Origin of the sequence: Maritimibacter sp. UBA3975 (assembly GCF_002384975.1) — a bacterium.
Taxonomy (GTDB): Bacteria; Pseudomonadota; Alphaproteobacteria; order Rhodobacterales; family Rhodobacteraceae; genus Maritimibacter.
Window position 1 is genome coordinate 1,031,463 of sequence record NZ_DGCP01000009.1, and the last position, 54,997, is coordinate 1,086,459.

Below are 54,997 nucleotides of genomic sequence, written 5' to 3' on the forward strand. Positions count from 1 at the left end.
GTGGTTCAAGGCCCTGTCCGAAGCCGGTGCGCCCGCGCATATGGATGCGGTGGTCGTCCATCCCTATACGACCCCGCCCGAGCAGTTCGTCCGCCAGATCGCGCTCATGCGCGCCGTGCCGGGGTTCGGTGACTTGCCCATCGAAGTGACGGAATTCGGCGACGAGAACGCGGCCAGCGCGCCCGCGACGCTGGTCAAATACTACTGCCAGATGGCGCTCGCCGGGGTGACGCGGGTGGTGTGGTATCCGCTGAACCCGCGCGGCGACGGGCTGGCCCCGCTGATCGACGCGGAGAACGCCATGACCCCGGTGGGCCGCGCCTTTGCCATGCTTGGGCGTCACGCCGCGGGGCGGGCCGTGCGCGACGTGGCGCCCGATCCGTTCACCTACGCCTGCGGCTTCGGGACCGACAGCCTCGTCCTCTGGGGTGCGCCGCGCACGGTCGAGGTGGCGGACGGTGTTCGGGTGCTTGCGCCTGACGGGACCGAGACCGACCGGCGCCGCCTGTCGCGCGACGAACCGCTCGTCATGGTCGGCAGTGGCGCACCCGTGACGCTGGGCGACACCGTGCGGCTCGGCCCCCAGGCCGTCATCGCGGACAGTTTCGACCAGTTCACCTATGGCCCGCCCGCGCCCGGCACGTTCCGGCCGCTTGCGATGATCCGGGGCGAGGAAAGCGCCTTCGAGCTGCGCGACGGGCAGCAGACCAACGGTGTGCCCTGGACACCGTATCTGGGTCATCCCTCGGACGGGCTCTTGCGGATGAACGCGGAGTTCCTGCTGCCCTCCGGCGGCGGCGCGTCTGCCGCCGTGATCGTCCAGCGCTACACCGCGCCCGAGGCTGTGCGCGCGCGGCTTGTCGTGACGCTGGAGCCCTCACCGCGCAGCACGGACGGGATCGAGGCATGGGCGGCGATCAACGGGGACGAGATCGGGCGCATGACCCTCACCGAACGCGGGGAGTTCGTGCTGGACGAGGTGACGCTGGCCAAGGGCGATGTGCTGGACGTGGCTGTCGGACCGGGGGCGACGGCGGACGGGGACACGACGCTTTACCGCGTCACGCTCCTGCGCGCGCCCTGATCCGTGTCGATGCCGAGCGCGTGGAGCGTGCCGGCGAGGCCAACGCGCGTTTCGGCGAGCGCATCGGCGTGGCGCACCGGGTCGATGCCCTTCGCGATCGCGCGTGTGGCGAGCGCCACCACCTCCTGCGGCGTGGCCGCTTTCGCTCCGGCGAAGGCGTCCGACAGACCAACAGACGCGAAGAAGCTTTCGACCTTGCGGTCCCAGCCGAGGCCGACGACCGGGCGGGCATAGGCGTAGCCGAGGATATTGGCGTGCAGGCGATGCGAGATGACCGCGCGGCAGGGGGCGACGGTGGCGACCAACTGCTCCGGGGTGGCTGGCACCTCCGCCACCTCAATCTTGCGCGCCCCGATGGCCTGATAGATCGCCGGGCGCGCGGCCAGTGAGGCGAGCGCATCGGCGTCCTCGTCGGCCCCGTTGCAAAACAGCCGGACCGGGCCGACCGTGTCGGCCAGTTGCAGCGCAAGGGTTTCGTAAAAGTCGAGCGTACCGCCCGCGACGCCGCTGTCGGCGTGGTAGGTCAGAAGCTCCGGCGCGGTGATACCCAGCGCGATACGGTTGACCGGCGTGACGGCCCCGAAGGCCGCGGCGGAGAGGAGGCCGGGATCACGGGTGATGCGTGGCGCCGGGCAGCCGTCGCTTGCCTGGCCTTCCCATGCAAGACGTGAATGTTCGTCGCGCACGCCCACGGCACGCAGGTCACCGGAACAGAGCGTGGAGAACAGCGCGCGGCCCCGACGGCTCCAGTTGCCGGTGACACCGACGGCGTGGATCGCGGCGGGCACCCGCGTTTCGGCAAGCAGCTTGCCGACACGCTCGAGCTTGGTCGGGAAGTTGAGATCCGCGTCGGAGAAAAGCTGGCCACCCCCAATGACCGCCCCGTCCGCGTCCGCCAGCGCGGCGCGCCAGCGCGGTTCGACCCTGTCAAGAAGCGTCGTCAGGCGGCGGTAGACCACCTCGTGCCGCAAGCGCCGTGGCAGGCGCCGCAAAACCTTGAGAGCGAGCGCCCGGTTGCGCACCGTCACGGCCCCGAACCCATCCCGGCCCGAGATGTCGACGGGCACGACAGACAGCCCCGGCGCGAGGCTTTCCAGCCCGTGGATCATACATACGCCGATCAGGCCATCCCCGAGATTCGGAGAGTAATGCAGATTGAACAAAGCGATTTTCACCGTGGACGCGTCCTTGAACCGGGGATTGCGAAGAATTGCCTTAAAATGACCTTAACAGTCTGCGGATACTCTGATGAACTGCCGAAAGACAGTAAAACAAGACTTTCGTGAGGCCGCAGGAACAATTCATGGCAAGGCGCAGGATTGTCATCGTGAACGATGCCAGTATCGCCCGAGGCGGTGCCACTTCGCTTGCCTTGCTGGCAGCCGAAGACTTTGTCGCGCGCGGGCATGAGGTGATCTGGATCGCCGGGGATTCGGGTCACGGCCCGGAACTGGATGCCTTGGGGATCGAGGTCGTGGCGCTTGGCGGTCAGCCGCTCCTGGACCTGCCGAGTCACACGGCGCTCCATGCCGGGATACGAAATGGGGCCGCGCGTGACCTCGTGGCCCGCTTCGTGGCCGAACGCGACACGCCCGGCACCGTCTATCATACGCACAGCTGGGCGCAGATTTTTTCGCCAGAGCTGTTCTCGGCCCTCGCCCCCGTCTCGCGGCGCACCGTGATTCACGCGCATGACGTTTTCCTCGCCTGCCCCAACGGAGTCTATATGGACTACCGGCACGACAAGGTTTGCACCCGTGTGCCCCTGTCGGCCGATTGCCTTGCGACCCATTGCGACAAGCGCAGCTATCCGCAGAAGCTCTGGCGCGTCCTGCGACAGGCCAACCTGCGCAGACACCTGCGCGACGGGTCCGGTTGGGGTGCGATCCTTGTGCTGCATCCCGAAATGACGGAACGGCTCACCCGCGCGGGCTATCGGGAGGACCGCGTCCGCGTGGTACGCAATCCGGTCGTTCCGTTCAGCGAGACGCGGATCGCGGCGGAGGACAACCGTTCGCTGGTCTATGTCGGCCGGCTGGAGCCGGATAAAGGCGTGGGCACCCTGGCCGAAGCCTCGGCGCGCACAGGGGTTCCGGTGACGCTCATCGGCGACGGGCCGATGCGCCCGATGCTGGAGGCGATGGACGCCCCGCTCACGTTGACCGGCTGGGCCGACCGCGACCGGATCGGCGGGCTGGTGCGCGATGCGCGTGCGCTGGTCATGCCCTCGCGCCACCCGGAACCTTTCGCACTCGTCATCGCCGAGGCGGCGGCAAGCGGCCTGCCCGTCCTCGTCTCGGACACCGCGCTGATGGCGCGGGAGGTGGCGGAGAACGGATTGGGTCATGCGGTGAACATCGCGGATCCTGCGCGCCTCGACGCGGCACTGGCGGGTATGATGGAAACCCCTGACGCCGAGGTGCGCGCCATGAGCGAACGGGGTTTCGGGGGCGAAGCCCGGCTCGGCCTTACAAGGTCAGAATGGATCGATGCGCAGGAAGCGGAATACGACCGGCTTCTCGGTTCGCTCAGGGCGTCAGCTGCGTGATCCGGTCCGGAGCGTCCCGGCTTCTGAGAACATCCCGGATCGCGATGAGGTTGCCACGCAGGCGACCACGATAATCGCACCACGCCGGCGGACGCGGCGAGCGCAGCAGGTTGGACGCCATGTTGCGCAGGATCATCTCCCACGCGTGACGCCGGTTCATCGTGCCCTTGCGCATGAGATAGATCGGATTGGCGATCTGCGAATAGCCCAGGAATACGCCGGGCGTGCGCCCGGTCTTGGTGCCCAGATGAACGCCCCGCATCGAGCCGGCCTTCACGACCCGTCCGTGGCGCGCGAGGCGGCGAGAGAAATCCACATCCTCGAGCCAGGAGTAGAGCGGCAGCGCTTCGTCGAAGCGGATGTCATTGTCGAGCGCGGCGCGTGCCCGGAAGGCCATATTGCAGCCGTATCCGGCGTAGATCGGAGACAACGCATCGGTGCCGGGGGCGGCGGAGAGCTCGGCCAGTCGCCGCGCGCCGGTCGCATGGTCCATGCCCGCGCCCAGGATTCCGTCGGCCAGCACGGTGCCGGTCGCGATCACCACGTCCGGGTTGTCGCGGAACACGGCGAGCGTGTTGCCCACGAAATCGGGCGCCATGAGAAAGTCGTCGTCGAGCAGGAGCAACACGTCCTCACGCCCGAGGCGGCGCATCATCCGGTTGCGTTGCAGCGTCGCGCCCTTGGGGCCGGTCACCACCTCGACCGGAAAGGGCAGCGCCTGCGTGTCGAGGTCGCCCAGATCGTCTTCGGTCGCGACCGACAGGATCACGAGGTCGGGCAGACGCCGCTGGCGGGCGATGGCGCGCACAGTCTCCGGCAGGATCGCCGGGCGTCCCGTGGTCGGGATGCCTACGACCACGCGGGTCGGGGCGGCGATGTCGCCAGCCGCGCCCGGGGTGATCGGGGTCGCGTCAGCGGCAAGCAGGCTGCGGGTCGCGTCGAACATTCTGGCTCTCCGGTCCGTATGCGCGGCGCTCAGCACGCGCCGCGTTGGGCGAGGACGACCCCGACCGTTTTGTAGACGATCTGAATATCGTCGACGAGCGAAGCGTTGCGGATGTAGTCGACGTCGAGCACGACACGCTGCGCATAGCTCGTATCGGACCGGCCGCCGACCTGCCACGCGCCGGTGATCCCCGGCTTGACCGAGCAGTAGTCGGCAAAGTGATGCCCGTACTTCTCGGCCTCGGCCATCGTGATCGGGCGTGGGCCGACGATGGACATGTCCCCTTTGAACACGTTCCAGAACTGCGGCAGCTCATCGATGCTCGTGCGCCGCAGAAGGTCGCCCAGCGAGTGAACGCGCGGGTCGCGGTCGAGCTTCTGCTCGGCGTCCCATTGTTCGCGGGCAATCGGGTCGATCGCGAACACCCATTGCAGACGCCGGTCCCCGTCCTCGCGCATCGTGCGGAACTTGTGGCAGCGGAACGTGCGGCCATCGATGCCCACGCGTTCGTGCGAGAAGAACACCGGACCCGGCTCGCGAAGACGCAGCATCAGCGTGACGACGGCGAAGACCGGCGACAGCGCGATGAGCGCGAGAGTCGAGAAAAGGATATCGAAGCCCCGCTTGAGGACTCGTTTCACATCAAGCTTGCGGTGTGTCCGAAGCGGCGATGTCGGTTCCAGCGCAGAAACTGAAACCTGCGGTTCAAAATCAAATGCCATCTTCACCCCTGAAGTCACCGGCAGCTCGCGCCGCCCGTCCCTGGCACCCCCAGCCGCAATATTGCCGCAAACGCGCCTCAATTCGACTGGGCAAAGGGGAAACAGATTGTTGCCTAAAGCTGGTGGAATACCTTACCCGTGACGCGTTCAGGGCGCGTCAATCAGCCCGGACGCAGGGCGGGAGAAGCGATTTTAATCGTTATTTTTCATTCTATTATGGCTAATTCGAAGGGTTTGTTGCCCGTTCACGAAATGGCCACTGTCGGGCAGGCTCGCGCCGGCGACTGCCGCGCCAAATGGGGCATTTCTGGCCCGATTTGGGCACGGGATCCGGCGAAATCTGGGCGCAAATCTGGCACGCCCCCGGAAATCGTGACCGATTGAGGCAGGGTTAGGGGAGCGGCCGGGCGAATCCTGCGCGGATCGGTTCCGCGTGCGGATGCCGCGCGGCGGCTCACGCGGTCAGCACCGCGCAGGCAACAGGAGACGGTCAGCCGACCTGTCGGCCGTGGCACCAGACGCCGCGCACGACCGGCGTACCCTCGATCCGGCCGACGCGGACCAGATCGGCGTGCAGCCCCGGCGCGATGCGGCCCCGGTCCGTGAGCCCGGTAGCGCGAGCCGGATTGGCCGTAACGGTGGCAATGGCGCGCGGAACGTCGTCCCAGAGATCGGCGAGAAGGAAGGCCGAGGACATGAGCGCCGACGGCACATAATCGGACGACACGATGTCGAGCAGCCCCGCCTCGGCCAGTTCATGCGCCGCCACGTTGCCGGAATGCGATCCGCCCCGGATCAGGTTGGGCGCGCCCATCATCACCTGAATGCCGTTGGCGTGGCAGGCCTCGGCGGCCTCGCGGGTCGTCGGGAACTCGGCCAGTCGCATCCCGTGCGACGCCGAGACCGCGACATGATCGGCGGTCGTGTCGTCATGGCTCGCGAGCACCGCGCCGTAGCGGCGGGCATGGGCCACCGCCTCGGCCTCGTGCCGGTCGCCGTTGTCGGCCTGAAGTCCCTTGAGATGTGCGACGTGATCGTCGAACTCGTCGTCGGTCATTGAGCGCTTCTTGGCGACGTATTGCTTGAGTTTCGCGATGTCGCGGAACTGGCGCTGGCCGGGCGTGTGGTCCATCAGGCTCACGATCCCGACGCGGTCGTCGGGTCCGAACTCGGCCATCTCTTCCGCCAGCGTTTCCGAGCAAATCTCGGCGCGCAGGTGGACATAGTGGTTGATGCGCAACGCGCCTTGCGCACGAAGCGCGAAGACCTCGTTCGCCACGGTGCGCGCGTATTTCTCATATCGGCCCTTTCCGGTGTGGATCGATCCCACGCGCAGGGCGTCGAACACGGTGGTGATGCCGGTGGAGGCAAGCTCGCCGTCATGGGCGAGGATCGCGGCGGCGTGGGGCCAGTCGACGTTCGGGCGCGGCTCGAGGTGGCGTTCGAGGTTGTCGGTGTGCAACTCGATCAGGCCCGGCAGCAGCATGTCCCCGTCCAAATCCACCTCGCCGCGCGCCGCCGTGCCGCCCGGGTCGATCCCGGCGATGCGACCGCCGCGCAGGGTGACGGTGCCCCGGATAACCTCGTCATCGAGGACGATCTGCGCATTGGTGAGGATCATGTCGGTCATTGTATCGTTCCTGTTCACCGTGCCCTATGTCAGCCGCGTGTCACTGATTTGTGACAAATGACGGCTACGGGGCAGCCATGACTGAATTCAGACGTTTCGCGGTCTATGCCGCGCCAAGGCCCGGCCCGCTGGCAGACTTCGCGGCCCGCTGGCTGGGCTGGGACCCGGCAGCGGGCGAGGTGCGAACGCATCCCGAGGTGCCGGGGTTGCAGCTTCCGGTCGCGAGCCTGACGGCGGCGCCGCGCAAATACGGGTTTCACGGGACGCTCAAGCCGCCGTTCCGGCTGGCCACGTCCCGCGCCGCGCTGGAGGCTTATCTGGGCGCTTTCGCCGCCGATCATGCGCCCGTGGTGCTGGACGGTCTGCGGCTGGCCCGTATCGGCCGGTTTCTGGCGCTGGTCCCGGACGGGGAGACGACAGCCCTGTCCGACCTCGCATCGGGGGTGGTCGAAGCGCTCGACCACCATCGTGCTGCACCGGGGGCCGACGAACTGACGCGGCGGCGGGCCGGGGGGCTGAGCGCGCGGCAGGAGGCCCTGCTCACCACCTTCGGCTACCCCTATGTGATGGAAGAATTCCGGTTTCACTTCACGCTGACAGGGCCGCTGGACCCCGAAGACCTCACGGCTGTGAAAAGCGCGTTGGAGCCGGTGCTCGCCCCGCTCCTGCCGCGCCCGTTCGTTCTGCGCGACCTGTGCCTGTTCGGCGAGGACGCGGCGGGCATGTTCCACCTGCTTCACCGTTACGCCCTCACCGGCTGAACGATGGCGGCGAGGCGGGTAACCGTGGCCTCCAAAGCGCCGGAATTGTCGATCTCGAACACGTCCAGCCCCTCGGGCATCGCGACGGGAGCGCGGTCGAGGCGGCGTTCAATCTCGCCCGCTGTTTCGCGGTCGCGCTGCGCAAGGCGCTTGGCCAGGACCTCGCGCCGGGCGGTCAGGTGGATGACCCGGAGGCCGGGGAAGACCTGCGCGGCCTGCGTGAGCATCGCGCGCGATCCGTTGAACAAGACGCTGTGGCCGGTGGCGAGATCGTCGCGCACCTTGGCCGGGATACCGTAAGACAGCCCGTGCGCCTGCCAGTGGAGCGCGAAATCGCCCCGGGCCGCGCGGCGCGCGAAGTCCTCCTCCGTGACGCCCACGAAATCCTCGCCCCCGGCCTCGCTGGGTCGGGTGATGACCCGGCGCACGAGGCGCACGGCGGGAAGGCGCGCGGCGACGGCCTCCATCACCGTGTCCTTTCCCACGCCTGACGGGCCGACGATGGCGAACACGCGGCTCATGCGGCGCGCGCCGGGGTATAGGCCGAGACGTCCACCTCGCGGTCCGCCACACGGTCGCGGGCGGGCGCGTCGTGAAAGATACCGATGATCGCCGCGCAGCGCCCCTTGGCCTCTTCGATCAGCGTCAGCACCGTGTCGCGGTTCGTGGCGTCGAGCGAGGCGGTCGGTTCGTCGAGCAGCATCGCCGGATAGGTGTGGGCGAAGCCCCGCGCGATGTTCACGCGCTGCTGCTCGCCCCCCGAAAACGTCGTGGGCGACAGGCCCCAGAGTGTTTCTGGGATGTTGAGCCGGGTGAGCAGGTCGCGCGCGCGGGCCAGCGCCGCCTCGCGGTCGGTGCCGACGGCGAGGAGCGGTTCGGCCACCACCTCCAGCGTTGCAACGCGGGGCACGACGCGCAGGAACTGCGAGACATAGCCGAGCGTGGTGCGCCGAAGCTCCAGTATCTCGCGCGGTGCGGCACTGGCCACGTCGATGTCGCCGATCCGGATCGACCCGGAGGCGGTGAGGTAATTGCCGTAGATCATCCGCATCAGCGTGGATTTCCCCGCGCCGGAATTGCCGGTGAGCGCGACGCATTCCCCCGGCGCCACGGCGAGTGTCGCGCCCGTCATGACCTCGATCACCGCGCCGCCCTGATTGTGCAGCGCGAAGGATTTGGAGACGTTCTCGATACGGATCATGGTCACACCTGCAGGACGGAAGAAACGAGGAGTTGGGTATAGGCGTGCTGCGGATCGTCGAGCACCTGGTCGGTGAGGCCCGCCTCGACCACATGACCCGATTTCATCACCATGAGCCGGTGGGCCAGAAGCCGCACCACGGCGAGGTCGTGGGTCACGATGATGGCCGAAAGCCCCATTTCTCGCACGAGGCCGCGCATCAGGTCGAGAAGCCGCGCCTGCACGCTCACGTCCAGCCCGCCGGTGGGTTCGTCCATGAAGACGAGCCTCGGGCCGGTGACGAGGTTTCGCGCAATCTGGAGCCGCTGCTGCATGCCACCGGAAAAGGCGCTCGGGCGGTCGTCGATGCGGGTGTCCGCGATCTCCACCCGGCCCAGCCAGTCGGTCGCGCTCTCGCGGATGGCGCCGTAGTTGCGCGCGCCCACGGCCATGAGCCGCTCGCCCACATTGCCGCCCGCCGAGACGCCCATGCGCAGCCCGTCGCGCGGGTTCTGGTGGACGAAGGCCCAGTCGGTGCGGCTGAGCATCCGCCGTTCCGGTTCGGACATGGTGACGGTGTCGCGCGGTCCCTCGGCGCGGGTGTCGAACAGGACCTCGCCCCTGTCGGGTGCGAGATGCCCGGCGAGGCAGTTGAGCAGCGTGGACTTGCCGGAGCCGGATTCGCCCACGATCCCCATGACCTCGCCCGGGTAGAGGTCGAAACTCACATCGGTGCAGCCGACATAGCTGCCGTATGTCTTGCGGATGTCGCGCACCGACAGGAGCGGCGCCGGGGCCCGCTCGTCCGCGCGGTGCGCGACCTCGCTGTGCATCGTTTCGGTCATGCCGCGTCCTCCTCGCTCAGGCGCCCGCGATGGCCCGCAGCCTGTCGCCCGGCGCAGTAATCCGTGTCGGAGCAGACGAACATCCGGCCACCGGCATCGTCCACGATCACCTCGTCGAGATAGGTGTGGTCGGCGCCGCACAGGTCACAGGGATGATCGGCCTTGGACGGGTCGAAGGGATGATCCTCGAAATCAAGGCTGACGACCCTGGTATAAGGCGGGATCGCGTAGATACGCTGCTCGCGCCCGGCGCCGAAGAGCTGGATTGCGGCCATTTCGAGCTTCGGGTTGTCGAACTTGGGGATCGGGGAGGGGTCCATGACGTAACGCCCCTCCACCTTCACCGGGTAGGCGTAGGAGGTCGCGATATGGCCGTGGCGGGCGATGTCCTCGTATAGCTTCACATGCATCAGCCCGTATTCTTCGAGGCTGTGCATCTTGCGCGTCTCGGTCTCGCGCGGTTCGAGGAAGCGCAGGGGTTCCGGGATCGGGACCTGGTAGACGAGGATCTGATCCTCGCCCAGCGGCGCCTCGGGGATGCGGTGTCGGGTCTGGATCACGGTCGCTTCGGCCGTGTGCTCGGTCGTCGCCACCTGCGCGGTGCGCTCAAAGAACTTGCGGATCGAGACGGCGTTCGTCGTGTCGTCCGCCCCCTGGTCGATCACCTTGAACGTGTCGGACGGGGTGAGGCAGGCCGCCGAGACCTGCACCCCGCCCGTGCCCCAGCCATAGGGCATCGGCATCTCGCGCGAGGCGAAGGGGACCTGATAGCCGGGGATCGCCACGCCCTTGAGGATCGCGCGCCGGATCATGCGTTTCGTCTGTTCGTCGAGATAGGCGAAGTTGTAGGCTTGGTCGGTCACAGCAGGCCCCTTTCGATCAGGTCGGTTTCCAGTGCCTCGGGGGTGGTGAACAGAACCGCGTCCATGCCGGCGGCCCTGGCGCCTTCGACGTTGCGGGCGCTGTCGTCGATGAAGAGGCAGTCGGCGGCCGCCACCCCGGCGCGCGCGCACAGCGTGTCGAAGATCCGGGCGTCGGGTTTGAGGAGTTTCTCCTCGCCCGAGACGACCGTCACGCCGAAGGCGGTGTCGAGGCGCGGGTGGGTGGCGCGGCCCGTCGGAAACGTCTCGGCCGACCAGTTGGTGATCGCGTGGAGGGTGACGCCCCTGGCCTTGAGCCGGTCGATGAGCGTCCATGTCCCCTCGATGGCCGTGGGCACGGAGCGGGCGAAGTTGCTGACGTAGCCCATCAGGCGCAGGCGGTCCTCGGGATCGTCGATCTCGGCTGCGAGGTCGGCAAACCGTTCGCCCGCATCCGCGCGCAGGTTCTTGTCGGCGAAATCGATCCGGTCGAGGAAGGCGCGCACCGCCGCCTCGCTCTCCATGTCCGGCAGCCAGACCAGCACCGGATCCCAATGGACGAGCACGCCGCCCAGATCGAACACCACAATAGACGCGCTCATTCCGCGGCCTCCTTCATGTCGGACTGCGCCGCCTCGCGCCGGAGTTTGCGCACCAGTTCCAGTTCGGACTGGAAGTCGACGTAGTGCGGCAGCTTGATATGTTCGAGGAAACCGGTCGCCTGAATATTGTCCGCATGGGCGAGCACGAATTCCTCGTCCTGCGCGGGCGCGCCTTCGCTGTCCTCGCCCAGCTCCTCCCACCTCAGCGCCCGGTCCACGAGCGCCATCGAGATCGCCTTGCGCTCGGTCTGCCCGAAGACGAGGCCATAACCACGCGTGAACTGCGCCGGTTCGGTGCGCGAGCCTGTGAACTGGTTGACGGTTTCGCATTCGGTGAGGGTCACCTCGCCGATGTCGACTGCGAACCCAAGCTCGGGAATGTCCATTTCGACCGACACGCGGCCGATGCGCAACTCGCCCACGAAGGGGTGGTTGCGGCCATAGCCGCGTTGGGTGGAATAGGCCATCGAGAGGACGAAGCCCTCGTCGCCGCGGGTGAGCGCCTGCAATCGCAGGGGGCGGCCCGCCGGGTATTCCATCGGCTGACGGGTCATGTCCGGGGGCGCCTCGTCGCTGTGCTCCTCGGCCTGGATCAGCCCGTCGCGGTCGAGATACTCGGTCACGCGGGGCATCTCGCCCTCCTGCGGCGCGGCGGTTTCCGCGCGCGGGTCCAGCCCCTCGGCCTCAAGCGCGAAATCCAGAAGCCGGTGGGTATAGTCGAAGGTGGGTCCAAGCACTTGCCCGCCCGGCACGTCCTTGAACGTCGCCGAAATGCGCCGGTCACAGGCCATTGCGCCGGTGTCCACGGGTTCGGCGTGACCGATGCGGGGCAGCGTGGTGCGGTAGGCGCGGATCAGGAAGATCGCCTCGATCAGGTCGCCCCGCGACTGCTTGATCGCCAGCGCGGCGAGGTCGGGGTCATAGAGCGAGCCTTCGGCCATCACCCGGTTCACGGCAAGGCTCATCTGCTCGCGGATCTGGGCGACGGTGAGTTCGGCGACGGCGGTATCCCCGCGCCGCTCCTCGGCGAGCCAGGCGTGCGCGTTGTCGATGGCGCGCTCACCCCCTTTGACGGCGACATACATCAGCCGGCCTCCACGTTGGTCGAGCGGGGCAGACCGGCGATCCGGTCGCCCGCGGTGAAAAGGCTGTCGAGCCCGAGCGGGAAGCGGGCGTGGTTCGCCCGGAACGGCGCGATGTCGGGCAAGGCGAGGTGCGCCTCGGTTTCGATCCCCGGCCCGGTGAGGCGCGCGCCGGTGGCGGCAAGCGCGTCCATCTCCACGATCAGGGTGGTCGAGCGGTCCGGATACTCCGGCGTGCCGACCGGGAATGCGTCGAGCGGGGTGAGCGCGGGCCATGTGCCCAGCGCGAACATGGCGTGACTCCGGCCGACGAGCGGCGCGCCGATGTGAAAGGCGATCCAGTCACGCACGGGCTGCTTGTCGTGGTCGCCCGCGAGGTGGAGCGGCGTTTCCGCGTCGCAGAGCGTGAGGAGCAGCGTTGCGGCGGCGGGTGAGACCGGCGCGGGCGCCTCGGCCCCCGAAATTCGTTCGATCCGCCCGGGCCGCGCCAGCGCGTTCAGCGCGGCGCGGAAAGCATGGGCCGACTGGACAGGTGCGTCCGCGAACCCACCCGTGAGTGCGTTGCCGTCCATCAGTCCTCTCCCCTGACCATCGTGAAGAAATCGACCTTTGTCGCGGCGGCCTTGGCCGCGCGGGCGCCTGCTCGGGTCGTCGCTGCCTCGTCCAGCGGGGCGAGCACCGCTTCGCGGATCACCTCCGCCCGGTCGGTCTGCATCAGCGCATCAACCACTGCGGCCCGTTCGGCGTGGGTCTTGTCGCGCCCCTGCACATAGGCATGGCCGACTTCGCCACTGTCGAGCTTGAGCGCGCAGCGGGTCACGGTCATCTCGCCAAGGTTGAAGGGCGCGCCGGTGCCGCCCATCCGCCCGCGCAGCATGACGCCGCCGATCTGGGGCGGGCGGAGCCAGACGAAACCCGGAGCCGGGACGTCGCGCATCAGCGCGGCGAGTTCGGCGGGCCGCGCCTTGGCGAGCAGGCTCATCCAGCCTTTGCGCGCGGCGCTCTTCGGCGTGATCTCGGGGGCGGTCGTGGTCATTGGACACCTTGCCGATTTGTCTAGGTTACTATACAACTAGACAAGTATTGCCACAGCGAGGCGGACGAGTCCCGTGAAGATTTCGTGACATGACGCGCACCCCGGTCTGGAAGTCGATCACCGAGACGCTGGAGGGCGAGATCGCCGGGGGGAACTATCGCCCGGGCGACAAGCTGCCGACCGAGGCGGCGCTGTCGTCGCGCTTCGGAGTGAACCGGCACACGGTGCGTCGGGCGCTCTCGGACATGGCGGAGCGCGGCATCGTCCATTCGCGCCGCGGCGCGGGCGTGTTCGTCACGGCCGAACCGACCCTCTACCCCATCGGCAGACGCACCCGGTTTCACCAGAACATCGGCGCGACCGGGCGGCTGCCGCAAAAAAAGGTGCTGCGGGTCGAGGTGCGTCCTGCGGACGTCACCGAGGCAACCGCCCTCGCCATCGCCCCCGGTGCGCCGGTCACGGTCTACGAGGGGCTTTCGCTCTCCGGGGCGCAGGCCGTCGCACTGTTCGTCAGCATCTTTTCCGCCGAGCGCCTGCCGGGTCTGGCAGGGACTTTCGGCGAGGTCACCTCGGTCACCGAGGCGCTGCGGCTGAACGGCGTGGAGGATTACCTGCGCGCCGAGACGCAGGTTACGGCGGAACGCGCGAGTGCGACGCTGGCGCTCCACCTCGCGCTGCGCGAGGGCGATCCGCTGCTCAAAACCGTCGGGCTGAACCGGACGCTGGAGGGCGCCCCGCTCGAACACGGGCTGACGTGGTTCGCGGGCGACCGCGTGACGCTGACCTTCGCGCCCTAGGCGTATTTTTCGAGGAACGCCTCGATCTCCATATTCCGGAAATCATCGAGACGCGCGCGCAGGGTGGCGTGGTCCCAATCCCACCAGGCGAGTGCCATGAGCCGCTCTGAAATGGCGTCGGGGAAGCGCGCGCGGATCGGCCTGGCGGGCACGCCCGCGACGATGGTGTAGGGCGCCACGTCGCGCGTCACCATCGACTGCGCGGCGACCACCGCGCCGTGGCCGACGGTCACCTCGGGCTTCACCACCGCGTTGTGGCCGATCCAGGTGTCGTGCCCGATATGGGCTGTGCGCGCCGCGCGGCGCGCGAAGAAATCCGCGTCCAATTCGGCATCGTCCCAATAATCGGCGGAGCGGTAGAGGAAATGGTGCTGCGAGGCGCGGTCCATCGGGTGATCGGTCGGGCCGATCCGGCTGAAGGCCGCGATGTTGGCGAACTTGCCGATGCGGGCGTTCGCGATCTCTGCATAGCGGTCGCAGTAGGAATAGTCGTCAATATGGGTGTGGAGCACCCGGCTCCCCTCCCCGATCTCGACGAAACGGCCCATCGTCACCTCATGCAGATGGGCGCCTGCGTGGATCACGGGGTCGTCGCCCAGCTTTGCCATCAGAACGCCCGTTCTTCGCCCGAGAAACGAAAGAACTTGCCGGTGTCGGCAATGGTCAGGCGGTCCGCGATATCGAGGAAACCGCGCGCGACCGCGACGGGATCCTCTTCGGCCGTGTCGCCGCCCATGTCCGTGCGCACCCAGCCGGGATCGAGCAGGACCACGGGGATCGCGTCCGGCGCGAGGTCGGTGGCGAGCCCCTGCATCTCCTTGTTCAGCGCGGCCTTGGAGGCGCGGTAGGCGATGCGATCGGACTTGGCATAGCCCATCCACGACATCTGCGACGACACATTGAGGATTCGCGGCGCGTCGGACTGGCGCAGGGCCGGCAGGAGCGCATGGGCCACGGCGAGCGGCGCGAAGGTGTTGATGCGGAAAGTCTGTTCGAAGCCATGCGCCTCGAGGCCGTCGCCCGCCGACATCGCCGGGCCGATGATGCCGGCGTTGTTGATGAGCACGTCCACCGGCCCTTCGATGGCACCGAAGGCCGCCGGGATCGTGTCGAGCGCCGCGAGGTCGCAGGCCACGTCGCCCGACGTGCGCCCGTGGCGGATCACGCTATGCCCGCGCGCCTCCGCCTCGGCAGCCAGCGCCGCGCCGATGCCCCGGTTCGCCCCGGTAGTCAGGATGTTCATCATTCCCCCTTGATCAACTTCCGGCGCAACCAGCCGGAGAGCGAGTCCATGGCCATGACCATAAGAACCACGAGGATGATGTAATAGGTGACTTCTTCCCAGTCCTTCTGCGTGATCATCGCCTGCGTGAGCAGGAGCCCGATCCCGCCCCCTGTGATCGCGCCGATGATCGTCGCGCTGCGGGTGTTGGATTCGAAGAAATAGAGGACCTGGCTCAGAAGCACGGGCGTGATCTGCGGGATGACCCCGAAGCGGTAGCGGTGGGCGGTGGCCGCACCTGTAGAGGCGACGCCTTCGATCTGCTTGCCATCCACGTTCTCAAGCGCCTCGGAAAACATCTTGCCGAACGAGCCCGTGTCGGTGAGCAGGATCGCCAGCGCGCCGGTCATCGGACCGGGGCCGAAAGCGCGGGCGAGGATGATGGTCCAGATCAGCCCGTCGATGCCGCGAAACAGGTCGAACATGCGGCGCAAGGCAAAGCGCAGCGGTCCGAGCGGGGTGAAGTTCTTTGCCGCGAGAAATGCGAGCGGGAGCGAGATGACGGCCGCGCCGAAGGTGCCGAGGAAGGCCATGAGGATGGTCTCGAACAGCGCCCAGGCGACATGACTGTGGCTCCACATCGTATTGTGCCAGAAATCGTGCCACGCCCCGGCGAAGTTCGAGCGTTCGGGGTCGATGCGCGGGCCGAATACGATCTCGCCCACCCCGTGATCCTTGTAGGGGCTTTCGAAGGTGAACCAGAACAGCTCCCACCCCGGGAAGTAGTTGAACACCTCGGTCCGGTTGCGGGTGAAGGACACGCGCCCCTCATCCGTGGTGATCGCCAAACGGGTACGCGACAGGCTGATCCAGTCCGGCACCGGCTCTTCGAGGTTCGTGACGACGTCGCGCCCCTCCATTCCGGCCTCGATGGTGCCGAAGTCGGGAAGCTCCACCGACAGGCGCGTGTCGGGCAGGAAGGTGACGATCTGGCCGCCGCCGAGGTCGATGACGGTCGTCTCGCCCTGCATGTCGACCCAGTCGGGGGTGACGCCCGGGGGGTATTCGCCCTTGCGCTCACCCTCGATCGAAACCTCGGTCGTGCCGTCGCGGTTGTCGCGGGTCACATGGGTCTTGTAGCTCACCATGTCCGAGGTGAGCGTGCGCGCGTTGTCCATCCGGGCGCGGTCGGCGAGGCCCGGAATGTCGAAGGCGAAGAAGACATAGGCGAGGTAGGCGGCGACCACGACCGGGAGGCCGATGGCCAGCGCCTTTTTCCGGGCGAAGCGGGTGTCGATCCGGGCGCGCAGGTCGCCCGCGGAGATCACGTCAGTCGGCATCAGTGCGCCCCCTCTCCGGTCAGGCGGTTGCGGATATGGCTGGATATCTGGTCGAAGAAGACGATGGTGAGGAACAGCAGGATGAAGATGGCGGCTGCCTCGTCATACTTGCCCTGCCCCCAACTCATCGCGTTCTTGAGTTCGTAGCCGAGGCCCCCCGCCCCCACGAAGCCAAGGATAGCGGAGGCACGGATGTTGATCTCGAACCGGAGCAGCGCGTAGCTGAAGTAATTCGGCGAGACTTGCGGGATGATGCCCAGCCACATGCGCTGGCCCCAGCGGGCGCCGACCGAGGCGAGGCCCTCGACGGGCTTCAGGTCGGCGTTCTCGTTCACCTCGGAAAAGAGCTTGCCGAGTGCGCCAGAGGTGTGAAAGGCGATGGCGATCATCGCGGGCACCGGCCCGCCGCCCAGCACGAAGATCAAGACCAGCGCGACCACGATTTCCGGCACCGCGCGCATGATGTCCATGACCCGGCGGAACAGCCCCGTAAGGCGTGGCCAGCGTGCGATGCCCCGGGTGGACAGGAGCGAGAGCAGCGTGCCGAAAATCGTCCCGACGAGCGTGGCGACCGCAGCGATGTTGAGCGTTTCCACCAGCGACGGGAAGTAGGTCACGAGATGGCCGGGAAGCTGGTCGAGCTTCGGGGCCGTATCCTCCCACACCGCGGCGGGGAAATCGAAGACGTTGAGGATGCCGTCCCAGAACCCGCCGGCATTTCGGCTGTCGGCCAGCGTGAAACCGGAGATCATCAGGAGCGCGAAAATCGCGAGCATGATGCCGCCGTAGAGCCGTTTGCGGGCGACGAGCGCGACATAGTTCGCGCGAAAGTCGGTCTCGACGAAGGACATGGCAGATTCCTTGAAAAAAGGCCCCGCCGGAAACCGGCGGAGCCCGATGGTGCTTAAATCCTGTTACTCGGACTTCGCCTTTCGGGCCTCGATGATCGAGAGGTAGGCGTCGTGCGTGATCGGGTCGAAGCCGAGGCTCTCACCCGCCGAGATGTTGTAGGTGCAGTCCGGATCGGCGTCGTACATGCCGTCGACCAGCTCGGTCATCGTGGCTTTCACCTCGGCCGGGAGCGCGGTGCGCAGCACGACCGGACCCTCGGGGATCGGCTTGGAGCGCCAGATTTCGACGAGGTCGTTCATGTCGACGAGGCCGGCGTCCACCGCCTTGCGCAGCGCGCCGGAGTTGTAGCCGTCTTCCCACGCGCCCTGGCCATCGGCCCAGGTCACGCCGCCGTCGATGTCGCCGTTATTGACCGCGACGATGGTCTGCTCGTGACCGCCGGTGAAGCGCACGTCGGCGAAGTATTCGCCCGGCTCCATGGTGATCGCGTCGCCAGCCTGCGGGATCTCGATGGAGGGGATCAGGTAGCCGGAGGTGGAGTTCGGGTCACCGAAACCGAAGACCTTACCTTGCATGTCCTCGAGCGAGGTGATGCCCGCGTCGCGGCGAGCGAAGCCGATGGAGTGGTAGCCGTAGGAACCGTCGAGGTTGATCTTCACCAGCGCCGGCTCGACCGCGTCCGGGTCCTGCAGGTAGGTGGCAGCATAGCCGGACGCGCCGAGCCAGGCCATGTCGATAGTGCCGCCCAGAAGTCCCTGAATGACGCCGGCGTAGTCGGCCGGGGCGAAGAGCTTGACCGGAACGCCCAGCGCCTCTTCGGCATACTCTTTCAGGCATTCATGGTTGGCCAGACGGTCCTGGGCGTTCTCGCCGCCGAGGATGCCGATGTTGAAGCCGTCGATCTCCTGACCGAAAGCGGTACCCGTGAGGGCGGTGGTGGTGAGCGCAGCAGCGATCAGTTTCTTCATCTTACTCTCCAGTGGTTGTGCCCGCTGACGTTCGGCAGATGCGGACGGGTGATGAAACGGGGCGATCAGACCTGCACCTTGGCGATGAGGCGCTCGGCCTCCTCGACAGGTTCGTGGTCGTTGATCGCGGTCGAGGTGGCGCCTTCGGAGAAATCGGCCCCGGCGCCGTAGATGTCGCGCGCGACCCCGGTGGTGAGCTGCGCGGGCGTGCCGTCAAAGACGATCCGTCCGTCGCGCATCCCGATAATCCGGTCGCAGTAGCGGCGCGCGGTGTCGAGCGTGTGAAGGTTCGCGATGACCATGCGCCCGTCTTCCTCGTGGATGCGCCGAAGCGCCTCCATCACGGTCTGGGCGTTCATCGGGTCGAGCGAGGCGATGGGTTCGTCGGCGAGGATGATCTTGGGGTCCTGCATGAGCGCGCGGGCGATGGCCACGCGTTGCTGCTGGCCGCCCGAGAGCGCCTCGGCGCGTTTGGCCGCGTGTTCGGCGACGCCCAGACGTTCGAGGATGTCGATGGCGCGGTGGATGTCGTCGCGCGGGAAGAGGTTGAACATCGTGGCGAGGGTCGAGCGGCGGCCCAGCGTGCCGTGAAGCACGTTCGACACCACGTCCATGCGCGGCACGAGGTTGAACTGCTGAAAGATCATGGCGCAGTCGGCCTGCCACTCCCGCCGCGCGCGGCCGGTGAGCGTGAGCACGTCGCGGCCTTCGAAACTCAGCTCCCCCGAACTCGCATCGGTCAGCCGGTTCATCATCCGAAGGAAGGTGGACTTGCCTGCACCGGACCGACCGATGATCCCGATCATCTTCGGTTCGTCCACGGTGAAGCTGGCGTTGTCGACGGCCGTATTGGTTCCGAACCGCTTGGTCAGCGCTTTGACGACGAGCATGTATCCCCCGATCTGTTCTGCCGGGGGTCTAGGAGCGTCAGAACACGCTCGCGTGACAGTTTTGAAAAACATTTGTGACGACCGCCCGCCGCGAAGGTCTGTGGGGCGGACGGATCGGACGATTGCGACCGTAACGCGTGCGGGCTACCGTGGCCTGCGCGGGCGTGCGAACCCGTTCGACACAAACACCGGGACAGTCACATGATGGAATCGCTCACCGCCGCCGACGGCCACCAATTCGAATGCTGGATGCATCCGGCGCAGGGCACGGCCCGGGGCGGGATCGTGATCTTGCAGGAAATCTTCGGTGTCACGGACCAGCTCAAGGGCGTCGCGGAGATGTATGCCGCCGAAGGGTATGACGTCGCGATTCCCGCGCTGTTCGACCGTCAGGCCCCGGGTCAGGTCATTTCGTTCGACGACGCCCCGAAGGGACGCGATCTGATGCTTTCCGCCGATCCGGGGGAGACGATGATGGACACGGATGCCGCCGTTCAGGCGCTGAAGGCCAAGGGCCACAAGGTGGGCGTCATGGGATTCTGCTGGGGTGGTGGCCTTGCACTGCGGGCCGCGCAGACGCTCGACGTGGATGCTGCGGTGTCCTTTTACGGCACCCGGCTCACGCAATACCTCGACGCGCCGCTCCGCGCGCCGATGCAGGGGCATTTCGGCACGCACGACGACCACACACCCCGGGAGGTTCTGGACGAGACCAAGGCCTACCTCCCCGCGTTCGAGATGCACCTATACGAGGCCGGCCACGCCTTCGCCAATGATCTGCGCCCGAGCTATGTGGCGGAGGCGGCTGACACGGCGCACGCGCGGACCAAGGCATTTTTCGCCACGCATCTGGGCTGAACGACAACACGGGCGGCTGACGCATTGGACCCTTCGGACATCATCCTGATCGTCCTCGCATTCGCGGCGGGCGGACTTCTCAAGGGCGCGGTGGGCGCCGGTGCGCCGCTGCTCGCCGTGCCGCTCATGGCGCTTGTGGGAGACCTTCAATTCGCGGTCGCGGTCTTCGTCCTGCCCAATATCGTGCCCAACGTCTGGCAATACTGGCTGTACCGAAGCCGCATCTCACGCCCGCGTTTCACGACGATCTTCGCGGTCGCGGGCGGCGTGGGGGCCGGGCTGGGCACGATCGCGCTGGCGGGGTGGAACCCTGACGTTCTGCTTCTTGGCGTCGGGCTCGTGCTGGTGGCCTACATCCTGTTTCGCCTGTTCAATCCGACGTGGGTTCTCTCCAACAGCATGAGCCGCATCCTCGCCCTGCCCGCAGGGTTGCTGGCCGGCGCACTTCAGGGCGCGACGGGATTGTCGGCCCCGGTGTCGATCACCTTCCTCGGGTCGCTCAAGCTGCCGCGGAAGGAGTTCATGGCGACGATCTCGCTCTTCTTCCTCGCGCTCGGGATCGTGCAACTGCCCGCACAGTTCGCCTACGGCATCATGACCGGCGAACGCCTGCTCCTGAGCGCGCTGTCGCTCGTCCCGCTGCTCCTCGCCATGCCGGTGGGCAACTGGATTGGCCAGCGCCTGCCCCGCGAGACGTTCGAACGCATTATCCTCGGGATTCTCGGCGTGCTGGCGATCCGGCTGATCTACGCGGCGCTCGCCTGACCGCCGCAGGCGCGCGTCACATCCCGAAAGCGCACCAGACCCGGGCACCGCCGGGTCCAGACGCCCATACCTTGTGCAGAATTGGGTTTTCCCTGCAAATTCGTTCGCTTATGAATATAAGTGTTCAAATATGTGCAGGTTGCGTAGCCATGTCAGACACTCAGACCTCAGACGAAAAGGTGAGCCCGGCCTATTCCGTGCCCCCGGTAGAACGCGCCTTTCGACTGTTGCGCCATATCGCGGCGGGCAACCGATGCCGGAACCTGAACAAGACCGCGAAAGAGATCGGCATCAACCGCACCACGTTGATCCGACTTTTGGCCACACTGGAGGCCGAGCGCATGATCGACGCCGTGTCGGACGGGGGCGGCTACCGGCTTGGCACGGGTCTCATCACGCTCGCCTCGCAGGCGCTGAACGAACGGGGGTTGGTGCCGACGGCGCGCCCGGTGCTGCGCCAGCTGGTGGATGATCTGAACCTGTCGGCCCACCTTGGCGTGCGCGACGGGCGCGATATCGTCTACCTCGCGCGCGAAACGCCGAACTCCCACCTTGCCAGCATGGTGCGCGAAGGCACCCGCCTGCCTGCCCATGCGACGACCATCGGACGTATCCTGCTCGCTTCCATCAGCACGCGGGAGTTGAAGGAAATCTATGCGGGCCAGTCGCTCAAGGCGTTCTCGGACAAGACCCGCACGACATTGGACGACCTGCTGAGGCAGCTGGAAAGCGACAGGGCGCAGGGCATTTCGTGGAGCGTGGCGAATTTCGAGCCCGACATCGGCTCGGCCGCGGTCGCGATCTACGATCATCAGGGGCAAGCCGTCGCTGCGATCAACGTGACCGGCCATGCTAGCACCTTCGCATCGGATGGCCCGATGGTCGAAGAGATCGAGGAAAAGCTCAAGGGTGCTGCGCGTGAGATTTCCGAGGCGCTCGGCTATCGCGGCTGGGGTGCGGATCAGATGTGACCGCGCTCAGGTCCAGACATAGCCATAGGCGAGGTCGAAGTCCTCCGCACGAATGGCGCGGTTGCCGATCTGCCCGCCGCGCAGCCAGAGCCGACCATGGACTTGCGTCCCGTCAAAGCGCGTCTCGGGCGGCAAGGCCACATGGTCGAGCCAGAGGCCGCCCATGCACTCCCCCTCCGACAGCAGCGCCGCGCCTTCGACGCGCGCGCCCTCGAACGAGAGGTTGCCGTTGCAGGTGACACCCGGCATCGTGACGCCTTGTGCGAACCGGGCACGGTCGAAGCGGGCGATGCCGCGGAAATCCGTGGCCGAAAAGTCGGCCTGACCGTCGAACTGCGCCTCCTCGAACCGGGCGTCCGAACCGAAGGTCGCGCCGGAGAAACGGGCGTCGCCCGCAAACCGTGCGCCCGTGAACCAGCTCAGGCCAATGAACTGCGCACCGGAGGCGTCCACACCGTCCGGGAAATGCGCCCCCGAGAAATCGACGCCGGACAGGACAAAGCCGGACAGATCGAGCGGCCCGTCGCAGGTGATCCCCGCAAAGGACGTATGCGCCCCGTGCCGATACGGACGGGAGAGCGCCGCGCGAATCTCGTCCGGCGCGGTCATGCGGCGGCGCCAAGCCGCTCTTCGGCCTGCGAGATGATCTCTTCGGCCCAGGGAAATGCGAGGTCTTCGGCCATCTCCGGGCCGGAGGCGTCATGCGCCACGCGTTCGCCGATCTGCGTCGCGCCGTGGGCCAGCATCAACTCGGCGAGCCGCTTGGGGCCGTGATTGAACGTTTCGTCGTATTCGCTGTCGCCCATCCCGAAGATCGCGAAATGAATGGCCGAAAGATCGGGCTTGGCCGCCTCCATCGCCTCGGCAAAGGGCTGGGCCGACGCAGGCAGTTCGCCGTCGCCATAGGTCGAGCAAACCAGCAGGTAGAGATGTTCGGGCACGAGCGACATCGGGTCCACGTCCGACAGGTTCTGGCAGGAGACGTCGTGATCGCCCTCAAGCTCGGACTGGATATCCTCGGCGAGCATCTCGGCATTGCCGGTTTCGGTCCCGTAAAGAATGCTGATGTTCATCCCGTGGTCACTCCTTTGCTTGCGAGGCGAGTCATTTCTTCGCGTGTCGTGATCTTGGCGCGGCACCGCCCTTCGGGCAGCGCCTCGGTTTCGGCGGCGTCGATGCGACACCAGCCGTCGTAATCGACGAGCCCTGTGCGGCCCTCGAAGATCGCGCGTCCTGGCTTTGCAGGGTCTGCGGTCAGATCGTCAAGGATGTGCGTCGCGAGCGCCTGCGCGTCGGCACGGTTTTCCGGGATCGTGCCGCGTGGACCGCGCCGGAACCAGCCGGTCGCGTAGAGACCCGGCGCGAGCGCCCCTGCCCCGGCGTCGGTCGCGCTTTCCAGAAGGGCGTCGCGCGGCAGGTCCGGGTCGGCGTCGAAGCCGATCGCCGTCAGAACCGATGTGCAGGGGATCGTTTCGTCGCCCGCGTCGCTCGTAAATCGAACCGCGCGAACCTGCCCTTGTGAGCCGATTACCTCTGCAGGCGTCAGGCCGAACCGGAAGGTCACGTTGCGCGCACCGCTGCCATGACCGGCGATGGAGGCGAGCGCGTCCAGCGTCTTCACCGCGTCGGGTTCGTCGCTCGCGCCTGTGCCCACGACGTCGATGCTGACACCGCCCAGCTTGGCGAGTTCCTTGATCATGACGGGATCGAATTTCGCCGCCGCCGCGGGTGAGCGACCGGTGATCGTGAGGGACTCGATCCCGGCTCCGGCCAGCCAGTCGGTCGGACCGGCGCCGAGGTCGGACCCGGCGAGTTCATCGGGGTCTTTCGCCAGAAGCCGCAGCAGGTCGATGGCGACGTTGCCGTTACCGACGATGAGGGGATGCGCCCCGAGCTCAGGGAGCGTTTCTGCATCTGGGTGATCGTAGAGTGCGCGGGTCAGCCGCCCGGCGCCGAACACACCCGCGAGGTCGTCGCCGGGAATTCCGAGCGGCCGGTCCACCGGCATTCCCGTAGCGAGGACCACCGCGTCATAGGCTGCGCGCAAGTCTTCGAGCGCGACGTCATCACCGAGCCGCAGACACCCGAAGAACCGCGCACCCTGCCGTTCGAACACGCGGGCGAACTGGCGTGTGACTGCCTTGGTTCCCTGGTGGTCCGCCGCGACTCCGTAACGTACGAGTCCGTAGGGCACCGGCAAAGCGTCGATCAGGTCGACCTCCAGGTCCGGCGCCGCCTTGAGCAGCGACTGGGCCAGATAGCAGCCGGACGGACCTGCGCCCACGATGGCGATCTTTCCGCTCATGGCGTCACCGCAGCCCCCGCCCACGGGATCGGGGCGCCCGTGAGGTCGGTGTAAAAGCCTTTCTGACGCATGTAAGCGCGCAGGCCTTGTCGGCCCTTTTCACGCCCGATGCCGCTCGCGCCGTCCCCGCCAAAAGGCGTCGACACCGAGAACTGCTTGTAGGTGTTGTGCCAGACGGTCCCGGCCTGAATGGCTTGCCCGACGCGCCAGGCGCGGGGAAAGTCACGGGTCCAGATGCCGCAGGCGAGGCCGTAGTCGTTGTCGTTGGACTGCGCGATGACGTCCGCCTCGTCGTCGAAGGGCAGAACGGCGAGCACCGGGCCGAACACTTCTTCCCGGCAGAGCCGCGCAGTGTTGGGGAGGCTCGAAAGGATCGTGGGCAAGTAATAGCTGCCCCCGTCATACTCTGGCCCCTCTGGCGCGCGGCCACCGGTCAGAAGCTCGGCCCCGTCCGCGAGCGCCTGTGCGACATGCGCCGCGACCTCGTCCCGATGATCCATGTGGATGAGCGGGGCGACCTGCGTGGCCGGATCGAAGGGGTGGCCCACCACGAGCCGTTCGGTCGCTGCGACCAGCCGGGAGACGAAGCTGTCGAAGATAGAGCGTTCGACGAAGAGCCGCGAGCCGGCGATGCAGCTTTGGCCGGTCGAGGAGAAGATGCCGTAGAGCACACCGGCGATCGCGGTGTCCATGTCGGCATCGGCGAAAACGATGGTCGGGGATTTGCCGCCGAGTTCGAGACTCACCGGCATGAGTTTCTGCGCCGCCTTCACGGCGAGCGCACGGCCCGTCTCGGTGCCGCCGGTGAAGCTCACACGCGCGATGTCCGGATGTTCTACGAGCAGATTACCGATCTCACGCCCAGATCCTGGAAGAACCGAGAACAGACCCTTGGGGCAGCCGGCCGCGTCCACGATCCGGGCCAGTTCCAGTGCGGTCAGCGGCGACCAGGAGGCGGGCTTGAGGATGACGGCGTTCCCGGCCGCAAGGGCCGGGGCGACCTTCTGCGCGTCCGAGGCGATGGGAGAGTTCCAGGGCGTGATCGCGGCGACCACACCCATCGGCTCGTAGACCGACAGGGTCATCGCAGGTCCGCGCCGGGTGGTAAGCTCCTCGTCCATCGTCTCCAACACCGCGCCGAAGTAGCGAAACGTCCCGGCGGCGGACGCGGCGAGCGCTCCCGTTTCGGCCAATGTCTTGCCGGTATCGCGCGACTGGATGCGCGAGATGCGTTCGGCATTGGCTTCGATCCCGTCCGCGATGCGATAGAGGAGCCGCGCGCGTTCATGTGGCTTGAGCGCGCGCCAGGCGGGATCGGCCTGTGCGGCCTTGGCCTTGGCGATGGCCTCTTCCCCGTCAGCGGCACTCGCGCCGCGAAACACCCGGTTCACCCGACCGTCCGCCGGAAAGATCGAAGTGATCTCGGCCCCGCGCCCATCGCGCCATTCGCCTGCGAGAAAGAGCTTGCCCTCGGGAAGCTCGGCGTTCACGTCCATATCCTTCATCAGATCACCATCGGTCCGATATGGTTTCGGATTTCGCGCAGAACGGAGTAGATCGTCGCCACGCTCGTCTTCGCATTGCCGTTCGACGGCAGGTTCTCGATCTCCACGCGCACCTTGGCGGCGGGGGAGACGACCTCGTAGCTGTGGACATTGCCGGGGGCTGCGGGGTCGGCCACGAGTTCCACCCGGGTCTTGTCGAGGCCGGGGCCTGCCAGCGCCAGAGTCGCGGCCACGTTGGCGTTCTTGGGAAACTGAGCCGCAGCCTCGCGGGCCGTGCCGGTAAAGAACACGGCCGCTGACTCAAGTGTATCAAGGTCGAGCGCTTCGGCCGCCGGCGATCCGGCCCAGGCTTTCGGCGGCTTCGTCCCGCGATAGGTCAGCGTGACCTCGCCCGAGGCGGACAGGGCCGATACGATGTCGATTCCGCCGACAGCACCTGCGGGCAGGATGATCCGCGCCCCGCCCGCGCGCGCGGCCGTCTCCAGCCTTGCCGCAAGGTCGGTGTCCGACAGCGCCCCGACCGAGACGACGACCACATCGAATCCGGCCTCGAGGCAAGGCCCCACATGCTCGGCCACACCGGCATGTCCTGCAGCCTCGACGATAAGGTCCGGGCGGGCCGCGATCAGGTCGGCGGTCTCCTCCACGATCTCGGCCTTCGGTGTCATGGCGGCGATCTCGTCCTGCGCGCGGTCGCATTGCCCCGCGCGCACCAGAAGCGTGATACGGGTCACGTCCGGCGCATCCGGCGCGTCGAGGAACCCGAGAAGCGTCTTGACGATATTGCCGCACCCGATGAGACCGAGATGCATGGATCACACCTCCTTGGTCTGGGCGGCACCCGCCGGCGGTCCGGCAAAGGCTTCGGCGAAGGGTCCGATAGCGTTCATGTCGATCTCGATGAGCGACGGGCCGGACCCCGCGAGCGCGGCGTCGAGCACGCCCGCGAATGCTTCGACGTCATCGCAGCGCGTGTGCGGCATCCCGATGGAGGCGCAGAAGGCGTCGAACTCCGGCACGGCGATGGCCGAGTAGTGGCGGCGGCTGTCATACTGCGCGTCCTGGATGTTCTGGATCACGCCATAGGCCCTGTCGTTCATCAGGATGTAGACCAGCGGCGCATTCTCATCGACCGCAGTGATCATCTCGGCGAGACCGAGCATCGTGCCGCCGTCGCCCACGAGCGTCACCGCCTTCTGGTCAGGCGAACAGGCCAGCGCCGCGCCGATCCCCATGGCGACCCCCTGCCCGATCCCGCCGCCAAGGGCGTGGACCCCCTGCTCAGGCCGGGCAAGGCGGACGTAGCGGTTTCCGAAGGTGGAGTTCGAGATCGTCACGTCGCGCACCCAGGCGTGACCGCCTGCCGCCACAGCCTCGCTGATCGCGTCGGCGACCACGCGGTATTGGCCGAGTTGAGAGCGCATGCGCCCCTCGGCCCCGGCCCGCGCGCGGGCGATGTCGAACCCGAGGTTCGGGTCGGCGTCGAGCTTGGCCGGCAGCTTGTCGAGCAAGCGCGCCAGCGTGTCCTGCGCGCCGCCGTGAATGAACATGTCGACGGCGTAGTTGCGCCCGCCCTGCGCGGCATCCGCGTCGATCTGGACCAGGGGGCGCGGCAGCGGCATCATGTTGTTGCGGGTCTCGTTGCCGCGCAGGCGCGAGCCGACCACGACCATCAGGTCGCAGGTTTCATACAGCGCGACCGACTCCGGTCCCATGTTGAACGCGCCGAGGTTGGCCGAGGCCTCCTCGCTGACCGTTGCGCGGCCATTGGTCGAGGTGACGATACCGACGCCCCGGTTCATCAGTTCGGTCGCTTCGCGGGTCGCCTCACGCGCGCCACCGCCCAGCCACAGGAGGGGGCGTTTCGCGTTCACGATGGCGTCGGCAAGCGCGTCGATCGCGGGGTCCGGCGCGCGCGGCGCCTGGGCTTCAGGTGCGAAGATCGTGGATTGCTCCACCGCCATGTGGCGCTGCACATCGACGGGGATCTCAAGGCTCACGGGGCCTGACGGTGCCGACAAAGCGGACGACACGGCGGCGGTCAGCGTGCCGACGGCTCCGTTCGCGTCCCACATCCGGTAGACCGCCTTCGACACGCCGCGCAGCATCTCCGGCTGGCGCGGCACGTCGTGGATCGCCGCGCGGTCGCGGTCGGCATAGGCAAGGTCCACCTGGCTCGTGATATGGAGCACCCGGCTTCCGGCCGTGAGCGCCTCCGCCTGCGCCCCGGCCGCGTTGCCCGCCGCCGTGCCGGTCGAGGTGATGCACACGCCAAGACCGCCCGACACACGAGCATAGGCATCGGCCATGTTCATCGCCCCTGCCTCGCCGCGCGCGGGCACGAACCGGATCCGGCCCTGACGCGCGACGGCGTCGAGGATGGGCATGTTGTGGATCGAGATCACCCCGAACATGGTGGTGACACCAACCTCCGCGAGATACCGGGCAATGTAGTCGCCGACGGTTTCGACGTCCTGGATGGTTTCGTGTTTCATGCCCATCTCCTCAGATATGTCTGTCCAGGCCGCCCGACACGTCGAGTTGGGCCCCTGTTATGTAGCTGGCCGCGCGAGAGCCAAGGAACGCGATGGCGTTCGCCGCTTCTTCGGGATCGCCAAGACGCCCAAGGGGGATGCCCTTGCGCTCGGCCAGCGCCCCGTACCAGTCCGCGCGGCTGTCCGTCTGGTCTTCGCGCGCCTCGAACCGCCGGGTCCACTGGCCGCTTTCGATGAGCCCCATCAGGACGGAGTTCACGCGAACGTCCGGCGCAAACTCGATCGAAAGGGATTTCAGGAGGTTCTGCACCCCGGCCCGCGCCGAAGAGGTGCAGACCATGTGTTCTTCCGGCTGGTAGGCCAGCAGCGAGTTGACGGCCACGATCGACCCCCGCGCCTCGCGCAGCATCGGCAGGAAGGCCCGGATCGGGTAGATCTGGCTGAAAAGCTTGAGCTCGTATTCCGCGCGCCAGTCCTCGTCCTCGGTCGTGGCGAAGGTCGATTGCCGGCCCGCGCCCGCGTTGTTGACGAGGAGGTCGCACCGGCCCCAGTGGTCCTGCACCCCTGCGGCGAAGCCGTTGACCGCATCGCGGTCGAGCACGTCGACGGTGCGCGACAGAATCCGGTCGGCCCCGAAGTCGCGTTCGAGAACGCCGCTCACCTGTGCGAGCCGTCCTTCGTTGCGTGCACAGAGCGCGACCCGTGCCCCGGCGCCCAGCAATGTCTTGACGGTCGCGAGCCCGATGCCGGACGTCCCGCCCGTGACCACCGCCACGGCATTTTCGTAGCCAAGGTCCATCACGCGGCTCCCCGGTTGCGCTTGGCCAGTTCGGGGAATCCGGGATCTGGGCGCCCCTGCATCACCGCGCGTTGCGCGGGCGTCGGCGGCCCTGCGGTCATCCACTGGTCCATCGCTTCGGGGTCGGTGCGCGACCAGACCTTGGCCTCATGCGTCGCCTCGTCGATCTGTTCGAGCTCCGAGGTGAATTCGATCACGAAACCGGACGGCGAGACGAAATAGGCGAAGGGGTTGTTGCCCGGCCCATGCCGGCCCGGCCCCCAGCTCGGCACATGACCCTTCTGTTTCATCCGCCCGATGGAGCGCATGTATTCGTCGAGAGTCGGGAGTTCGAAGGCGACGTGGTTCACGCTGGGATAGGTCGCCCGCACGAGCGCGATGGAATGGTGGTCGGTGTTGCAGCGCAGAAAGACCATCTGGTCGGCGGAATAATCCGACGCGCGGAACCCGAGCACATCTTCGTACCAGGCCTGAACGCCATCCATGTCAGGCGTGTTCAGCACCACATGGCTGACCTTGCGGGGCCTGGCCCAGTCGGACCCGGCCTCCAGAACGCGGGCGTCGGTGCGAAAGCGCAAGCGGCGCATGTCGGGGTCGAGCATCTCGAACCCGTAACCGCCCACCCAGTCGTCGAACGGGGCCGGGGCACCGATCACGTCCGCACCTTTCGCCACGACCTGGGCGTGAAGCGCATCCATCGACTCGCGGTCCGGCATTGCGAAATGGATGTATTCGATCCCGTGGGTGTCGCCATCCTTGAGGCCATAGAGGAACGGCTCCTCACCCGTGCCACGCAGGAGGGCTTCGCCTGTCTCTTCGTGGGCGAGCGACAGGCCCCACATGTCCAGATAGAACGGAAGGGTGTCGGTCATGCCCGGGGCGCGCATCATGATGCCGCGCAGTCTGCCGACTCGTATCGTGTCGCTCACAAGTCCATCCTCCTGTCGTCGCCCCGGCTCATTTTGCCGGGACCGTTTCCTGTTCGAGTGCCGTCGCGAATGCAGCCGGCGCCTGTTGGTAGATCGCGTGCCCGGCCTCGGGCACGAGTGTGAAGGCCCCGCGGTACCGCGCGGGCACGGCGGCATGGGCGCGGCGCGCGCCGTCCGGCGGCGTCACCACGTCGCCCGCACCGACGATGACATCGGTGGGCACCGACAGCCGTTCGGCATCGTCGAGCAGCCGGCCCGACGCGAGCATCCGCGCGGCCTGCGCGTAGCCCGGCAGTTTGACCCGGGACATGGCGTCGCGCACGATCTCGACCGCTTCGGGGTGGTCCTCGGCGCGGTGAACGAGGCGGGCGGCCCGTGCTGCGGCAAAGGCAGCGGCCCCTTCGTGCTCCAGATCGTCGATCCGGCTTTGCGCGGCCGAGCTGAGCCCCCCGCCCCGGACAACGCCGTGACCCAGCGCGGGCGAGGCCATGACGAGCCGGCACACAAGGTCACCGTGGCGGGCGGCGAAGGCCGCCCCCATAAGAGCGCCCAGCGAATGCCCGACAAGCGTCGCCCGCCCGATATCGAGCGCAGCGAACAGGCGGCGCAGCGCCGCGGCGTAATCCGTCGCCTCCGGCCACTCCCGGTCCAGCGGGTGGGACTCGCCATAGCCCGGCGCGCTCCACGCGATCACACGCGCCGAGCGCGGCAGGTGCGGCAGAAGCGGTGTGAACGACGCGGCTTGCGAGCCGATGCCGTGAAGGAGGACGAGTGTCTCACCGTTGCCGGGACGTTCGAGGTACTCGAGCCCGGCGGCGCTATGCGTGGTCCAGCCGCTCATGTGAACACGAAGCCGTTGTTGACCGGCAGCACCTGCCCGGTGAGGGTCAGCGCGCTTTCGGTCAGCAGGAAACATGCCACCTCGGACACGTCGCCCGTGTCCTGCGGCCCCGGCACGGCGCGGCCGTCCTGGTAGAACCTGTGGCGGTGCTCCGGCACATATTCCGTGCTTTCGGTCGTCAGGATGCCGGGCGCGATGGCGGTGACGCCCACCCGATCCGGCCCGAGTTCGCGCGCGAGCGATCGGGTCATTGAAATAACCGCGCCCTTGGACGCGACATAGGACAATAGGTTCTGGGCCCCCCATAGCGCCGTGTCCGAGGCGACGTTGACGACCCGACCGGACCCCGACGCCTTGAGCAGCGGCGCGGCGGCACGGGTCATCAGCCAGGTGCCGCGCACGTTGACGCGCTGGACAAGATCCCAGGTGTCGATCTCGATGGCGTCGAACGGGATGCCGCCGATACCCGTCGCGATGGCCCCGTTGTTGACCAGCCCGTGCAGTTTCCCGCCCGTGCGCTCGGCCACCCCGGCGGCCAGCGCCTCGATCGAGGCCGGATCACCAAGGTCGACGGGCAGGAAGTCTGCGCCCAGCGCCTCGGCCGTCGCGCCTCCCGTTTCCTCGGCAATGTCCGCGAGGATCAGCGATGCGCCCTGGCCGGCGAGGGTCTTGGCGATTTCGGCGCCAAGACCGCGGGCCGCGCCGGTCACGAGGATATGTCGTCCGTCGAGCGTCATTATTCCGCCGCTACCTCGGCAGCCTTCAGCTCCGCCTCGATCTGCGCCTTGGCGGCGCGGGTCAGGACCTGCCGGATACGGCTTACACCAAGGTCATGCTGGTAGAGCATCTCGCGCTTGCGGGCGTCGTCCGGCATGCCTTCGAGCATGACGCGGTCCTGCTCCAGCACGTTCCAGTGGTTCTCCTCAAGCTGGGCGCGATAGAGGAAACGCCAGCTTTCGCGCGCGGTCCCTTCCACCTGGCGCATCCGCCAGAAGAAGACCTTGGTCGTGTGGGCGTCCATCGGGGTGGTGTAACCGATGATGCGGAACACGCCGCCCGGGCCGCCTGCGGGTGGATAGGGAATGTCGAGGAAACAGAACATCGTGCCTTGGTGAACCTCGAACTCGGTCCAGTCGAAATTCTCACCCGTCTGGCCGACCCGCTCGATCCGGAACCCGCTGTCGGTCTTGTCGAGCTTCATGAGGTCCTGTTTGGAACCAAATGCCAGCGTGAAGCTCTCGGAATGGAGGTAACAGCCGTGCATCGGGTCGGCGAGGTTGTCGAGCGCGTAGCGGTAGTTTGCCTCCCAGACGGACGTGCAGAGAAAACCAGTCCATTCGTCGCTGACCAGCTCCTTGGGCAGAACCAGTTCCGGAGCCTCCGGCTGATCGACCGAGGGGACATAGACGAACACGGCGTCGTTGCTCTCGGTCACCTCATAAGAGGTGAGCGCCTTGCGGCCCTCAAGCGCGCAATCGGGCATCGCGGGGACCCTGACCACGACACCGTCGCCGTCGACGATCACGCCGTGGTAGCGGCATCCGATGTGGCCTTCGTGGATCTCGCCATATGAAAGCGGCGCGCCACGGTGCGGGCAGAAGTCCTCGATGCAGCGGATCTTGCCGGACCCATCGCGCCAGAGGACGACCTTCTCGCCCAGAAGCCGGGTGCCGTAGGGCTTGGAGGTCTTCACCTCCACCGACTTCGCCACCGGATACCACTGGCCGCGCAGGCCCTCGTTCACCCGGTTCTCGATCAGGGTTTTCTTGTCGACTGTCATTTCGGTGTCTCCCTGTCTTGCCCGGCGCTTACTGGTGCGCCTTGGGCAGGTAATGCAGAACCCGCTCTTCGATCCGCTCCAGCACGACGTAAAGGAGGAAGCCGATCACGGTCAGCAGGATGATGGCGTTGAAGACCATGGCCGCGTTGGCCTGCCCTCCGCCGTAGGAAATCAGGTAGCCGAGCCCGGTGTTTCCGCCGACCAGCTCGCCCACGGTCACGCCGATGACGGCGAGGGTCGAGGCGATGCGCAGGCCTGCCATGAGGTTGGGCACGGTCGACGGCATCTCGACCTTCCAGAAGATGCCCAGCCGGGTCAGGTTGTAGGCCCGTGCGAGGTTCACGAGGTCCCGGTCGACGGTGCGCATTGCCTGCAACACGTTGACGAGGACCGGGAAGAACACGATCAGCACGGTAACCAGCAGTTTCGGCATCGAGTTGTAGCCGAACCACATGATGAAAAGCGGGGCGAAGGCGACCTTCGGCGCGATTTGCAGCGCGAGGATGTAGGGCGACAGCACCTTTTCCCAGAACTTGGACATGCCAAGCAGATAGCCCATGACGGCGCCCAGAAGGCTGCCGATGAGAAAGCCCAGCACGGTATAGAGCGCGGTGGACAGAATGTGACCCAGAAGACCCTCGTTCGCCCACATCCGCTGCAATTCGGCAAGCGAATCCGACAGCGTCGGGATGATGAACCGCGGGACGTCCAGGGCGGTCGGCAGGACCTCCCACGCGACGAGAACGGCGATCAGGATCGCGACGCTCGTCAGCTTGATGCCATGCTTGCGGATCATCGATGTGTTCCTCGTCGCGGGTTTCGGGCTCGGGGCGGGGGTGTCCGGGGCCGCTTGGGCCCCGGTTCCGTGGTGGGTCGCGTCGGTCATTGCACGAATTCGTTGGTGTAGAGGTCTTCGACCGGCACGGCGGTCTGGACGATCCCGCTTTCGACATAGAACTTCTGCACGGCCGCGATCCGCTCGGGGTCGAAGCTGCCCAGCGGCTGGTCCTCGCCCTCGGGATAGATCAGGTTCGAATAGGCGCGCATGATCGCTTCGATCTGGGCTTCCTTGCCCTCGTGCTGCGGCACGAACCCGACATATTCCTTGGCGGCCTGAGCCGGGTCGGACGTGATGTCGCCGATGGCCTTGAGGACAGCGCCCACGAAGCCGGAGACGATCTCGGGCCGCTCCGCAATGGTTTCGTCCGACGCGATGATTGCCTGCGCCATGGCCGGGAAGATCGTGTCGACGGGAACCTGGTCCATCTCGACACCGGCGCCTTCGATGGCGGCGATCCATTCCGGCACACCCGACATGCCGTCGAGTTTGCCGGCGATGTTGAGCTGGATGATGCCGCCCGGTCCGACCGCCTGAATATCGACGTCGTCCTTGGACAGGCCGACCGAGGCGAGCACGCCGAGCAGGTTGTAATAGGTGGTATCCTGGAACGCGAGCACGCCGATCGACTTGCCGGCGAAATCCTCCGGACCGGTGATCCCGCTCTCGGTACGCCAGGCAAGCTGGGTCAGGCCGCGACCGCCCAGCAGGGCGACCCCGCGGATTTCGAGCCCGTTGGCACGCACGATGATCGGCGTGTCGCCGATGCCGCCGCCGAGATCGGCATTGCCGAGCGCGACCTGCGTCGCCACGTCCGCGCCGCCCTTGCCGACCTGGAAGGTCACGTCGAGATCGGCCTCGGCGAAGTATCCTTTGCCAAGAGCGAGCTGGAACGGCGCGAAGGCCGGGAGGAAATCAGGCGCGGGGAAGAGGTAGGTCACCTGTTCCGCCGCGAAGGCCGCCGTTGCCGACACCGCGATCGTCGCGGCCGCCACTGTATTCTGAAGCAGTTTTTTCATTTGTTGAGTCTCCCTGTCAGGCTGCTTTTTCTTCGAGTTTCAGATGCTTAAAGAGCTGCGCGGCGTATTCGCCGACTTCCGGCAGAACCCGGCGCCTGATCGGTTGATCCCGATGCGGCAGGTCCACCTTGATTTCCGCGATCACCTGACCCGGACGCTCGCTGAGGACGAGAATGCGATCCGACATGAGGACGGCCTCGGAAAGGTCGTGCGTGATCAGGAGCGTGGTCTTGCCCGCGTCCTTGATCGTCTTGGCAAAGGAGTTCTGGAGAAGGAGTTTGGTCTGGGCGTCGAGCGCCGAGAACGGCTCGTCCAGCAGGATGATTTCCGGGTCGATCGAGAGCGTGCGCGCGAGGGCCGCACGCTGCCGCATTCCGCCGGAAAGCTGGTAGGGAAAGTGGTTCTCGAAGCCGGACAACTGGCAATGGTCCAGCTCCTTCATCGCACGGGCGCGCCGGTCAGCCTTGGGCACGCCGCGGGCTTCGAGCCCGAATTCGATGTTCGCGATGATGTTGCGCCACGGCAGGAGCAGGTCTTTCTGGAGCATGAACCCGACGTGCGAGTTGGGTCCGGTCACCGGCACGTTAGAAACGAGCACCTCGCCCGACGTGGGCTGATACAGGCCCGCGGTCATCGACAGGATGGTCGACTTGCCGCAGCCCGAGGGGCCGACGACCGATACGAACTCGCCTTCCTCCACGCGGAAGCTGACATCATCGACGGCGAGGAGTTCCCCGTCGCCTTGCGTCGCGAAAGATTTGGAGACATTGCGGAACTCAAGCGCCATAACCGTGCTCCTGATAGGCGGCTTCGAGATCGGCATTGATGGCGGCGAGCTCTTTGGCGAGGCTCTCTTCGGTCCAGTCGGTCCCGCCTGAGATCGGCGCAACCACGCCCCGCTCCGTGAGCGCCTTGGCGACAAGCGCGAAGTCATGCGTGCCGTCGGAATAGATATCCATGAGAGCGGCTGCGAGCGCCGTTTCCGCGTCTGTCAGGTCACGCCCCCGGCTCTGGTGCGCCAGTGCCGGACGGCCGGTATCCCGCGCCCGCTCTGAAAGTCTGTCCTTGAATGCGTCCATTCCTGGCACCCCCTGTCGTTTGCTCTAACGGATAGTGTTCAATATTGAGCACTATGTTCAAATACGATTTTTCGTTCAATTCGATCTTGAGTCAACATCTTTTTCGGGTCTTGGGGGCGCGAAGGGCTGCGGGATGCGGCCAACTTGACCGAAGTGCCTGATATCTGGCATTATTCATATTTGAAATTTACGTTCATTTATGAACATTATACCGTGAAAGAAGAAGGAACAGCGACAATGACAGGATTGACCATAGCGATAGCCGGCGGCGGCGTTGGCGGGATGACCCTCGCCATTGCGCTTCAGGCGCGCGGACATAATGTTCGGATCTTCGAACAGGCTCAGGCCTATGGCCGTGTTGGTGCGGATGTGAACCTCACCCCGAACGCGGTCCACGCACTCGACGGTCTCGGAGGGGGCGTCGGGGCCGCACTGCGCAAAACGGCGGCGCGCCCGGAGTTCCGAATCAGCCGGATGTGGGACGACGGGCGCGAGACATCACGCCTCCCCATGAGCACGGCGGCCGAGACGAAGTATGGCGCGCCGCAGCTCACCATCCACCGCGCCGACCTTCTGACCGCCCTGGAGGCCGCCCTCGCACCCGACACGATTCGCTTCGGCAGCCCGGTCAGCGGGTATCGCGAGGACGGGACACACGCGCGCCTGACCTTTGTCGACGGGACCGAAAGCGAGCCCGCGGACGTGGTGGTCGGCGCAGACGGCATCCACTCGGTCCTGCGCTCGCAGATGTTCGGGCCCGATGCGCCGCGCTTCACAGGACTCGTGTCCTGGCGGGCGGTCGTGCCGCGTGCGGCGGTCGAGGGTCTCGACAACCTGGACAGTTTCACCAAGTGGTGGGGTCCGGAGGCCGAGCGCCAGATCGTCACCTTTCCCCTGTCGCGTGGCGAGGAAATCTTTGTCTTTGCGACCACGCCCGCCTCGGACTGGAGCGCGGAGGGCTGGACCCTGCCCGGCGACGTGGAAGAGCTGCGCGCTGCCTATGCCGACTTCCACCCCGACGCCCGCGCCCTGCTGGACGCAGTGGACGAGGTCACGCGGTCGGCACTTCATGTGCGTGAGCCCATGAACGCCTGGTCACGGGGGTGTGCAACGATCCTTGGCGACGCGGCTCACCCGATGGTGCCGTTCATGGCGCAGGGGGCCTGCATGGCAATCGAGGACGCGGTCCTTCTGACGCGCGCTCTGGATGCGCACGCAAACGACATCTCCTCGGCACTCCGTTTTTACGAGGACAGTCGCCGCGACCGGACAGCGGCGGTCCAGCGCGGATCGCTCGCGAACGACTGGCTCAAGCAGGGCGGGAACGCGGACTGGGTCTATGGCTACAGCGCGTGGGACGCGCCGCTGGGCGAACCGGTCGCGACGGCCTGAGGCCCCCCAGCCCTTCGAACAACGCGGCGCTCCGGCGTCGCTTTTTTTCCTAGCCACGCACGGAAAACGGGCCGCCCCTGTCACAGGACGGCCCGGGATTGAAAGGGCGCCATCAAGCTGCGGCGTAGACCACGTCATCCTGCTTCGCAGACCCGATGACGGTCCAGACCGTGGCATGTGCCGCCCCGTTGTTACGGAACCAGTGCTTGCGGCCCGCCGGTGTCTTGACGAGGTCGCGGGGGCCAAGCTCGACCTCCACCTGCTCGCCATCCTCGGCTTCCCACCCGACGGTCAGCGACCCTTCCAGCACGAAGAAGGCGTCCTCGACATCCCGCACGAAGGGCGCGACGCCCACGCGGCTCGGCACGCCCCACATCTCCTTGCGGCAGCTGTCGTTGTCGATCCCGCCCTCACCCACATAGACCTTGCGGGTGAAACCGGCGTCTTCCCAGATCGTCGGCAGTTCGACATGGCGCACGACGTACTTGCCCATGAGCTGTTGCAGCGGATGATCGCCCGCCGGATCGAAGGGCATCGTCTTGCCCGGCTGCGCCCCGAAACTGCGCGCGAGTTCCGGCGCGTGATCCTTGGGGTGGTAATGGTATTTCGGCGGGAGCGGTTTGCCCACGTCGACCGAGATCGACATCAGGACCGGCTCCACTCCGTCCACGCGAAAGCCATGCCCGACCTCACGCGCGTTCAGGATCATGTCCTTGGGGCCGAGATTGACCTCGACCACCTCGCCATCCCGCTCCCATCCGACGATCAGCGCCCCGTCGATGATGAGGAAGCTCTCTTCGATCTCGTGGCTGTGGCAGGCCGCATAACGCCCCGGCTCCTTGTAGATGAGCGACAGGGTGAAATGGTCGGGCTTCAGGGTCGTCGTGTCGCCGACCTTGGGCGACCCGCCCGCCCCGATATAGCGCATCTGTGCGCGGGCGAGTTCATCGTATCCCGAGTTCGACGGGAAGGCGTCCCAGTCGAAGGCCTTGTCGGTGAAGCGCCCGGTATGGGCCTTGAGGTCCCCGGCAAGGGGGCTCGGAGTTCCGGCTTGGGTGTTCATGCGTCCTCTCCTGTGTCGCGCAATGTCATGACACAGAGGTAGCCAGCGCGCGTTTCATTGCCTATACGGCGTTTTATGGACAAAACACAGACCGCCGTGAACGATGACCGTTACCTCGTCCCGGGCCTCATGCGCGGGATGCAGGTGCTGGGTGCATTCACCCCGGAGCGCCGCGACATGAGCCTGAGCGACATCGCCCGCGTGATCGGACAGAGCCGGTCGGCCACCTTCCGGACCGTTTATACACTGACCCACATGGGCTACCTCCTTCATGACGAGCGGTTGAAAACCTACAGCCTCGGGCCGGCGGTCATGAAACTCGGACACGGCTACATGGCCAATCGCGAACTGGTTGAGATCGCCATGCCGGAGTTGGAACGACTGCGCGACGAAACCGACTGGTCCGCCCATCTCGGGGTGCGGGACGGGGCACGCGTGGTTTATGTGCTGCGCGTGCCGAGCCGGATGGGGATGGGCAGTATCGTCCATGTGGGAAGCCGCCTCCCGGCGGCGAGCACGACGATGGGGCGCGTGTTGCTCGCGGCCCTCGACGAGGCGACGATCACCCGCCTGCACCGTGACGGGCCACCCGCCGTGTCAGGCGGAAGTTTCCTCGCCCTTCCCGACATTCTCGCTCAGCGTGTGCGGGACCGGGAGACAGAGAATGTGGTTCAGGTGGGCAGTTTCGAAGCCGGGATTTCCTCTGTCGCGGCCCCCGTACGCGACCTCACGGGCGACGTCATCGCAGCGATCAATGCCACCCGTGCCGTCGACGGATTGACCGACGTGCCCGAGGCTGTCCAGCGCGCAGTCGTCGACACCGCTCACCGCCTGTCGCACCTGCTGGGTTACACTGCAAGAACGTGACCAAGCTCGGCGGGCCAAAGAAACCAGCCTGCCGGTTTATGAGCTGGTTTCCGGCGCGCCCTGAATCCGGACCTGTAGCCGGGCGAGCGCATTCGAAAGCTGTTCGGCTTCGAACGTGCGCGTCGCTTCCGATGGGAAAACCGGCTCGCCGTCAGCGATCTTCGCCGCCTCATGTGCAAGGTCGGCAAGCGGCTTGAGGTATCGGAATGCGAACACCAGAGCCAGGACGCCGATTGCGCCCAGCAACCCGGCCACCGTCCAGATCAGATACGAGAAGACCGAACCCATTTCGGTGTTCCCCGTCGACACAGGGACGCGCACGACAAGCGACCAACCTGGCTTCGGCACGTCGCTCTCCGCGAGGATCGGGAGCACGTTTGAGACAATTCCTTCGCCACGTCCCGTCTGCACGGTATCTTCAAATCGCGAGCCCAGTTGCGCACGCGACCGGATCATGGTCGACAGTTCCGCCCCGACACGATCGCCCTGATCGAAGAGCGTTTCCGCGTTCTGGTCCAGCACCGTGACGTCGACACCAAGCCGCTCTGACGACTCCTGAATGAATCGGTCCAACCAAGCCGCATCCAAGCGGTACACGGCCAATCCGAGGATCTCACCCAATTCGTCGCGCACGGAGCGGGACATGTAGATGTATGAGTCACCTTCCGTGTCGGACGATGTCACCGTCTGCAACGTGTCGCGCCGCAGCCCCTGGTTGAACCAGATCGACGTCGATACGTCCGCGCCCTGATCCACGCCCATCGTCGCCGCGTCGACCTTGCCGTCCAGTCCGACCACGGCAGCCCAGGTCACGCCTTCGGACGCCATTGCGGCCGCGTCCGTGAGAACCCGCATGCTGTCGTAATCGCCGACATCGACGAAAGAGCTGAAGCCAACGAGGCTCTCCCATTCCCGGGTGATCAAAGTCGAAACCGCCAATTGGATCGCACGCGCGGCATGTTGAGTCGCATCTCCCTGTGACCGAAAGGCGAAATCCTCGACCTTCCGTTGCAGCGGCAGGAAGACGACGAGTATCGCCAACAGGAACGCGACCGCCGCACTGATGAACAGCGTGCTGATGATGCGGGGCTGGTATGACTTGCGGACTGAATGGGGCATGGTGTGAACTCGGGGTTGCGTTAACCTTAATATCGATTATGGATTTGTCAGGAATGAGGCAAGACTTCGGTTCTCAATTAGGCTGGCGGCGAAGGCCCGAGACATGAACCGCCGCGCGCTTTTGGCTGGTCTGACTGGAGCCGTTTTGCCCTTTGCAACGTCCCGCCCTGCCTTCGCCGACGCAGAACCAATCTGGTCAGACTGGAAAGCGCGGTTTCTTGAAGCCAACGGGCGCGTCGTCGACAGTCTTCAGGGCAACGCGAGCCATTCGGAAGGACAAGGATACGGCCTTCTGCTTGCGCAGGCATTCGGCGATCGCGACGCTTTCGACGCTATCGAGTCCTGGACCCGGGGACATCTCCTGATCCGGGACGACACGCTTATGGCCTGGCGGTGGCGGCCCGAGGAAGCCGACCCCGCAACCGCCGACAATCGCGACTGGCATACCGCCACGGACGGCGACCTATTCCGTGCCTGGGGGCTTTTGCGTGCGGACACGTTTTCGGGCTGGGGCGATTACGGGGCGGAGGTTCGCCGCATCGCCGAAGCGCTCGCCGCGCTCTGCCTGAAACCCGACCCGCGTGCCCCGGGTGAAGTGGTGCTCACGCCGGGGGCCGAGGCCCTGGGCACGCCCGACCGTGTTCTGTTCAACCCGTCCTACGTCATGCCGCGCGCGCTACGCGAACTGGGCGCGTATTCCGGTGTGACCGAACTGATCCGGGCGGCGGATCACGGCGAAACCATTCTGGCCGAACTGGCGGCAACGGGGCTGGTGCCCGACTGGAGCATGATCACGCCGACCGGGTTCGCCCAGCCTGAAGGTTTCGGCACCAACCACGGCTATGACGCGATACGGGTCGCGCTCTACCTGCACTGGTCGGGGCAGAAGACGCACCCCGCGTTGACGCAAAAGGCCGGCGTCTGGTCCGGGGCCCCCGCCCTGCCCGTCGTTCTGACGCCAGAAGGACAGGTGATCGAGCGCAGCACTTTTCCCGGCTACCATGCCATCGCCGATCTGATCGCTTGCCGCCCGGTCGCCCCCCACCCGGATCAGGGCGAACCCTACTACCCGGCCACCCTTGGCCTGTTGTCACGCGTCGCCCGGCGGGAAAGCGGCCTTTGTCCGGCTTGAAAGCTTCCACACTTTCGACAATCTCTGCGTGTGTTAAGGTTAATTCAAAACACAGGTTCTGCGGCTGATCGCCGTAGTGAATTTCAGGAGGCACGTCGTGCGGTATCTTCGCCTCGTCATCGGTTCCATCGTCATCATCGGCGCGCTCTACATCCTCGTGGCCGAGCATGTGACGGGTGCCAGCTCTAACGCGTTCGTCAACACCCCGGTCGTCACTGTCCGCTCGCCCGTCGCAGGTGACATCCAGATCGCCACCCGCACCGTCGGGGCCGAAGTCACGACCGATACGGTCCTGTTCAACGTCAGCGACGTGCGCGCCGACGGTGTCCGGTTGGACGACCTGATTCTGGAGCATGAACGCGCGCTTGCCGAGGTCGAACGCCTCCAAGGGCAAAAGACCGCGCTCGAGGATCACAGTGCGCGGCTTGACCGGCGACGTGACGCCTACGCTGCGGCAAGAACGCGGGAGCTTGCCCTCATGGCGGACCAGCCCGTCGATGGCCCTCTGCCTGACCTCTCCGATCCCGAAAAATTCGAGGACCTCAACGTCGCACAACCCGTGGTCGATACCGCGACGGAAGAACCGAACGGGGATACTCAGGCCAGCTCGACGCTTGCCGGGCTGCGACTGGACGCTGCAACCGGCGACGTTTTCCTTGATGGTTCGGCGGGCGCGACATGGAATTATGGCTATTGGGCCGAAACGGCACGCCATCAGCTCGCGCGCCTGGAAACCGATCTTTCAGCGGCTCAATCAATCGCGAAATCCTATGACGACCGGATCGCGCGCGAGCGGGTTCGCATGATCCGCCTGACCGGAGGCGACATCATGTCCCCGGCCAACGGGATCATCTGGGAACGGATGGTCGGCGACGGGGTCAACGTCCAACGCGGCGACCCGATCATGAAGGTGGCGGACTGTTCCTCGGCCGTGGTGTCGCTGAGCGTGTCTGAAATCGTCTACAACCGCCTGCGCACCGGAGACCCGGCCACGTTCCGTCTGTCGGGTGCCGACGCGGTCATGGATGGCACCGTCGCGCGGCTCGCCGGTGCCGGAGCCGCCACGGTCTATGACGACATGGCGGTCAAACCCAGCAGAGAGCACCTCGAACGCTACGACGTGACGCTGATCGTGCCGGAGCTGCGGGACGCGGACGGATCGGGCGGCTGTGGAATCGGGCGCACGGGCCGCGTGTTCTTCGAAGACCGACCGCTGGACCCGCTGCGCCGCCTTCTCAACTAGGCCGGCGCGATGATCTATCCGAGCGACCTTGGGTCGAGCTTCAACCAACTGGCCCTGATATTGGGGATCGCCGTCGTGATCCCGTTGATCTTCGACAAGTCCAAGCCCACCCATCGCGTCGCGATGCTTTCCGTCGCCATCGTCCTCGCCCTGCGCTACATCTTCTGGCGAGCGACCGAGACTATCGCGCCGTTCGGCCTGACCCTGGACTGGGCGGCCAGTTGGGCTTTGCTCGCACTCGAAGCTCTGGCCCTGATCGGTTCGCTCAGCGCCTTTGTCATCATGATGCGCGTCAAGTCCCGCTCGACCGAGGCGACCGACCACGCGAACTGGTGGGGGCCGGCGGGCGACCCGTCCGTCGCCCTCCTGATCGCGACCTATAACGAAGACCTCGACGTTCTCGAACGCACGATCATCGGGGCCAAGGCACTGCGCCACCCGAACAAGGAAGTACTCGTGCTCGACGACGGGCGGCGCGATTGGCTGCGCGATTTCTGCGCCCGCTCCGAAGTCGGATACATGCGCCGCCCGGACAACAAAGATTCCAAGGCCGGCAATATCAACCACGCGCTCCAACGACTGGTCGAGCGGGACAGCCCGCCCGATTACGTCGCCGTGCTGGACGCCGACTTCGTGCCGCATCGCGGATTCCTGCGCCGCTCACTCGCCTTGTTCCACGACCCCGGCGTCGGCCTCGTCCAGACGCCGCAGCATTTCTTCAATGCCGACCCGATCCAGCACAACCTCGGCGTCAGCCAGTCCTACCCGGACGAGCAGCGGTTCTTCTTCGACCACATGCAACCGTCACGGGATGCCTGGGGCATCGCGTTCTGTTGCGGCACGTCATCGGTCATCCGGTTCTCGGCGCTTCAGGATATCGGGGGATTCCCGACCGAAAGCATCACCGAGGACTTCATGTTGACCTTGGCACTGCAAAACCACGGCTGGCGCACGGTGTACCTGAACGAGGCACTGACCGAGGGGCTCGCCCCCGAAGGACTCAAGGAATACGTCACGCAACGCGCGCGCTGGTGCCTTGGCCTCATGCAGATCGCGCGCGGCTCGCTCGGACCCTTCGCCAGAAACAACCTGCGCCTGCGGGATCGGTGGAGCGTCATGGACTCGGTCTTCTACTGGCTCACGACCTTCACCTTCCGCCTCGCGGCGCTCGTGTTCCCCCTGCTCTACTGGTACGGCAACGTGACGGTGGTGAATGCCCAGCTTGCCGATGTCGTGTCCTATTTCGGTACCTATTATCTGTGGATTCTGCTCACCCTGAACCTGCTGTCGCGGGGGCATGTGGTGCCGGTCCTCAACGACGTCCGCCAATTGATCGGTGCCTATCCCATCGCGCGCTCCGCAATCACCGGTCTGATCAAGCCTTACGGCCACCCGTTCAGCGTCACCGCCAAGGGGGGCGACCGCAGCAAGATCGTCGTTCAATGGCGCATGATGTTGCCCTTCGCGGTCATGCTCGCCCTGACGCTCGTTGGCCTCTGCCTCGGCGTGTTTACGGACAGGTTTGCGTTCTTCGACGCGGGCGACGGCAAATGGGTCATCCTGTTCTGGACGCTTTACAACATCGTCGTCCTGTCGGTCACGCTTGTGGCCTGTGTCGAGCTGCCCCGGCGCGAACGCCATGTGGCGGATGCGCCGGAACAGGTCCGCGTCACATTCGGGGGGCATGACCTGAAGCTGTGGATGACGAACCTCACCCTCGACCACGCCCGTCTGCGCGGTCGCAAGTTCGACGTGGGGACGCGCGGCAGCATCGAACTCGCCGGGGTCGGCTCGGTGCCGGCCTATGTGAGCGAGAAATCAGGCGACGGCGTCCGGCTCCAACTCCTGCCCGACGATCAACAGCGCGCCGCGCTGTTCCTGCGCTTTCATGCAGAGGACAACACGCCGGGCATATCCAACGTGCGCATGTCCGCCATGTTGCGCGATATCGCACGCCGGTTCACCTTCAGTTCGGCACGGAAGTCATGATAATTTTGCGATGGCCCGCACATTAATCCACTGAACGCGCCGCAATCAGGAATTCTCAACTCATATCGCTTGTTGACCTACCTTTGACATGCGCTGCGCTCAGACGAACGCAATAAATCACAGTGAACCGTTTAGCGTTTCCACCATGAATGCGACGTCGCCGTAGTCCCGATCGCCCCCGCCGGTTTGATCCTCGAACCCAATGGTGATGGATTTCCCGCCGGCATTGACGCCAGACAGGGCATGTTGCACGCCGTCTGAATTCAAGCTCTCAGAATAGCTGTGGAAAATCTTCAAATCTTCCGTGGAGCCATTCAATTGGAGATACAGGTCGCTGCCATCAGATACTTTGGCTGCTTCGCCGATCCCGTTCACGAACCCGAATGTGTCCGTGTCTGACACCGTTGAGGCCAACCCAGCCGCGTCTTGCAAAATGAAAAAGCCGAGGCTGTTGCCAGCTTCCACGTCCGTAATCGTCGTTTGCGCCGTTTTGTCAGCCTTGGCGTTTGCGAATGCACTTTCGCCTCGAACGCCCCAGCCAAGGCGCGTGCATCGGTTGCGGCCAAATCACCGAAAACCCGTCGGTCCCGTTCAAAGCTGCTTGCGATCTGCATTTCTCGCGTCCCGTTAACAAAAGACAATGCCTCGCATGCAAGGCGCTCCTAACAGGTAGGCATACCTCAAATGCAAAAGGAGTTCTTCGTATGAAAATCGAACACAGCGGCAAGGCCACAATCCTGTTCGGGCTGGGCGCCACAATCATCTATCTTGTCATGGTACTGGGCACGCTCAGGTATCTGACCGATCTTGCAGGCGCGCTGCCTTTCGATCTGCGGCCCTCAGGGTACACACAGGCTGACGCCGAAGGTCTGCTGGAAGCACTCGGCGGGAGAGGGCGCAACTATTATCTCACTCGGCAGATCCCCCTCGATACGCTCTACCCCGCATTGCTTGCGCTGACCCTGATTTCGGCATTGCGATGGCGTTCCTTCAGGTTCGGGCCGACGCTGATGACCAAGATAGGCGGAGCCTTGGCAATCCTGGCCGCGACTTTCGACTATCTGGAAAACCTTGGCATAAGCCTCATGCTGCTGACTGGATCAGGGTCAGACCTTGCGCTGGTAACGGCCATAAGCACAGCGACGATCTTGAAATCTGCTCTGACGACGGCGTCCGTACTTGCCTTGATCGTAAGTCTACTATTGGTCCTGTTCAGTCGCATGTTGAGTGCACGCAGCACCCCGGCCGCGCGCTGATAAGATGTCTCGGCTCATCTGCGCTGAGCCTGCATCCAAAACCGCTCAGCCCGACGAAAAGCGAAGAATTACCCCTGCGCTCAGAACGATTATCCGCTTGATATCGGCGCCCGAAAAAATCTGTGTCGTCCCAGCAGGGTTTCGTCGAGGAAATCGACGAAAAGCCGGACGCTGCACCCGGCGCGGGTCGGCTTGCATCAGCACCCATGTTGAGCGGCGCTGGTCGGGGTCGGTCCCTCTTATTCCGCGCAGAGACCGCGCCGTTCGGTCAGAGCGGCGGCGCAGCCTCGAACATGGATCGGCTTGAGAGGCTCCGTTCTTCGTTGAAGTGTCTTGAGACAGAAGCGTGGCCCGGTGGGCAACTGGATCGGCCAGCGCCTGCCCCGCGAGACGTTCGCGCGCATTGCCTTCGGGATTCTCGGCGTGCTAGCGATCTGGCTGACTTACGCTCCGCTCGGCTGACCCGCCGCGCCGCCCTCAGCCCGGTTTGACCAGCCGGTTGCGCAGCACACCGATCCCCTCGACCTCGAGTTCGACCACGTCGTCCGGTTTCAGGAAGCGCATGTGTTCCAGGCCGCAGCCATTGCCCACTGTGCCGGAGCCCAGAAACTCGCCCGACCGGATCGTCTCGGAGGCCGATATGTGTTCGATCAGGTCCGCGAAACTCCAGTGCATCGTCGACGTGGAGCCACGGCCCCATTCTTCTCCGTTCACCCGGCAGATCATCGTCTTGTCATAGGGATCACCGAATTCATCGGCTGTCACGAGGCACGGGCCCATCGGGTTCGCCGTGTCGAAATCCTTGCCCTTGGCCGGGCCGAGCGATCCGCCCATCTCGGCGGTCTGGGCATCGCGGGCCGTGAAGTCGTTGAAGATCGTGTAGCCGAAGACGTGATCCATCGCGTCGGCCTTTTTCACATCCTTGGCCGGTTTGCCGATGTAGACGCCGAACTCCAGTTCGAAATCCATGAAGTTGGAATAGCCGGGCCATATCACGTCATGCTCGTGCCCAACGACAGAAAAGCGGTTGGCTTTGTAATAGATCGGCTGGTCGTAGAACGTCTGCGGCACCGACAGGATGCCCTGCTCTTCCATCTCGCGTTCGGCGGCTTCCGGATCGGGCATCTGGCTCGCCCGCAGTTTGCGCGCCTGCTTGAACGCCTGGATCAGGTGGGTCTCGAAACACAGGCAATCGCGCATCTGCGGTGGCGGCTCGATGGGGGCCATCAGCCGGACGTCGTCCAATGATACCTGTGTGCTCCCCTTGGCCGCATCCTGCGCCTGTGCCAGCGCGCTTTCGCCGCCTTCGGCGATCCACAAGACCGACTCCACAGCGCCTGATGAGTTGGCAGCCAAGTCGGCAATCCTGCTGCCGTCCCCGACCAACGCGCCGGGCCGACCGATCCCGTCGCCCGTATCGTATGTGACAAGTTTCATGCGAGTTCCTCCCTGAATGTCCTTAGTCTTCCGATCCGCGTGTCTGGTCGCGATCCCGGTATTTCAGTCCGGCGACAAGGATCGCGCACATGTGGCGCGCGGCCTCCTCCCAATTGTCGGACGACACACGCCCCCCGGAGAGCCGCGCCATGCGGCCATTATCCGTCATGACGATCATCATGGCCCCGAGCATCGTGTGATAGGCCCAGTGAACCTCTTCCAGCGTCCAGTCGGGAAAGCACTTCGATATAGCATCGGTCAGCATCTCGGCCACGGGGTCGAACATGTCGCGGAAAATGCCCCGCGCTTCTGACTGCGGGTCCGACATTTCGCGCACGATCATGCGCCCGAAATCCGCGGACGGGCTTTCGCCACGTAGCGAGAACATCGGGTAGATCAGCGCCTTGACCACGAGGTCGATGCGCCGGTCGAGGTCCGGTTCGGCCCGCGCGAGCCTCAGCCCGGCGATCCGCTGATCCATGATAGCCGGCGCGCGCTTCTCGAAAATCGCGCGGTACAGCCCGGCCTTGGATCCGAAGTGGTAGTTGATGAGCGCGACAGGCACCCCCGCCTCTTCCGAGATCCGGCGGACCGAGGCCCCGTCGAAACCCCATTCCGCGAAGACCGATTCGGCGGAGGCGAGGATTCGCTCCTTCGAGGTTTCGCCCTGATCGGCCTTGTTTCGTTGGGGTTTGATGGTCATGAAATGCCCTGTGTTGAACGCCATCGTAATAATCTTGAACAGTTGTTCAATGGCCGTTAGCGTTGGCTTCGGAGGAAACGGCGAAAGCCATCAGGGAGGAAAACATGAAAACCATACGTCACAGTATGTCGCTTCTGGCCGCGTCCGCGGTTCTGGCAGGCGGGGCGCTTCCGGCGCTTGCGCAGGAGAAGCTTAACCTGACCATCGCGACGGGACATCCGGCGGTGTTCCTGTGGGTCAAGCATATCGGCGAGACGTTCATTCCGACGCTCAACGAGGAGCTCGCCAAAACCGGCGAGGTTGAGGTCGAGTGGACCGAGGCCTATGGCGGCACGCTCGTCAAACTCGGCGCCGAAGCACAGTCGATGCAGGATGGTCTGATCGACGTCGGACAGGCGATGGGCGTCTTCGACCCGGCGAACATGGGCATCCTGAACATGACTTATGCCATGCCGTTCGGACCGGTCGACGCCAAGCTGGTGACCGAAGCGGCGGAACACGCGCTCATGTCGAGCGAGGGCTTTATCGATCAGCTCGCGGACGCGACCGGCGTGGTCTACATCGGCGGCGGCATCGCCATCGACGGCTACAACATCGCGACGACCATGCCGCTCAAGACCCGTGCCGACATGGCGGGCGTCAAGATCTCGGGTGCCGGTCCGAACCTGTCCTGGCTCGACGGCACCGACGCGGTCGGCGTGCAGGGCAGCTATGTCAGCTTCTACAACGACATCAAGACGGGCGTATCGGACGGCGCGATCGGCTGGATCACGGCGAACGCCCCAGCGAAGCTTTGGGAAGTCGCCCCCTATTACAACGCGGTCGAATTCGGCGCGATGTATGTGGGCGGTCTCGCGGTGTCGCAAGACCGTTGGGAAAGCTTCTCGGACGCCACCAAGGATGCCTTCCGGGTCGCGGCCGATGCCTACCAAGAGGCCTATTTTGCCGAACAGTCGGCCCGGATCGAGGGCGCGACGCAGGCGATGCTGGACGGCGGTGGCGAGATCGTCGAATTCGATCCGGCCGAGCGCAAGGCCTGGATCGAGGAAATGGCCAATCCGGCCACGGCCTGGGCTGAGGCCGCGCGGGCGCGGGGCGAGCCGGTGGATGATATCCTTGCGGCCTATGTCGCCTACCTCGCCGATGCGGGGTTCACCTTCCAGCGCAACTACCTCGAAGACTGACCGGACCTGCCCCGGCGCATCATGCGCCGGGGTGACCGGGAGGAGACTGACGTGAGCGATGTGAACGAAACATCCCGCGCGCCCGGAGGGCGTGGCGGGGGCGATGGGCCTTTGGGTCCGGTCGTGGCCGGGCTGAACGCGCTCGGATCCGTGTGGATCATCGCGATCATGCTGCTGATCTGCGCCGATATCGCCATGCGGACCCTGTTCAATGCGCCCATCGCGGGCGTGGCAGAGATGGTCGCCTTCTCAATCGTCGGGATCGTGTTTCTGCAACTGGCCCACACGTTACGCTCCGGCGCGCTCACGCGGTCGGACCTGCTCATCATGGTGGTGATGAAGCGCTCGCCGCGCGCTGCGCAGATCCTGCTGGCCGTGTTCAACATAATCGGCGCCGTGCTTCTGGCGCTGACTTTCTGGTATTTCTTCCCGGTGCTGTCCAAGGCCTGGGTTCAGCCCGAGCGCAACTTCATGGGCAATCCGGGCTTCTTCGTCATTCCCACTTGGCCGCTCTACGGCCTCATGGCGATCGGCATGGCCGCGACGGTGCTGCAATACCTCGCCTCCGCCTGGGCCAACCTCGCGGGGCGCCAACCATGACGGGACTCGAGATCGGTTTCGCCTCTATCGGCGTGATGCTGGTGCTGATCTATTCCGGGCTTCATGTCGCCATCACGCTCATGCTGGTGAGCTTTGTCGGCGTCTGGCTCCTGCGCGACAACATGGACCTCGCAGCCAAGCTGATGGTCGCCGCGTTCAAGGATTCCATCTCGGACTACCTTTTCGGGGTCGTGCCGCTCTTTGTGCTGATGGGCCTCGTCGTGTCCGTCGCCGGGATCGGGCGCGATACGTTCGACGTCGCACAGCAGGCATTTCGCAAGGTGGTCGGCGGGCTGGGCGTCGCCACTGTCGCCGCCAACGCGATCTTCGCCGCGATCACCGGCATTTCCATCGCCTCGGCGGCCGTGTTCACCAAAGTCGCGGTGCCGGAGATGCGCCGCCACGGATATACCCCGCATTTTTCGGTCGGCGTTGTCGCGGGTTCGGCGGTACTGGGAATGCTGATCCCTCCGTCCCTGCTCTTCATCCTTTACGGCGTTCTGACCGAGCAATCGGTCGGCGACCTCTTCATCGCCGGCATCATCCCCGGTCTCGTTCTGTCGGCGACCTATGCCTTCGGGATCATCGCAATGGGTAAATGGGCACCCGAATTTATCGGCGGGACACAAGTGCCGGTGGACGACATGCCGACCATGTCGGCAGGTGAGATGCTGGGCAAGCTTGCACCTATCGTGATCCTTGTAGCGCTCGTTCTGGGCGGCATCTACGGCGGGGTCTTCACCCCGACGGAAGCCGGAGCCGCAGGTGCCGCAGGTGCGCTGGTCATCGCCATCGCGAAACGCCGGCTGGGCTGGCGCGACTTCTGGCAGGTGCTCGTCCAGACCGGTCACACCACCGCGTCGATCTGTTTCCTCATCATGGGTGCGACGCTCTATTCCCGGATGCTCGCCCTGTCGGGCATGCCCGACTGGCTCGGTGACACGGTGCTGGGCGCAGGTTTCGGCGTGAACGGGGTCGTCATCGCCATGATCCTCGTCATGGTCGTTCTGGGCACCATCCTCGACAGCGCCTCGATCATGCTGCTTGTGCTGCCCATTGCCGTGCCGATTCTCACCGGGCTTCAGGTCGATCTGATCTGGCTCGGTGTCATCGCCATCCTCGCGGTCGAGATCGGGCTCCTGACCCCACCCTTCGGTCTGGCCGTCTATGTCATCAAGTCAACGCTCGGGCCGGACAGCGACATCACGCTTGGCCAGATCTTCAAGGGCGCCGCCCCTTTCGCTCTGATGATGGCGCTCGTCCTCGTTCTCGTATTCCTGTTTCCGGCGCTCGCCACCGCACTTCTTTAGGGAGGAATTCTCATGTCTAAATGGAAATACACCAAGGGTCTGCACGATCTTGGCAACGGCTGCTGGGGCTATCTCGTCCCGGACGGGTCGTGGGGCTGGTCCAACGCGGGCATCATCGCGGATGGTGAGGCGAACCTTCTGGTCGATACCTTATTCGATCTGAAATGCACCAAGGAAATGCTGGACGATATCAAGGCCAACGTCCCTGGCGGGGGTGACATCGGCATCCTCGTCAACACCCATGCGGACGGTGACCACACCTTTGGAAATCAGCTCGTCAAGGACGCGCGGATCATCGGGACTGACGGCACCGTGACCGACTTTGACCGGTTCGATCCGGCGTTCCTCGACCAGGTGATGAAAGACCCGGGCCAATTCGGCGTCGCGGGCGAGTTCATGGCGGAGTGTTTCCGGCCCTTCGACTTTTCAGGCATCACGCTGACCCCGCCGACCGAGACCTTCAAGGACCGGATGACCATCATGGTCGGAGACAAGCGCGTCGAGCTGATCGAGGTGGGGCCGGCACATTCGCTGGGTGACGCGCTGATCTATGTGCCCGAGGACAAGGTGCTCTACACCGGCGATATCCTGTTCTCGGCAGGCACGCCTATCGCGTGGTATGGTCCGGTCGCGCGCTGGATCAACGTGTGCAACATGGTGCTCGACATGGATGTCGAGGTGATCGTCGCAGGCCACGGCCCGATTTCCACCAAGGACGACGTGCGCAAAATGCGTGACTACTTGCTGGATGTGACCGAGATGGCGCGCCCGTTTTATGAACAGGGGGTCGAATTCCTCGACGCGGCCTACAAGATTGATCTGGGCGACTACAAGAACTGGACCGACGCCGAGCGGGTCATCGTGACAGTGCAGACGCTTTATGACGATTTCGATCCGTCGGACGAGCGCCCGGTTCACGTCCCGATCCCCTATTTCGAAATGATGAAGAACATGCGCGACCACATGGGCAAACCGCGCGTCCATGACGAATGGTGCAAGGAACACGGGCATTGAGGGCGCGCTGACCCCACGGATCAGACGCGCGTAAGGGGAATTTCCGTGCTGACCGCCTTTTCATTCTTGGCAATGGTTGAGCAAACAAGTGTGTATTGAATTGGCGCCACTTCCGGTACAGCGAAGTCCGGACGGATTTTTAATCGCCCGGCGCGCGGAGCTTGCATCTCGCATAGCTGGTCGGGCGATCGAGGTGGGTGGGGGAAAGGGCATGTGAGGAACCTTTCCTTCTCCTCCGAGTTCTCAAAGCAGATATGGATTCGCAACCAGAGAGAAACGAGATAGTTCCACAAGCTGCTGAGAGCCAGCCCATGTTCATGATCCTTTTAGGCTGGATCGTGATCGCCGGCTGCACGGCTCTCGCAGCAGCCATTTTAATTGCGGATGTGGCTGTTCCAAATCACGATTGGATCGCCGATACGATCAGTGACCTGGGCGCCGGTCGGTATGAGTTCATCGTAGACATTGGTCTTTATTCTTATTCTATTGGCATCCTGTCTGCAGCGCTCCTTTCAGCCCACGTTCACTTGGGCGGCAAGCGGTGGAGTATTGGCATATTTGCGCTTCTCATTTTTGGCTTGCTGGTTTTCCTGATCGGCGCAAGAAACGAATACGGTGACGCGGACAGCGACGGCTGGGTTATTCACCAATACTTGGTCTACGGGGTCGGCGCGGCGGTCCTTGTAATCGCATTCACGATGGCGAAAGGCTTGAAACGCGCAAATGACCGCTACGCCTATGCGATGCGAGGACTCGGCGCGCTTTGGATGATCAGCGCGCCGGTGTTTTTCTTTCTACCGACCGATATTGACGGCCTCTATGAGCGAGCATTGGGGGTTATCTCCGGCGCCATCCTAATCACCTTGGCAATCTTTTTCATTCGTCGCGGATGCCATTTGGCCGCATGATGGTGACCCGCTCTCCTGAAACGTCCTCGATTTGAGGTTAGCCTGTTCTCCCACTGAGGAGACAGATGATGAAGAGAAGCCATTTCAGCGAAGAGCAGATCATTGGCATCCTGAAGGAGTTCCAGTGACCAAGGGAGCCGCGGCAGATTCTCGTGTGAAGAAAATGGGCGAGAAGCATCTCGTTACGCCCTGGTCGTGACAGTGTAGCGAACGGCACGAGATGGGATCTGAACGCTGTCCGCCAAGCCCGGGCAAGCCCATCCGCCTGTACCCCTGACTTGCAACAGTCCCTTGCCGCCCGCGACCCGCAGCGCATAGACTTCGCGGGGTCATCGGGACATGCGGGAACGAAGGGCGACAATTGTGGACACTGTGATGGACGAGCGCGAGATCACCTTCAGGTCCGCCCTGAAGTCGCCGCTCTCCGCCTACATCCGCGCCTTCGACGCGCCCGGCACCTCGCTCGACGAAACCCTCGTGAAGATCCTCATCGACTACAAGATGGGGCGCTTCCGGCAGGCGATGAAACGGTTTCACAACCTGCTCGTGGCGCAAGACCTCGACCCCGAGGTGCCGCTCCTTAAGCAACGGGATGCTCTGACCGAGGACACCGCCGCCCTGCTGGTGATCGAGATGCTGGCCCATATGGGCTACGATACCACGCTCAGCCCCGAGGGGATGTGGGGGTATGTCGACGCGATTTCGCTGTTCGATCCCGACGATCACGTCTGTCACGGCGCGGTCTACAACATGCTCCTGATGATCGCGTTCCGGCGGCTGGACCTGTCGGCGGCGGCCGAGTTCGGCCAGCTCGCCATCGACGCCTACCGGGCCAGCGGGTCGGATTATCTGGAAGGGTTCATCCACCTCCACCTCGGCTTCCTGAACATCAGCACCGGCGACCTCGCCGCCGCCTCGCGCGCGATGGACGAGGGGCATCGGTGTTTCGCCGCCGCCGGGGCGCCGGTCTGCGAAATGGCGATGGTCACCGTGGTGCGCTGGTGGATCGACGCCGAGCATACGGGGGCCCTGCCCGACCCCGCGGCGCTTGTCGAAATGCAGGACGCGCTGGTCCACGGTGAGTTCTGGCCCGAGACCCTGCTGGTACTCGCCACGCTTTTGTTCCGTGTCGGACAGGCGGAACAGGACGAGCGGGTACTGGAGCGGCACGCCGCGCTAGAAACCCTCCTCAGGGTGCGCGGCATGACCGATCTCCTGCCCGCGATGCAGCTCTTGCGCGACGAATTCTTCCACGGGGCCAATCATGCCAAACCGGACGGGGCCAGCCCGCTCCGGCTGGACGAGCGGCACATGGTGATCCTGATGCCCAACACCACGTCTTTGGTCGTGAACTGGGGTGCCGACGCGCCGGAGGTGTCGCTGACCCTCGCCCGGCTTCGCGCAACCCAGAGCCTACTCAACGGTGAACGGGCCATGCAGCAGGGTCGGTTCGACGAGGCCGCGCGCTGGCTGCTTCCCACCTTCGAGACGATCGAGGCGCAGGGCTGGACCTATCTTTTTACCACCGCGCGCGAGACCTTCGACCGCTTCTGCGCAGAATGTCGTGTGCGGCGCCGGTTCATCGACCGCGCCCGACACATCCGCGATGCCTATCTCGACCCGCTCTCGGCGCAGGACCGGCTCGACCCCGCACCGCCGGACCTGACCCCGGCGGAATACGCCGTGCTCTGCCTTCTGCCGAACGCAACGAGCAACAAGGCGCTGGCCCGCACCCGCGGGGTGAGCGAGGCGACGGTGAAGTTCCACCTCAAGAGCATCTACGCCAAGCTTGGCGTGGGCCGCAGGCGCGACGCGATTGAGGCCGCGAAGCGCCTGGGCTGGATCGGTCAGGCGACGTCGAGCGGTTTGTAGTCCGCGTCGATCCCGAAGTAGCGCGGGCCGACGAGCGCAAGCGCCTCCTCGGTCCGCCAGATCGGGTCGCAGGGCAGGCCCAGCACCTTGACCGACAGCCCGTATTTCACCGTGTCCGTCGGCACCGGCGCGCCGGTGTTGGCGTCGATCAGCGTGATGAGGTCCGGCGTGGTGGCAAGCATGCGCCCGTCCTCCTCCGCCGACAGAAACTCGTTCTGAAAGCCCAGCGTCACGGTCCGGCCCCGGAAATGCCCCTGCCCTTCGATCCGCACGCTGCCCTTGGCGAACGCGCCCTCGAGCCGGCGCTCCACGTCACGCACACGGCCATGAAATAGCATGTCTGCCGTCAGCACCCTTGG

59 protein-coding genes (1 of these 59 running past the window's edge) are annotated in these 54,997 nt (G+C 65.4%); 20 read left to right on the forward strand and 39 right to left on the reverse strand.

What is annotated here, in order from left to right:
• Window positions 1-1,084: the 3' portion of a hypothetical protein gene (locus B2585_RS10175; protein WP_292022616.1), read on the forward strand. Its footprint begins 566 nt before the window's first position; only the last 1,084 of its 1,650 coding nucleotides appear in the window; its start codon lies off the left edge, out of view; it ends in the stop codon at window positions 1,082-1,084.
• On the opposite strand, the gene B2585_RS10180 is transcribed toward B2585_RS10175, so the two are convergent.
• Window positions 1,054-2,259 carry a polysaccharide pyruvyl transferase family protein gene (locus tag B2585_RS10180; RefSeq protein ID WP_292022618.1) on the reverse strand — a complete coding sequence of 402 codons (1,206 nt, stop codon included), beginning with the start codon at window positions 2,257-2,259 and terminating at the stop codon, window positions 1,054-1,056. The two genes, B2585_RS10175 and B2585_RS10180, sit on opposite strands and share 31 nt — an antisense overlap.
• 152 nt (window positions 2,260-2,411) lie before the next feature.
• On the opposite strand from B2585_RS10180, the gene B2585_RS10185 reads away from it, so the two are divergent.
• The gene (locus tag B2585_RS10185; protein WP_292022620.1) at window positions 2,412-3,632 is read left to right on the forward strand and encodes a glycosyltransferase family 4 protein; all 1,221 of its coding nucleotides are present in this window, start codon (window positions 2,412-2,414) and stop codon (window positions 3,630-3,632) included.
• Here the strand turns inward: B2585_RS10185 and B2585_RS10190 are convergent.
• The 3 genes from B2585_RS10190 to B2585_RS10200 all read right to left on the reverse strand — a co-directional run bounded on the left by B2585_RS10190 (window position 3,613) and on the right by B2585_RS10200 (window position 6,930).
• Complete coding sequence (locus B2585_RS10190) at window positions 3,613-4,578, reverse strand: glycosyltransferase family 2 protein (RefSeq protein WP_292022622.1); 966 nt, start codon at window positions 4,576-4,578, stop codon at window positions 3,613-3,615. The genes B2585_RS10185 and B2585_RS10190 overlap by 20 nt on opposite strands.
• A 29-nt stretch (window positions 4,579-4,607) precedes the next feature.
• Window positions 4,608-5,219, reverse strand: coding sequence for a sugar transferase (locus B2585_RS10195; protein WP_292022624.1), 612 nt, complete (start codon window positions 5,217-5,219; stop codon window positions 4,608-4,610).
• Between the two features lie 571 nt (window positions 5,220-5,790).
• Complete coding sequence (locus tag B2585_RS10200; protein ID WP_292022626.1) at window positions 5,791-6,930, reverse strand: alpha-D-ribose 1-methylphosphonate 5-triphosphate diphosphatase; 1,140 nt, start codon at window positions 6,928-6,930, stop codon at window positions 5,791-5,793.
• A gap of 77 nt (window positions 6,931-7,007) precedes the next feature.
• Between B2585_RS10200 and B2585_RS10205 the strand changes: the two genes are divergently transcribed.
• A complete protein-coding gene (locus tag B2585_RS10205) occupies window positions 7,008-7,691 on the forward strand; it encodes a DUF1045 domain-containing protein (protein ID WP_292022628.1) in 684 nt (227 codons plus the stop codon).
• Here B2585_RS10205 and phnN read toward each other — a convergent pair.
• The 8 genes from phnN to phnG are packed head-to-tail and all read right to left on the reverse strand — an operon-like array spanning window position 7,673 to window position 13,296.
• Window positions 7,673-8,212 carry a phosphonate metabolism protein/1,5-bisphosphokinase (PRPP-forming) PhnN gene (gene phnN / locus B2585_RS10210; protein ID WP_292022631.1) on the reverse strand — a complete coding sequence of 180 codons (540 nt, stop codon included), beginning with the start codon at window positions 8,210-8,212 and terminating at the stop codon, window positions 7,673-7,675. The genes B2585_RS10205 and phnN overlap by 19 nt on opposite strands.
• Window positions 8,209-8,892, reverse strand: a complete 684-nt coding sequence (gene phnL, locus B2585_RS10215) for a phosphonate C-P lyase system protein PhnL (RefSeq protein ID WP_292022633.1) — start codon at window positions 8,890-8,892, stop codon at window positions 8,209-8,211. Before phnL ends, phnN begins: the two co-directional genes overlap by 4 nt.
• 2 nt (window positions 8,893-8,894) lie before the next feature.
• Entirely contained in the window at window positions 8,895-9,716 is an 822-nt protein-coding gene (gene phnK / locus B2585_RS10220) for a phosphonate C-P lyase system protein PhnK (RefSeq protein WP_292022635.1), read from the reverse strand.
• A complete protein-coding gene (locus B2585_RS10225) occupies window positions 9,713-10,579 on the reverse strand; it encodes an alpha-D-ribose 1-methylphosphonate 5-phosphate C-P-lyase PhnJ (RefSeq protein ID WP_292022637.1) in 867 nt (288 codons plus the stop codon). The genes phnK and B2585_RS10225 overlap by 4 nt, the downstream gene beginning before the upstream one ends.
• Window positions 10,576-11,178, reverse strand: a complete 603-nt coding sequence (locus tag B2585_RS10230; protein ID WP_292022638.1) for an HAD family hydrolase — start codon at window positions 11,176-11,178, stop codon at window positions 10,576-10,578. The genes B2585_RS10225 and B2585_RS10230 overlap by 4 nt, the downstream gene beginning before the upstream one ends.
• Entirely contained in the window at window positions 11,175-12,263 is a 1,089-nt protein-coding gene (locus tag B2585_RS10235) for a carbon-phosphorus lyase complex subunit PhnI (RefSeq protein WP_292022640.1), read from the reverse strand. The genes B2585_RS10230 and B2585_RS10235 overlap by 4 nt, the downstream gene beginning before the upstream one ends.
• Window positions 12,263-12,832 carry a phosphonate C-P lyase system protein PhnH gene (phnH, locus tag B2585_RS10240; protein ID WP_292022642.1) on the reverse strand — a complete coding sequence of 190 codons (570 nt, stop codon included), beginning with the start codon at window positions 12,830-12,832 and terminating at the stop codon, window positions 12,263-12,265. Before phnH ends, B2585_RS10235 begins: the two co-directional genes overlap by 1 nt.
• Complete coding sequence (gene phnG / locus B2585_RS10245; protein ID WP_292022644.1) at window positions 12,832-13,296, reverse strand: phosphonate C-P lyase system protein PhnG; 465 nt, start codon at window positions 13,294-13,296, stop codon at window positions 12,832-12,834. The genes phnH and phnG overlap by 1 nt, the downstream gene beginning before the upstream one ends.
• Before the next feature lie 89 nt (window positions 13,297-13,385).
• On the opposite strand from phnG, the gene phnF reads away from it, so the two are divergent.
• On the forward strand, window positions 13,386-14,093 hold the full coding sequence (phnF, locus tag B2585_RS10250) for a phosphonate metabolism transcriptional regulator PhnF (protein WP_292022646.1): 708 nt from the start codon (window positions 13,386-13,388) through the stop codon (window positions 14,091-14,093).
• Here the strand turns inward: phnF and B2585_RS10255 are convergent.
• The 6 genes from B2585_RS10255 to phnC all read right to left on the reverse strand — a co-directional run bounded on the left by B2585_RS10255 (window position 14,090) and on the right by phnC (window position 19,365).
• Window positions 14,090-14,701, reverse strand: coding sequence for a chloramphenicol acetyltransferase (locus B2585_RS10255; protein ID WP_292022648.1), 612 nt, complete (start codon window positions 14,699-14,701; stop codon window positions 14,090-14,092). The genes phnF and B2585_RS10255 overlap by 4 nt on opposite strands.
• A complete protein-coding gene (locus B2585_RS10260; RefSeq protein WP_292022650.1) occupies window positions 14,701-15,336 on the reverse strand; it encodes an SDR family NAD(P)-dependent oxidoreductase in 636 nt (211 codons plus the stop codon). Before B2585_RS10260 ends, B2585_RS10255 begins: the two co-directional genes overlap by 1 nt.
• Entirely contained in the window at window positions 15,336-16,655 is a 1,320-nt protein-coding gene (gene phnE, locus B2585_RS10265; protein ID WP_292022652.1) for a phosphonate ABC transporter, permease protein PhnE, read from the reverse strand. Before phnE (B2585_RS10265) ends, B2585_RS10260 begins: the two co-directional genes overlap by 1 nt.
• Window positions 16,655-17,506: a phosphonate ABC transporter, permease protein PhnE gene (gene phnE / locus B2585_RS10270; RefSeq protein ID WP_292022653.1), complete on the reverse strand. Its 852-nt coding sequence runs from the start codon at window positions 17,504-17,506 to the stop codon at window positions 16,655-16,657. Before phnE (B2585_RS10270) ends, phnE (B2585_RS10265) begins: the two co-directional genes overlap by 1 nt.
• Window positions 17,507-17,569: 63 nt before the next feature.
• Complete coding sequence (phnD, locus tag B2585_RS10275; RefSeq protein ID WP_292022655.1) at window positions 17,570-18,475, reverse strand: phosphonate ABC transporter substrate-binding protein; 906 nt, start codon at window positions 18,473-18,475, stop codon at window positions 17,570-17,572.
• A 65-nt stretch (window positions 18,476-18,540) separates the two neighbouring features.
• The gene (gene phnC / locus B2585_RS10280; RefSeq protein ID WP_292022657.1) at window positions 18,541-19,365 is read right to left on the reverse strand and encodes a phosphonate ABC transporter ATP-binding protein; all 825 of its coding nucleotides are present in this window, start codon (window positions 19,363-19,365) and stop codon (window positions 18,541-18,543) included.
• A 201-nt stretch (window positions 19,366-19,566) separates the two neighbouring features.
• Between phnC and B2585_RS10285 the strand changes: the two genes are divergently transcribed.
• The 3 genes from B2585_RS10285 (at window position 19,567) to B2585_RS10295 (ending at window position 21,959) form a co-directional block, all read left to right on the forward strand.
• Entirely contained in the window at window positions 19,567-20,223 is a 657-nt protein-coding gene (locus B2585_RS10285; protein ID WP_292022659.1) for a dienelactone hydrolase family protein, read from the forward strand.
• 24 nt (window positions 20,224-20,247) lie between these two features.
• Window positions 20,248-20,988: a sulfite exporter TauE/SafE family protein gene (locus B2585_RS10290; RefSeq protein ID WP_292022661.1), complete on the forward strand. Its 741-nt coding sequence runs from the start codon at window positions 20,248-20,250 to the stop codon at window positions 20,986-20,988.
• A gap of 149 nt (window positions 20,989-21,137) precedes the next feature.
• Window positions 21,138-21,959 (forward strand): IclR family transcriptional regulator, encoded by an 822-nt coding sequence (locus B2585_RS10295; protein ID WP_292022663.1) that lies wholly within the window; start codon window positions 21,138-21,140, stop codon window positions 21,957-21,959.
• A 6-nt stretch (window positions 21,960-21,965) separates the two neighbouring features.
• Here the strand turns inward: B2585_RS10295 and B2585_RS10300 are convergent, their stop codons facing one another.
• The 15 genes from B2585_RS10300 to B2585_RS10370 form a co-directional block, all read right to left on the reverse strand.
• The gene (locus tag B2585_RS10300) at window positions 21,966-22,568 is read right to left on the reverse strand and encodes a pentapeptide repeat-containing protein (protein ID WP_292022665.1); all 603 of its coding nucleotides are present in this window, start codon (window positions 22,566-22,568) and stop codon (window positions 21,966-21,968) included.
• A complete protein-coding gene (locus B2585_RS10305) occupies window positions 22,565-23,032 on the reverse strand; it encodes a flavodoxin domain-containing protein (RefSeq protein ID WP_292022667.1) in 468 nt (155 codons plus the stop codon). The genes B2585_RS10300 and B2585_RS10305 overlap by 4 nt, the downstream gene beginning before the upstream one ends.
• Window positions 23,029-24,264: an FAD-dependent oxidoreductase gene (locus B2585_RS10310; protein WP_292022669.1), complete on the reverse strand. Its 1,236-nt coding sequence runs from the start codon at window positions 24,262-24,264 to the stop codon at window positions 23,029-23,031. Before B2585_RS10310 ends, B2585_RS10305 begins: the two co-directional genes overlap by 4 nt.
• Window positions 24,261-25,769: an aldehyde dehydrogenase gene (locus B2585_RS10315; protein WP_292022671.1), complete on the reverse strand. Its 1,509-nt coding sequence runs from the start codon at window positions 25,767-25,769 to the stop codon at window positions 24,261-24,263. Before B2585_RS10315 ends, B2585_RS10310 begins: the two co-directional genes overlap by 4 nt.
• Complete coding sequence (locus tag B2585_RS10320; RefSeq protein WP_292022673.1) at window positions 25,769-26,581, reverse strand: aspartate dehydrogenase; 813 nt, start codon at window positions 26,579-26,581, stop codon at window positions 25,769-25,771. Before B2585_RS10320 ends, B2585_RS10315 begins: the two co-directional genes overlap by 1 nt.
• 3 nt (window positions 26,582-26,584) lie before the next feature.
• Entirely contained in the window at window positions 26,585-28,264 is a 1,680-nt protein-coding gene (locus B2585_RS10325; protein WP_292022674.1) for a thiamine pyrophosphate-binding protein, read from the reverse strand.
• A gap of 10 nt (window positions 28,265-28,274) precedes the next feature.
• Window positions 28,275-29,063 carry an SDR family oxidoreductase gene (locus tag B2585_RS10330; RefSeq protein WP_292022676.1) on the reverse strand — a complete coding sequence of 263 codons (789 nt, stop codon included), beginning with the start codon at window positions 29,061-29,063 and terminating at the stop codon, window positions 28,275-28,277.
• The gene (locus tag B2585_RS10335; RefSeq protein ID WP_292022678.1) at window positions 29,063-29,992 is read right to left on the reverse strand and encodes a VOC family protein; all 930 of its coding nucleotides are present in this window, start codon (window positions 29,990-29,992) and stop codon (window positions 29,063-29,065) included. Before B2585_RS10335 ends, B2585_RS10330 begins: the two co-directional genes overlap by 1 nt.
• A gap of 28 nt (window positions 29,993-30,020) precedes the next feature.
• Window positions 30,021-30,833 carry an alpha/beta fold hydrolase gene (locus tag B2585_RS10340; protein ID WP_292022680.1) on the reverse strand — a complete coding sequence of 271 codons (813 nt, stop codon included), beginning with the start codon at window positions 30,831-30,833 and terminating at the stop codon, window positions 30,021-30,023.
• Complete coding sequence (locus B2585_RS10345) at window positions 30,830-31,570, reverse strand: SDR family oxidoreductase (RefSeq protein WP_292022682.1); 741 nt, start codon at window positions 31,568-31,570, stop codon at window positions 30,830-30,832. The genes B2585_RS10340 and B2585_RS10345 overlap by 4 nt, the downstream gene beginning before the upstream one ends.
• Window positions 31,570-32,613: a Rieske 2Fe-2S domain-containing protein gene (locus B2585_RS10350; RefSeq protein WP_292022684.1), complete on the reverse strand. Its 1,044-nt coding sequence runs from the start codon at window positions 32,611-32,613 to the stop codon at window positions 31,570-31,572. The genes B2585_RS10345 and B2585_RS10350 overlap by 1 nt, the downstream gene beginning before the upstream one ends.
• A gap of 28 nt (window positions 32,614-32,641) precedes the next feature.
• Window positions 32,642-33,409: an ABC transporter permease gene (locus tag B2585_RS10355; protein ID WP_292022686.1), complete on the reverse strand. Its 768-nt coding sequence runs from the start codon at window positions 33,407-33,409 to the stop codon at window positions 32,642-32,644.
• Window positions 33,410-33,495: 86 nt separating this feature from the next.
• Window positions 33,496-34,470 carry an ABC transporter substrate-binding protein gene (locus B2585_RS10360; RefSeq protein WP_292022688.1) on the reverse strand — a complete coding sequence of 325 codons (975 nt, stop codon included), beginning with the start codon at window positions 34,468-34,470 and terminating at the stop codon, window positions 33,496-33,498.
• Between the two features lie 16 nt (window positions 34,471-34,486).
• Window positions 34,487-35,257 carry an ABC transporter ATP-binding protein gene (locus B2585_RS10365; RefSeq protein ID WP_292022690.1) on the reverse strand — a complete coding sequence of 257 codons (771 nt, stop codon included), beginning with the start codon at window positions 35,255-35,257 and terminating at the stop codon, window positions 34,487-34,489.
• Window positions 35,247-35,549, reverse strand: a complete 303-nt coding sequence (locus B2585_RS10370; RefSeq protein ID WP_292022692.1) for a recombinase-like helix-turn-helix domain-containing protein — start codon at window positions 35,547-35,549, stop codon at window positions 35,247-35,249. The genes B2585_RS10365 and B2585_RS10370 overlap by 11 nt, the downstream gene beginning before the upstream one ends.
• A gap of 237 nt (window positions 35,550-35,786) precedes the next feature.
• On the opposite strand from B2585_RS10370, the gene B2585_RS10375 reads away from it, so the two are divergent.
• A complete protein-coding gene (locus B2585_RS10375; protein WP_292022695.1) occupies window positions 35,787-36,941 on the forward strand; it encodes an FAD-dependent monooxygenase in 1,155 nt (384 codons plus the stop codon).
• A 112-nt stretch (window positions 36,942-37,053) separates the two neighbouring features.
• Here the strand turns inward: B2585_RS10375 and B2585_RS10380 are convergent, their stop codons facing one another.
• Window positions 37,054-38,004 carry a cupin domain-containing protein gene (locus tag B2585_RS10380; RefSeq protein WP_292022697.1) on the reverse strand — a complete coding sequence of 317 codons (951 nt, stop codon included), beginning with the start codon at window positions 38,002-38,004 and terminating at the stop codon, window positions 37,054-37,056.
• Between the two features lie 75 nt (window positions 38,005-38,079).
• Between B2585_RS10380 and B2585_RS10385 the strand changes: the two genes are divergently transcribed.
• Window positions 38,080-38,871 (forward strand): IclR family transcriptional regulator, encoded by a 792-nt coding sequence (locus B2585_RS10385; RefSeq protein ID WP_292022700.1) that lies wholly within the window; start codon window positions 38,080-38,082, stop codon window positions 38,869-38,871.
• 36 nt (window positions 38,872-38,907) lie between these two features.
• On the opposite strand, the gene B2585_RS10390 is transcribed toward B2585_RS10385, so the two are convergent.
• The gene (locus tag B2585_RS10390) at window positions 38,908-39,990 is read right to left on the reverse strand and encodes a cache domain-containing protein (protein ID WP_292022702.1); all 1,083 of its coding nucleotides are present in this window, start codon (window positions 39,988-39,990) and stop codon (window positions 38,908-38,910) included.
• 145 nt (window positions 39,991-40,135) lie between these two features.
• Between B2585_RS10390 and B2585_RS10395 the strand changes: the two genes are divergently transcribed.
• The 3 genes from B2585_RS10395 to B2585_RS10405 all read left to right on the forward strand — a co-directional run bounded on the left by B2585_RS10395 (window position 40,136) and on the right by B2585_RS10405 (window position 44,354).
• Window positions 40,136-41,122 carry a glycosyl hydrolase family 8 gene (locus B2585_RS10395; protein WP_292022703.1) on the forward strand — a complete coding sequence of 329 codons (987 nt, stop codon included), beginning with the start codon at window positions 40,136-40,138 and terminating at the stop codon, window positions 41,120-41,122.
• Between the two features lie 97 nt (window positions 41,123-41,219).
• Window positions 41,220-42,365, forward strand: a complete 1,146-nt coding sequence (locus tag B2585_RS10400) for an HlyD family efflux transporter periplasmic adaptor subunit (protein WP_292022705.1) — start codon at window positions 41,220-41,222, stop codon at window positions 42,363-42,365.
• Window positions 42,366-42,374: 9 nt separating this feature from the next.
• Window positions 42,375-44,354 (forward strand): glycosyltransferase, encoded by a 1,980-nt coding sequence (locus B2585_RS10405; protein WP_292022707.1) that lies wholly within the window; start codon window positions 42,375-42,377, stop codon window positions 44,352-44,354.
• Between the two features lie 117 nt (window positions 44,355-44,471).
• Here B2585_RS10405 and B2585_RS10410 read toward each other — a convergent pair whose 3' ends face one another.
• Window positions 44,472-44,819 (reverse strand): DUF4114 domain-containing protein, encoded by a 348-nt coding sequence (locus B2585_RS10410; protein WP_292022709.1) that lies wholly within the window; start codon window positions 44,817-44,819, stop codon window positions 44,472-44,474.
• Window positions 44,820-45,058: 239 nt separating this feature from the next.
• On the opposite strand from B2585_RS10410, the gene B2585_RS10415 reads away from it, so the two are divergent.
• Both B2585_RS10415 and B2585_RS10420 read left to right on the forward strand, forming a co-directional pair.
• Complete coding sequence (locus tag B2585_RS10415) at window positions 45,059-45,610, forward strand: hypothetical protein (protein WP_292022711.1); 552 nt, start codon at window positions 45,059-45,061, stop codon at window positions 45,608-45,610.
• 333 nt (window positions 45,611-45,943) lie between these two features.
• A complete protein-coding gene (locus B2585_RS10420; RefSeq protein WP_292022713.1) occupies window positions 45,944-46,072 on the forward strand; it encodes a hypothetical protein in 129 nt (42 codons plus the stop codon).
• Window positions 46,073-46,087: 15 nt separating this feature from the next.
• Here B2585_RS10420 and B2585_RS10425 read toward each other — a convergent pair whose 3' ends face one another.
• Window positions 46,088-47,047, reverse strand: coding sequence for a fumarylacetoacetate hydrolase family protein (locus B2585_RS10425; protein WP_292022715.1), 960 nt, complete (start codon window positions 47,045-47,047; stop codon window positions 46,088-46,090).
• A gap of 22 nt (window positions 47,048-47,069) precedes the next feature.
• The gene (locus B2585_RS10430) at window positions 47,070-47,750 is read right to left on the reverse strand and encodes a TetR/AcrR family transcriptional regulator (RefSeq protein WP_292022716.1); all 681 of its coding nucleotides are present in this window, start codon (window positions 47,748-47,750) and stop codon (window positions 47,070-47,072) included.
• Window positions 47,751-47,854: 104 nt separating this feature from the next.
• Between B2585_RS10430 and B2585_RS10435 the strand changes: the two genes are divergently transcribed.
• From B2585_RS10435 to B2585_RS10460, 6 genes are all read left to right on the forward strand, one after another.
• Window positions 47,855-48,934 (forward strand): C4-dicarboxylate TRAP transporter substrate-binding protein, encoded by a 1,080-nt coding sequence (locus B2585_RS10435; protein ID WP_292022718.1) that lies wholly within the window; start codon window positions 47,855-47,857, stop codon window positions 48,932-48,934.
• Window positions 48,935-48,985: 51 nt separating this feature from the next.
• Window positions 48,986-49,534 (forward strand): TRAP transporter small permease subunit, encoded by a 549-nt coding sequence (locus B2585_RS10440; RefSeq protein ID WP_292022720.1) that lies wholly within the window; start codon window positions 48,986-48,988, stop codon window positions 49,532-49,534.
• The gene (locus B2585_RS10445; protein WP_292022722.1) at window positions 49,531-50,844 is read left to right on the forward strand and encodes a TRAP transporter large permease; all 1,314 of its coding nucleotides are present in this window, start codon (window positions 49,531-49,533) and stop codon (window positions 50,842-50,844) included. The genes B2585_RS10440 and B2585_RS10445 overlap by 4 nt, the downstream gene beginning before the upstream one ends.
• Window positions 50,845-50,856: 12 nt before the next feature.
• Window positions 50,857-51,858, forward strand: coding sequence for an MBL fold metallo-hydrolase (locus tag B2585_RS10450; RefSeq protein WP_292022724.1), 1,002 nt, complete (start codon window positions 50,857-50,859; stop codon window positions 51,856-51,858).
• Between the two features lie 311 nt (window positions 51,859-52,169).
• Window positions 52,170-52,766, forward strand: coding sequence for a DUF998 domain-containing protein (locus tag B2585_RS10455; protein ID WP_339718005.1), 597 nt, complete (start codon window positions 52,170-52,172; stop codon window positions 52,764-52,766).
• A 375-nt stretch (window positions 52,767-53,141) separates the two neighbouring features.
• Window positions 53,142-54,638: a LuxR C-terminal-related transcriptional regulator gene (locus tag B2585_RS10460; RefSeq protein ID WP_292022727.1), complete on the forward strand. Its 1,497-nt coding sequence runs from the start codon at window positions 53,142-53,144 to the stop codon at window positions 54,636-54,638.
• On the opposite strand, the gene B2585_RS10465 is transcribed toward B2585_RS10460, so the two are convergent.
• Window positions 54,614-54,997 (reverse strand): DUF917 domain-containing protein (locus B2585_RS10465; protein WP_292022728.1); only part of this gene is annotated, 384 nt, incomplete at its 5' end. The genes B2585_RS10460 and B2585_RS10465 overlap by 25 nt on opposite strands.

What these genes read in the sequence shown, in the direction of transcription:
- B2585_RS10190 (WP_292022622.1), bottom strand. Translation starts at nt 4,578, where the DNA reads ATGTTCGACGCGACCCGCAGCCTGCTTGCCGCTGACGCGACCCCGATC.
- B2585_RS10200 (WP_292022626.1), bottom strand. Translation starts at nt 6,930, where the DNA reads ATGACCGACATGATCCTCACCAATGCGCAGATCGTCCTCGATGACGAG.
- B2585_RS10205 (WP_292022628.1), top strand. Translation starts at nt 7,008, where the DNA reads ATGACTGAATTCAGACGTTTCGCGGTCTATGCCGCGCCAAGGCCCGGC.
- phnN (WP_292022631.1), bottom strand. Translation starts at nt 8,212, where the DNA reads ATGAGCCGCGTGTTCGCCATCGTCGGCCCGTCAGGCGTGGGAAAGGAC.
- phnL (WP_292022633.1), bottom strand. Translation starts at nt 8,892, where the DNA reads ATGATCCGTATCGAGAACGTCTCCAAATCCTTCGCGCTGCACAATCAG.
- phnK (WP_292022635.1), bottom strand. Translation starts at nt 9,716, where the DNA reads ATGACCGAAACGATGCACAGCGAGGTCGCGCACCGCGCGGACGAGCGG.
- B2585_RS10230 (WP_292022638.1), bottom strand. Translation starts at nt 11,178, where the DNA reads ATGAGCGCGTCTATTGTGGTGTTCGATCTGGGCGGCGTGCTCGTCCAT.
- B2585_RS10235 (WP_292022640.1), bottom strand. Translation starts at nt 12,263, where the DNA reads ATGTATGTCGCCGTCAAAGGGGGTGAGCGCGCCATCGACAACGCGCAC.
- phnH (WP_292022642.1), bottom strand. Translation starts at nt 12,832, where the DNA reads ATGGACGGCAACGCACTCACGGGTGGGTTCGCGGACGCACCTGTCCAG.
- phnG (WP_292022644.1), bottom strand. Translation starts at nt 13,296, where the DNA reads ATGACCACGACCGCCCCCGAGATCACGCCGAAGAGCGCCGCGCGCAAA.
- phnF (WP_292022646.1), top strand. Translation starts at nt 13,386, where the DNA reads ATGACGCGCACCCCGGTCTGGAAGTCGATCACCGAGACGCTGGAGGGC.
- B2585_RS10255 (WP_292022648.1), bottom strand. Translation starts at nt 14,701, where the DNA reads ATGGCAAAGCTGGGCGACGACCCCGTGATCCACGCAGGCGCCCATCTG.
- B2585_RS10260 (WP_292022650.1), bottom strand. Translation starts at nt 15,336, where the DNA reads ATGAACATCCTGACTACCGGGGCGAACCGGGGCATCGGCGCGGCGCTG.
- phnE (WP_292022652.1), bottom strand. Translation starts at nt 16,655, where the DNA reads ATGCCGACTGACGTGATCTCCGCGGGCGACCTGCGCGCCCGGATCGAC.
- phnE (WP_292022653.1), bottom strand. Translation starts at nt 17,506, where the DNA reads ATGTCCTTCGTCGAGACCGACTTTCGCGCGAACTATGTCGCGCTCGTC.
- phnD (WP_292022655.1), bottom strand. Translation starts at nt 18,475, where the DNA reads ATGAAGAAACTGATCGCTGCTGCGCTCACCACCACCGCCCTCACGGGT.
- phnC (WP_292022657.1), bottom strand. Translation starts at nt 19,365, where the DNA reads ATGCTCGTCGTCAAAGCGCTGACCAAGCGGTTCGGAACCAATACGGCC.
- B2585_RS10285 (WP_292022659.1), top strand. Translation starts at nt 19,567, where the DNA reads ATGATGGAATCGCTCACCGCCGCCGACGGCCACCAATTCGAATGCTGG.
- B2585_RS10295 (WP_292022663.1), top strand. Translation starts at nt 21,138, where the DNA reads ATGTCAGACACTCAGACCTCAGACGAAAAGGTGAGCCCGGCCTATTCC.
- B2585_RS10300 (WP_292022665.1), bottom strand. Translation starts at nt 22,568, where the DNA reads ATGACCGCGCCGGACGAGATTCGCGCGGCGCTCTCCCGTCCGTATCGG.
- B2585_RS10305 (WP_292022667.1), bottom strand. Translation starts at nt 23,032, where the DNA reads ATGAACATCAGCATTCTTTACGGGACCGAAACCGGCAATGCCGAGATG.
- B2585_RS10310 (WP_292022669.1), bottom strand. Translation starts at nt 24,264, where the DNA reads ATGAGCGGAAAGATCGCCATCGTGGGCGCAGGTCCGTCCGGCTGCTAT.
- B2585_RS10315 (WP_292022671.1), bottom strand. Translation starts at nt 25,769, where the DNA reads ATGAAGGATATGGACGTGAACGCCGAGCTTCCCGAGGGCAAGCTCTTT.
- B2585_RS10320 (WP_292022673.1), bottom strand. Translation starts at nt 26,581, where the DNA reads ATGCATCTCGGTCTCATCGGGTGCGGCAATATCGTCAAGACGCTTCTC.
- B2585_RS10325 (WP_292022674.1), bottom strand. Translation starts at nt 28,264, where the DNA reads ATGAAACACGAAACCATCCAGGACGTCGAAACCGTCGGCGACTACATT.
- B2585_RS10330 (WP_292022676.1), bottom strand. Translation starts at nt 29,063, where the DNA reads ATGGACCTTGGCTACGAAAATGCCGTGGCGGTGGTCACGGGCGGGACG.
- B2585_RS10340 (WP_292022680.1), bottom strand. Translation starts at nt 30,833, where the DNA reads ATGAGCGGCTGGACCACGCATAGCGCCGCCGGGCTCGAGTACCTCGAA.
- B2585_RS10345 (WP_292022682.1), bottom strand. Translation starts at nt 31,570, where the DNA reads ATGACGCTCGACGGACGACATATCCTCGTGACCGGCGCGGCCCGCGGT.
- B2585_RS10350 (WP_292022684.1), bottom strand. Translation starts at nt 32,613, where the DNA reads ATGACAGTCGACAAGAAAACCCTGATCGAGAACCGGGTGAACGAGGGC.
- B2585_RS10355 (WP_292022686.1), bottom strand. Translation starts at nt 33,409, where the DNA reads ATGATCCGCAAGCATGGCATCAAGCTGACGAGCGTCGCGATCCTGATC.
- B2585_RS10360 (WP_292022688.1), bottom strand. Translation starts at nt 34,470, where the DNA reads ATGAAAAAACTGCTTCAGAATACAGTGGCGGCCGCGACGATCGCGGTG.
- B2585_RS10365 (WP_292022690.1), bottom strand. Translation starts at nt 35,257, where the DNA reads ATGGCGCTTGAGTTCCGCAATGTCTCCAAATCTTTCGCGACGCAAGGC.
- B2585_RS10370 (WP_292022692.1), bottom strand. Translation starts at nt 35,549, where the DNA reads ATGGACGCATTCAAGGACAGACTTTCAGAGCGGGCGCGGGATACCGGC.
- B2585_RS10375 (WP_292022695.1), top strand. Translation starts at nt 35,787, where the DNA reads ATGACAGGATTGACCATAGCGATAGCCGGCGGCGGCGTTGGCGGGATG.
- B2585_RS10380 (WP_292022697.1), bottom strand. Translation starts at nt 38,004, where the DNA reads ATGAACACCCAAGCCGGAACTCCGAGCCCCCTTGCCGGGGACCTCAAG.
- B2585_RS10385 (WP_292022700.1), top strand. Translation starts at nt 38,080, where the DNA reads ATGGACAAAACACAGACCGCCGTGAACGATGACCGTTACCTCGTCCCG.
- B2585_RS10390 (WP_292022702.1), bottom strand. Translation starts at nt 39,990, where the DNA reads ATGCCCCATTCAGTCCGCAAGTCATACCAGCCCCGCATCATCAGCACG.
- B2585_RS10405 (WP_292022707.1), top strand. Translation starts at nt 42,375, where the DNA reads ATGATCTATCCGAGCGACCTTGGGTCGAGCTTCAACCAACTGGCCCTG.
- B2585_RS10415 (WP_292022711.1), top strand. Translation starts at nt 45,059, where the DNA reads ATGAAAATCGAACACAGCGGCAAGGCCACAATCCTGTTCGGGCTGGGC.
- B2585_RS10425 (WP_292022715.1), bottom strand. Translation starts at nt 47,047, where the DNA reads ATGAAACTTGTCACATACGATACGGGCGACGGGATCGGTCGGCCCGGC.
- B2585_RS10430 (WP_292022716.1), bottom strand. Translation starts at nt 47,750, where the DNA reads ATGACCATCAAACCCCAACGAAACAAGGCCGATCAGGGCGAAACCTCG.
- B2585_RS10435 (WP_292022718.1), top strand. Translation starts at nt 47,855, where the DNA reads ATGAAAACCATACGTCACAGTATGTCGCTTCTGGCCGCGTCCGCGGTT.
- B2585_RS10445 (WP_292022722.1), top strand. Translation starts at nt 49,531, where the DNA reads ATGACGGGACTCGAGATCGGTTTCGCCTCTATCGGCGTGATGCTGGTG.
- B2585_RS10450 (WP_292022724.1), top strand. Translation starts at nt 50,857, where the DNA reads ATGTCTAAATGGAAATACACCAAGGGTCTGCACGATCTTGGCAACGGC.
- B2585_RS10455 (WP_339718005.1), top strand. Translation starts at nt 52,170, where the DNA reads ATGTTCATGATCCTTTTAGGCTGGATCGTGATCGCCGGCTGCACGGCT.
- B2585_RS10460 (WP_292022727.1), top strand. Translation starts at nt 53,142, where the DNA reads ATGGACGAGCGCGAGATCACCTTCAGGTCCGCCCTGAAGTCGCCGCTC.